Origin of the sequence: Chitinophaga sp., assembly GCF_035538455.1 — a bacterium.
Lineage (GTDB): Bacteria > Bacteroidota > Bacteroidia > Chitinophagales > Chitinophagaceae > Chitinophaga.
The window spans coordinates 1-45,498 of sequence record NZ_DATLKJ010000153.1; the positions used below are offsets into that span (position 1 = coordinate 1).

Below are 45,498 nucleotides of genomic sequence, written 5' to 3' on the forward strand. Positions count from 1 at the left end.
TGCCAATAGTGCCTACAACCTGCTCATGGGCCGGTTCGTGCACCGCCGGAGCAGCACGGACGAATGGTGGCAATACCTGGAGCGTGGCAGCGGGGACGATCCCTTTTCCTTATCGCTGAAGGACAGCCGGGGATACAGCCGTGAAAGGATGGAGGAGGATCTGAAAAAAGTATACTGGATCCCGGAAACGGAGCTGCCGGAGCTGAGCCGCCGCCTGCTGGGCGGTGATCTCTGCCAGGGTACCGGTACGTATGCCAGCTCGCTGCTGGCCGCCAATCCATTGGCCGGGCAGGTAGATCCCTATTCTGGTTCCAGCCGCAGGGCGGAACCAGCGCTGCTGGTTACTAGGGTCAAGGCCCTGCAGCAAAACCAGCTGCAGCGGCAAAAGCCGGGCTGGACCAAAATATACCGGATTAGGTCATGACAGAGGAGCTGTGGACGGCTGCGCAGCAAATGCTGCGTTTAGCCATAAGCGTTATCGTGACCGATCTCCATAAAAAGCCGGTCTGCAACTGGCAGCAGTATACCCAAAAGCTGCCAGGCAACGACGAGCTGAAAAAGATGTTTGGCCATCCGGATGCGGCTATGATCGCTGCGGTCTGTGGCGCCGGTTATAGGGAGGGGCAATTCCTGGAGATCATCGATATTGATCAGAAACATAGCCTGGATATGGACCTATATATAGTGCTGCGTACATTGATCGATCGGGATTGCCCGGGTTTGCACGAGCGACTGGTTGTCGGAAGGACTCCTAATAAAGGTTATCATCTCTGGTATTATTGCAGGGAAGTATTGGGCAACACTCGCTTGGCCTCGCGGCCGGCTACGGCTGCGGAACGAAAGAATGGGGAATTCAGGAAAGTGTTGATAGAGACCAGGGGGACGGGCGGTATTGCCATTGCGCCGCCCAGCCCGGGTTACCGGTTTATCCAGGGTGGCATTGACTTGATCCCGGAGATCAGCCCGCAGGAGCGATACCTGTTGCACCGGGCGGCAAGATCGCTGGACCAGGCGCCGGACTTGGTCCCCCGCAATCCCCTGCGGCAGCCTGGCTTTAAGCGTAGGCCTGCTGGCAGCCCACTGGATGATTATAACGACAGGGGTGACGTTATTACCCTGCTGCAGCAACATGGCTGGACGGTAGTACGGAAAACGGCGCTGCGTACCTACCTGCGCCGCCCTGGCCAGACGAGTAATTTCAGTTCGGGAGATTATAATCACGCCCTGAACCTGTTCGGGGTCTTCAGCACTTCTACGGTATTTGTGCCCGGTCGCGGATACCGGCCGGCGGCGGTCTTTGCGCTGTTGCAGTGCCGGGGGGATTTTAAGGAGGCTGCCCGCAAGCTACGCGCAATGGGCTACGGCGCCCCTCCGGGATTGTCCCTGAAACCGTTATAACGTTGACGACTACCCGCTGATCAGTTGCCCAAACGATTCCCGGTCCATCGATATTTCTTTTTTTGTTTATATCCATTCACCCATACATGTTGATCGAAATAAAAAACGTGCAGCACCATGCGCAGCTCAGCCGCGCCAGCTGGCAGTTTACGGCCACGCTCCATATCGATGGACAAGTGGTCGGTACCACTGGCAATGACGGGGACGGAAGCCCTACCTGGTATCGTGGAAAAGATTCGTCTTGCAAACCGCTGATCGCAGCGGCAGAAAGGTATTGTGCCCTGCTGCCGGACCGGGTGCTTAAAGTCCCGGGAGGCCGGGTGATCCGTTTTAAACAATCTATGGGGCAAGTGATAGAGGAACTGTTCGACACACACCGCAGCGAAATGAGGCGGCAAGGCTGGGAGCATTTTTTGCAGCAGGAAATAAACAGGCGGCAGGCCGGTAGTTTTGTACTTTATAACCCACATAACGGAGATGTCCGCAGTATTACTACCCGGGAGCCGATCGGGATCCTGTTGCAGAATACCTATTTGCGTAATGCGCTTTGCGAAGACCTTAAAACCAATGCCAAATCATACCTGGAAGCCGGCTACCAGCTTGCCAATACGAATATACCAGAAACTGTATTGGCAACCTGCAATATTCAACCAGGACAACTGTTCAGGAGTAAACAGACCAAAGGTCCATTACAGGCAAAGAAATACAAACGTAAAATTTAATCATTGTTCACATTTTTAAAGAGTTGATTTTTCTGTTGCCTGGAATCCTATATTCGCGTTGTTTATATATTTAATAGTAACATTTTTTATCAACCCTGAATGAAATATTACCAGCAGCAAAGTGCAACTACAAAGATAGGTCTTCCATTATCCCAGTACCTAAAATCGTTGGTTTCGGGAACCATGATTCATTCGGGTCTAGTGTTGACAATAAGGAAGATGGCATTTGAACTCGACTGTACCTTAGCGGGTAATCTAGGGGGACTAAAATTTGAAGAATGTTTTTTTCAGGGGCAACTTGTTATTGATTCTTTTAAATATCCGATCACGTTTAAGGATTGTTCTTTTGAAAAGGGGATTCGAATATTGAGTAAAGCTGAATTTGATGGTGAAATTGACTTCATCAGCTGTACTGTTACAGGCGATATTGTCGTTGATGATGTGACATTGAAGGAAGTGTGTAATTGGTCATTCAAGGGCTACCCAAGACTATTGATTACGAACGGATCATTTAAACGGCTCAATATAGGTTACTGGGGGGGCTGTGAACTCAAAGTGCTCAACCTGGAAGCTACAGGTACGAAAGGAGAGATACGCGTTATCGGTGTACAGACCCGCATCGAACAATTGTTTGTACGTGGGACGTCCCCGGATTTAAATATTCAACTTGAATATTTTAAATGCAACCGGCTTGATTTTTACAAATATCGAAATGGTAAGGGTCTTAGTATATCCAGGATAAAGCCGATTGAATTTAACAAAAGCTGTTTGTCCTTTGTAGAATCCTCGTTGGGTAAGGCCGAATTTTTTGATGTCAATTTTCAGCGGTTCGATCAGATTTACATAACGGAAGTGAACCTGGTGGAGTGTTCTTTTATAAGTGTGACCTGGCCAAAAGATATCCAGTCTATCCATCCTCCGACAGCAGGGGATGATGAAATGGAAAAAAGAGAACTTGTTCTGCAACTGGAAAAAAAGAGATCTATTATAAGTGTGACCTGGCCCAAAGATACCCAGTCTATCCATCCTCCAACAGCAGGGAATGATGAAATGGAAAAAAGTGAACTTGTTCTGCAACTGGAAAAAAGGAGATCTACAGCAGAATTAAGCAGGCGCAAGTTAAAGAATCATCCCTTGGTACTGGAATATTATACGAGGAAAAGGGAGGTGCTCCGGCAACTCAAATTTGCAATGGGTAAACAAGGAGATGTGATCAATGAACAGAGTTTCCATGCGCAGGAAATGATTGCATATAATAGGTCTTTGGCGCTTAGAAAGTTTTTTTGGACAAAACTGATTATAAAATTCAGCCAGTACTTCGGACGATTCGGACAAAGTTACCAATGGCCATTGTTTTGGTTGCTTATAGGCCACTGGGTATTATTCCTCCTGCTGGTAGGATGTAACCAGATTGATGGACTATCCCTTTCCATATGCCATCCAAATAGTGAGGGATTTAAATATTCCTTCGAGAAATATTTTCAGTTGATTAATCCTATCCGGAAAATAGACGATACTTTTAAGGGGTATTTTACCATTGTGGATATACTCATGCGGATTTGGTCGTCCTATATGCTTTATAATATTATCCGGGCAACCCGACGATTTATAAAGTGATCCCAGGAGTATTGGAATCATCAAGAGTGTGGATAGCATTGACCGTCTTTTCAATTACCCCCTTTGCTTGTAGTAAGCGCAGGTAAAATCCGTGGTAAGTGCTATGTCCATTGTGTAGTCGGCATATACTAAAATGCGTATCCAGGAAATTCTTCAGGTTCGTAACCCGTTGGCTTTGGTCCAGGTTGATCTCAGTAGGAAGTGTGACCGATTTAAAATATGCCTCTAATTCGTCGATATTCCATTTTTCCATTGTCGTGTTTTTTTATTTCAATTTGCTGCGGATGTTTTTGAGCTCACTCAAAATTTGTTCCAGATCTGTAGCTGGTTCGGGGATCTGTTCCGTTACCAGCGCATAATATCGCCAGAGCTCCAGTATTTCAGATGCCGGGATACTATAGGGTTGGTATGTTTTGTTGAGTGATATCAATGTTAATTCCCTGTTTACAGAAATATGGTTTTCCACTTTTTTGAATATCATGCCATCCGCCTTCGTGATGACCACACAGAAGGTTCCACTCTTTACCGCAGTCCAGTCCTCCACGTATTCAACGATCACATAGGCATCCGGGGGGATCGGCAGCATTGAGTCTCCGCTAAGTTGGAACATCCGGAATTTCTTATGCCGCGGCAGATTGGGCATATGAAAGGTAGGCAGGGAAGCAATATAATCCGGGTCTGCTAATCCGGTTACATAACCAGCTTTGGCTTTTTTTTGTGAGACAAATTCTATCTGCTCGTTATTATCGGGGCTTACCGTCTTTGCCATCACGCGCAATTTTGTACCGGTGATGAAGGGATCGTTACCGGATTGTAGTTCCCGCAGCTCAAATTCTTTCAGCTTGCTCAGGTCTACACGGATCATGGTGTCCACACTGATCGAGAAGTAATCTGCGATTTTCACCTGGTCTTCTAAAGGCGGATTTTTGGTGGCACCGCTTTCCATTGCCGCCAGCTTGGAACGCCCGATAGCCAGCGTATCGGCAAGATCCTGCTGAGATTTTTTCTTTCGCTCGCGCAGAAATTTTAGGTTCGATCCCCAAAAAATTTTTTGTACAGTCATAAAAATATGTCATTATTACGATCATTGATGTGTCATTATTAATGACAAAACAAAGGTAGTAAATTTTTATACACACACTGTTACTGAATAACTGTCGCAATGGATCGCCATATCGTGCATTTGGATCTGGATACATTCTTCGTATCGGTCGAGCGGTTGCGTAATCGCAACCTGGTTGGCAAACCCGTTCTTATCGGTGGCAGCGGAGACCGGGCAGTGGTGGCCAGTTGCAGCTACGAAGCGCGCCGTTTCGGTATTCACAGCGCCATGCCGATGGCGCAGGCCCGAAAGCTCTGCCCCGAGGCCATTATCATTCGCGGGGATGTGGATCAATACGAACGCAAAAGCCGGGAGGTCACCCAGATCATTTCCGAAAAAGCACCGATTGTGGAAAAAGCAAGTATCGACGAGCATTACCTGGATCTATCCGGGATGGATCGGTTTTTTGGCTGTCAGCAGTTCACCGATGAACTCCGCGGACGGATCATCAAAGAGACCGGTCTTCCCATCTCCTATGGGCTTTCCATTAATAAAACCGTGAGTAAAATTGCAACGGGGATCGCAAAGCCCAACGGCGCCCGCACCGTGCCCGATGGAACGGAAAAACCATTTCTGGCGCCCTTGTCCGTGCGCAAGATCCCGGGCGTTGGCGATAAGACCTATCGCGAGTTGTGCAACCTGGGGGTGCAGCTTATCCACACCTTGCAACAGATGGATAGCACCTTGTTGTACAATGCCTTCGGGGAGCACGGAACGACGATCTGGCAAAGAGCCAACGCCGTCGATGAAGCGCCGGTGGTTCCCTACAGGGAGGAAAAGAGTATCAACCGGGAACAGACTTTCGGACAGGATACCACTGACCAGCAATTACTCCGGCGTACCCTTATCGGTATGGTAACGGAACTGGCTTTCGAACTACGCAGTCATAACCGGCTTGCATCCTGTGTTACCGTTAAAATCAGGTATTCCGATTGGAATACCTACACGCAACAGATGCATATACCCCATAGCAATATGGATCATGTCCTGACAGAAAAAGCATTGGACCTGTTTCATAAGCTCAATCAACGACGGCAACTCATCCGCCTGGTCGGCGTCAAATTATCGGATTTCGCAACCGGCAGTTACCAGGTCAACCTGTTCAGCGATACGGCAGAAAATATTTCGCTGTACCAGGCATTGGACTCCATACGCAGCAAGTTCGGCCCCAAAGCCATTACCAAAGCAATCTCCCTCTAAAGCCCTTAACCGGAAAGCATACCGACTCACTGCTCCATTTTTTACTGTTCCTATCAAAACCATGAAGCAATGAAATTGAAAACACTGAAGTATGCTTGTAAATTTGCATTCCTATTATTCGCTCCGCTATGGTACCATACCGTTGAGCGAACTGGTGACTCGTTTGAAGGAACAGGGCCACCATACTGCTGTGCTGACAGATATCAATAATACTAGCGGAACATTGGATTTTATTAAGGACTGCCAGCAACAGGGCTTTAACGGCCTTACCGGCGTCGAGTTCCGGGATGGGGATACGGTCCTATATATCGGGATTGCACGTAATAATCTGGGCTTCCGGGAAATGAACGAACTGCTGACCAACTGCAATCTCGAAGGTAATCCACTCCCGCAGGTAGCCCCGGCCTGGGACCATGTATATGTGATGTATCCATTCGGCTCGCGGGACATCGATTTATTGCGGGATAATGAATGGATCGGGGTAAAGCCGGCGCAGCTCACCAAACTATACTTGGCACCGAAATCCTGGCTATCCCGTATGATCATGTGGTGGCCGGTTACCTTCCTGGAGAAAAAGGATTTCCGGTTACATTGCCAGCTAAGGGCTATCGATAATAATACGCTGCTCAGTAAACTCACCCAATCGCAGGCGGCGCAGCGCATGGAGGTATTGCCTTCCCCGGGCGAACTGGTTACCGCATTCAGTGCATTCCCGGAACTGGTGACCAATACGATGAACCTGTTGAAAGATTGCCACTTCGACTTTGATTTTTCGATACCCAAGAACAAGCAAATCTTTACGGATAGCATATACTCCGATAAACAGTTATTGGAGATGCTTGCCATACAGGGATGCCGCAACCGTTATGGCGCCGGCAATAAAGCCGCCATGGATCGGGTGTTACATGAACTGGACATTATTAACCGTATGTCGTTTGCCTGCTACTTCCTGGAAGCCCATGACATGGTACGCCATACCATGAGCCAGGGCATTGCCCATGTGGGCAGAGGTTCCGGCGCAAATAGCGTTGTGGCTTACTGCTTACACATCACAGATGTTTGCCCGATTGAACTCGACCTTTATTTTGAACGTTTTTTGAATCCGAAACGAAAAACTCCCCCGGACTTCGATATCGATTATAGCTGGAAGGATCGGGATATGGTGTTTGAATATCTCATAAAACGTCATGGGCAGCGTCATACAGCATTACTGGGTATGATGTCCACGTTAAAGGACCGTTCCATCATCCGGGAGATTGGGAAAATCTATGGACTTCCGAAATCGGAGATCGATGCATTAGTTGCCGGACGTTCTGCCGGAAAAGCTAACAACCAGATTGCCCGCGACGTAATAGAGGTTTACAATAGCTTACCGGAAGACTTCCCGAACAGCCGCAGCATTCATGCAGGGGGCGTATTGATCACCCAGGAGCCAATCACTTCCTTTGTGGCGCTGGACCTGCCGCCTAAAGGATTTGCGACAACGCAGCTGGATATGTATACTGCAGAGGATGCGGGATTATATAAACTCGACGTGCTTTCGCAAAGAGGGCTCGGGCATATCAAAGAAGCCACGAAAATTATTCGCAATAACAAGGGGATCACAGTCGATGTGAATGATATTACGACGATAAAGCAGGACCCGAAGGTGAAAGATAAATTGCGGGCAGCGGATACAATTGGTTGTTTTTATATCGAATCACCTGCGATGCAAGGTGTGTTGACGAAGCTACGCTGTTTGGATTACCTGACCCTGGTGGCCGCCAGTTCCATCATAAGGCCCGGTGTCGGCAGCTCCGGGATGATGCGGGAGTATATTTCCCGATTTCACAATCCCTCCAAATTTACCTACCTGCACCCGGTGCTGGAAGAACAGCTGAAAGAGACATATGGCGTAATGATCTACCAGGAAGACGTCCTGAAGATCGGTCATCATTACGGTGGCCTGGATATGGCAGATGCGGATGTCTTGCGCCGGCTGATGAGCGGGAAGACACGCGGTTCCCATCATTTGCCCGCGATCCAGGAAAAGTTTTTTACGCATGCCCGTAATATGGGATATCCCGAAGCTACGACACAAGAGGTCTGGCGTATGATCGCATCCTTCGCAGGCTATTCGTTCAGCAAGGCCCATTCTGCCAGTTACGCGATCGAGAGCCTTCAATCGCTTTACTTAAAAGCTTATTACCCGCTGGAATTCATGGTCGCCGTTGTCAACAATGAGGGAGGCTTCTATAGTCGCTGGGTATATGTTGAGATGGCCCGCAAAGACGGCGCTGCCATACACCTTCCCTGTGTCAATAATAGCGAATACCGGTCGACGCTCCACGGGACAGATCTCTACCTGGGCCTGAATATGATCGCAGGTCTTGAAACATCCGCATCGGAGCAGATAGTTACGGAGCGACGGAAACATGGATGCTATCGGGATATGGAAGATTTTATTTTACGCACCCATATTCAATTGAAACAGCTGCTCGACCTGGTACGCCTAGGCGGTTTACGCTTCACCGGCCAGGATAAAAAGACGCTGCGCTGGCAGGCATACCTGCTCTTTAAAAAGCATGATGAAAAAATGATCGCAATGGGCTCCCTTTTCGATGAACCGGCCAAAACCATTGCACTACCTTCCTTCCCGGTATATGAGGCAGAAGATTTTTATGATGAAATCGAGCTCTTAGGGTTTTGTGTAAGCCAGAACGCATTCGATATGACCGATGAACCGGCGGATCTATCGAATCATGAAATACTCGCCGCAGACCTGCTCAACCATATCGGCCGACAGGTAACTGTGACCGGTATCTATGTAACTACAAAGCCCGTGCGGACAAAGAAAGGGGAGGTGATGGCCTTTGCGACGTTCCTGGATCGCAGACGTGATTTCATACACACAGTACATTTTCCGGCCAGCCTGGCGGCATACCCGATAAGAGGTGGCGGCGTATATCGCATATGGGGGCAGGTGGATGAAGAATTCGGATTCGCCACCTTGAATGTACACCGGCTGAAACGACTGCCCATAAAGGGTAATCCGAAATTTATGGACACCGTACCTATAATGCCGATCGAACCTGTAGACGAGTGACGATTGCCGCCGCGGATACCAGCAACTACAGCTAAGGCAGGCTGCGTATTATTTAGTATATTAGGATAGCTATTCAGCAACCATAAGTTTGCTATCATCGTGAAACGATCCTATAATCCATTCCAGGAATTTGTACCGCAAATGCTTTCCTACTTTATAAGTGCCGGGAAGAAATGGTTTTTGGTGCAACACTTTCCATGGCCCGGGATCGAGCCGGGAAAAGGGTTTATGATCAGTCCATACGAGTCGGAAGTAGCCGGAAAGGAGCATGCAGTGGCCATCGATGCAACGGAAGGTAAACTACTGGATCTCTCCAATGCAGATGCGCTCCGGAAATTAACGGAGCTGCTTTCCAATAAGGAGATCCGGTGTTTTCTCAATACCATCGATGCTGAAAGCGATGAAAATATGCGTAAAGCATACCTGAAAAAAATACAGGCTAATATTCGTGGGAAAGGATTGATCCAGGTGAACCGCGAAGAAGGCTTGCAGGTAACATTCCGTTTGTATCCGCAAGGCTTTTTCGCCATCCTTCAGTCAGGACAGAACCAGGCAATAATACCGGCTATAAACCTAATACAATAACTGCGCTATGTGTTACGATATCTCACTGCACGTCGACGTCAAGGAGACGTTGAAGGCATTTCCGGGACTTGTTGTTAAAACCGATAAACTGTTCGATCCCGCATCCATGATCCACATGGAGGGGTATGTATTCCCGGAGTATCCGATCATCTTACACAACCCCGGTGAAGGGTTGGTGCTGGATACTTTCGAGTGGGGTGTCCTACCTACTTATATTAAGAATGATCCGAAGAAGTTTGCAGAAATGCGTTCCAATATGGTGAATTGCCGATCGGAACGGATATTCGAAGATAAACGTTCGGTATGGTATCGTCTACGCAACAATAGATGCCTGATACCGGTAACGGCAACCTTCGATCATCGTAAGATCGATAAGTGGAAGCGCAAGATCCCGTACCTGGTCCGGCCAAAGGGCAGGCTCCCGTTTTATATTCCAGGTTTATACCAGGTTGCCGATATGGTAGACGGGGACGGCGTGATCTATTCCAGCGCCAGCTTTACTTTATGTACCCGGTCTGCCAACCAGGTCATGCGATTGATCCACAACGATGGCAACAACAAATGGCGGATGCCGCTTTTTGTTACTAAAGAAATGGCGGATGCATGGGTATCGCCGGATCTGACGGAAAGCGCCATACAGGAAATCATTAATTATGAAATGCCGGATGATGATCTTGAGTATTACACCGTTTATACCATCCGAGGCGGAAAGCTCAGGCCGGACGGGAAAGATAAAGATGAATTATGGCAGTGGCCAGGGCTGCCGCCACTCGGCAATGATGATCCCGGAACCGCCAAGCAAATCCTGGAATAGCGAAGTTGCGCATTCATTATTTTTGATTACGGTTTATCATAACAGGTAATGAAGGAATCATATAAGTACCGTACCGCAGCAATACAATTTGTAACCTTGAAATTTAGCAGCATGGATATATCAGATAATAGATCTTTCACAGGAACCGTAATAGCCATAAAAAGTTCAGCGCTGGAAAGCGGGATTGAAATTACAGATCGACACGTTGCAGCATCCCTGGGTATTTCAGACCAGCGCCTGCAACAGTATCTCGTATCCGATGATGCCCCGGAAAAAGTGGTTGAAGGGTTATACACGGTATATAAAGAATATTTGAAAAACCGGATCATTGCCAGGATCTCGGTAGTAACCGATGTAATACCTCCTGATCCTCCCATCAGTTAGGCGTATTAGTTACAAACCCGCGGAATGAGTCAGATTCCGGACATCCTGTACCAGCAGGAACCAACGAATGACAATATAAGCATCGGCAAGCAGCACCAGGATCATCATATACAGGTAAGCACGTTGCCGGAATTTGGTCCGGATAGCCAATGCAGCAAAAACAAATGATATTAACAGCAAGCTGATGATGACAAAGGCTGCTTGCCTGCTAATCACATAGTAGGTATCGCTGAAATGAATATCGATGCCCAGCTTACCGATAGAAAGTAGCGTGATCAGTAACGATAAGAGCAATACCAGGATCGTAATGCCTGCGGTGCTGAATATCTTCCAGAGTAACAGATTATCTTTATCCTGTTTCATTTTTTAGTAGGGGCGTTAAGTCTTGTAATGTAGTCAATTACTAAATTAAATATTGCCACTAGCATAAATAACTCATCCTGAAATTTCCATGATCGTTAATATTGGTTAATCCATTTATTTTAAGCGGGTACTCACCGCTTCGTCCATCTATAGCGATAGATTTGTTGCATGATTAAAATCCCGGGTAATCACTGCGAGGTAGCTGAGTCCTTTTAAATCTATACCAATCAGGACTGCAACTTCAATGCGGGAACTATTACTATCCTTAATAATGGTCAATCCCAATTCTATAGCCCTATCATGAAACATTGTTCTTTTATCTCTTTGATGTTCCTATTACCATTTTATGGCCTGGCGCAGTATGCCAATAAGGTTCCAGTAGTAGCGCCTGTTTCTCCCAATAATGCAATGTTGTTCAAGGTATTGGAGCGGCCCATAGGCACATTTACCGGGACGGTACCGGTAAGTTTTCCGTTATATACCTTGCGCACAGGCCCGCTCTCCCTGGACTTCAGCCTGGAGTATAATAATACCGGCGGGGTAAGAGTGGAAGAAGCCGCCGGTAACATAGGACTTGGATTCAGCGTACCAGGCGCTGCGAATAAAATAACCAGGATCATGCGGGGATTGCCCGACGACGGAGGATACGGGCGGCTAAACAATTCCAGGAAGCCCGGCAATTTTGACTGCTCGGATATGAATGTGGTAAGCGCATATTCGAATTACAACCAGATTGACCTGCAGCCCGATATTTTCATGTACAATATCAATGGTGAAACCGGTTCCTTCTTCTTCGCGGAAGATAAAACCGTTATCATGATGCAGAACGCTCCCTTTGAGATTAATCCCATCTTCAATACCGATAAGACAATTAAGGGATGGCGAATTTTTGCGCAGAATGGTATCCAGTATTTTTTGGGGCAGAATGCAGATTCTACGGTAACGGTAGTCGATCGGACATCTATAACCTATGAAAATGACACCCACACGCTCATACCGGGAGCCTCTTACATAAGCGGTTGGCCGCTGCAGGAAATATGGGATATGAATTTTCAGTACCGGATAAAACTCACGTACGAATATTCTCCGACCGTGATAAAAACCATATCCGGTGCCTTTTTGCCACTGCAGAAGATTTCTGCTAACTGCAATGGCTTCAACCTTTCGGTGGATCAGGCATTTGTGACGAACAACAATTACGAGTATGTTTTGAGCAAAGCCGAAGCGGGTACCGGCCCTAATCCGGAGATCGTATATTTCAATAATCTTAAAAAAATCGACGCGGAAGGTGGTACCTACCTGGATAATATCGATATCATAGGCCCACTTGCCAAGTGGATACGAACCTACCGGTTTACTTATGACTACTTCAATCCTGGTGGCGGGCCGTATACTCAGCGTTTAAAACTAACGGGATTTAAACAGTTCAGTGCTGCTGCAATTTCCGACAGTTTGGAATACAAATTTGAATATTCGCCCGTTTCACTCCCTGCCCGGTTATCCAGCGAAGTGGATTACTGGGGCTTTGCCAATGGCAAGATTGGCAACAAATATTTCATTCCGAATATTTCATATACATTCCAGGGTTCTACTGTTAATGTAACCGCGTTCAGTGACCGGAGTGTTTCTGCATACAACGCAGAAGCAGGTGTGCTGAACAAGATCATTTACCCGACAGGCGGCTACAGGAAATTTATTTATGAGGGCAACCAGGCCCTTACACGTATAGACGATCAGGTGTACCCGGATAATGCCGCTGCTCCGCAGATCAACCTGCCATCAGGCAACTGGATAAAGAAAAACCGGGCAGTGGGCGGTATCCGCATCAAAGAGATACAGGATTTTGACCCTGTGACCGGCAAAACCAGTTCCACAAAATATCAGTACAAACTTTTCGATATCGATTCCAATGTAACCAGCGGCATGCTGGTATCGCCCGTAAGGATCATTAATATTGAAAATGTGGGCGTCGATTGCAGCTACATGAAACTCTATCCCTCCAGCTGCTATCCTCTGGCTACGGCGGGCGGATCCTTCGTTTGTTACGCGCAGGTCCGGACGATAGAAAATGGAAACGGGTGGGTCGACAGAAAGTATAGCTTTATGCAGGATCAACTACCTACATCACTTGAATATCCAATTGTACCTCCAGCTGACTTAAGCTACCAGAGAGGGCAATTGCTGGAAGAAAAATACTATAACGAGAATGGCACGCTGCTCAGGAAAAAGAGCTGGAATTATGGGTTTACGACCATTGCGGGATCTGAAAGAGCATGGGTCGTAAAAGCATATTACAAGACCCCGGGCTCGGGTATGTACCGGGAATATCCCAAACCGGAAACACCCTGGGAGCCGCCTGTAAAGGCATTATGCAAACCATTCAATACAACTGGGCAATTTATGTTACCGTTATCGGAGTCGGATTCTGTGTTTACATCCAGTGGCAATTTAGGTCAAAAAACTTCCTATACATACTATCCCCCGGATAGCGCGATGTCCTGGAACTCCTGGCGTCCCCTTGCCAAAACAACCACCAACCTGCATGATGGAACGATACGATCCAGGACTTACCGGTATTGTTTCTCCAGGACCTTTGTTTTTCAGCTATCGTCCCGGCAATATGACCTAATGGTGTACCTGCTCATTAATCGTTACCGGCAACCCATTGAAGAAGTCGATTCATTAAAGGATAATAATCTGCAGCAGTTGATCAGCGGCACCAAGTACCTGTTCGATCTCAGGTACCAGGATACGTTAGAGCTGCGAAGAATAAGGGAATACACGAGCCTTAAAGACTCTACGGAAACGAATTTAACCTATGACACTTCAGGCAATATCATTGAAAAATATCAGACGAAGGGGATCAAAGTAACCTATCTATGGGGCTACAATTATTATTTCCCGGTTGCGAAGGTGATCGGAGCCGATTATAGTACGGTTGCCGCGCTTGTGAATACTTCCATTGTCCAGAGTATAACGGTAACGGACCTTGCGATGCGGACGGAGCTGAATAAAATCCGTACAGCTTTAAAAGGCAAGGCCCTGGTAACTACTTATACCTATAACCGCTTTGGAATAACCTCTGAGACAGATCCCGCAGGCCAGACGATTACCTATGAATATGATGATTTCGGCAGGTTAAAAGTGCGCAAAGATATGGATGGTAAGATCTTACAGCTATACGATTACCGGTACCAGAAACATTACACCGAATAACCTTTCAATGTGAAGATCATGCAGCAGCACCGAAAATTCATTCAATCGCTTATACTAACGGCAACGACTATATCTATTTCCATAGCAGGTATGGGGCAAAACATTCCGGATACCAGCGGACGCTCCCCGGCTACCAGCGTTACGGCGCCCCCGCTCACCTGTACCTGTGTGCTCATTAATTTTATCAGGAGCTGGAGGCCGCTGGCACCGATGACTGATACCGCCCAGGTAACGGCATCCACCGATGTAGCGGCCGTACAGCAGCAGACTCGTTATTTCGATGGTCTTGGAAGGTTAGTGCAGACGGTTTCCCGTGGTATTTCCCCGGCAGGCCGGGATATGGTGCAACCTGTTGTCTACGATGCTTTCGGTCGTGAAGCGTACCGATACCTTCCTTATGTGCCGCAAAGCAGCAATATCAGCGACGGTAAATTAAAGCTGAACCCTTTCAATAACCAGCGGCAATTTTACATGTCGGCCACCTTGAACCCGGGTGTGAGCGGGGATTCGGTATTTTACACGGAGACAGAGTTCGAGCCTTCGCCGCTGAACCGGGTCCGCAAATCTTTTGCGCCCGGTAATACCTGGTCACGTGGTGGTGGCTATAAACCCATGGAAATGCAGTACCTGGTTAACAATGCACTGGATGCGGTCCGCATATGGGATATCCCTTCGGGCAGCATGATCCCAACCAGTGTACCGGGCAAAGTGTATCCGCCGGGAGATCTGCTCAAAAATGTCGCAAAGGATGAAAATGGTAATCGGATTATTGAATTTCGCGATAAACAGAACCGCGTAATTCTTAAACGTGTCGAGCTGGCGGATAATGCGACCGATGGGCATAATGGCTGGCTGAATACTTATTATGTGTACACCGACCGGGGAAACCTGCATTGTGTAATACCGCCAAAGGCGGTACAGGCAATAAGCTCCGCCGGATGGGCCATCGATAGCATGACGGCTGCAGAACTCTGCTATTTCTATCGCTATGATCAAAGGGACCGGATGATCATCAAAAAAATACCAGGCGCCGATTCCGTAGAAATGGTTTACGACGTGCGGAACCGGCTTGCGTTTATGCGGGATGGTAATCTTAAAGACGGGGGAAACTGGCTGGCTACTTTTTACGATGCGCTCGACAGGCCGACAGCCACAGCGCTCTACGCCTCCAAAACCACGCGGCAGCCGTTGGCCGATAGCCTGAAAAATGAGATCGGTATATCCATTCCCGGCCAGGCGCTTACCTACCTGACCTATACCTACTTTGACGCGTACAATTTTCCGGGAGTAGCTTCCCCGCTCTCCGGCGACTTTTCTAAACCACAGGCGGGAAGCAATCCTTATGCGGAGCCGGTAACAGGCGTCAGCAGCATGACGATGGGCATGGAAACCGGTAGCAGGGTACGGATATTGAACACGAACCAGTGGCTTACCACGACTACCTATTATAATAATAAAGGCCGTCCGGTACAGATCATCCGGGACAATGCTACCGGAGGAAAAGAAACGATCACCTCCCTGTATGATTTCAGCGGGAAAGTATTGAGTACCTATCTCCGGCATACCAATCCGCACAGCTCCCTTACCCCACAAACCACGATACTGACCAGTTTTACCTATGATCCAGCAGGACGATTAACGGGCATAAAGAAAAAATTAAATGATACGACCGTTGAAAGGACCGTTTCCGCCCTTGCTTATAATGAGTTGGGGCAACTAAAGACAAAGCGTTTAGGCGTTACCGGTAGCAGCAGCCAGTTGGAGACCATGACCTACGAATACAATGTCAGGGGATGGCTGAAAAATATCAATAAGGGCTTTGTCAATACCACAGGCAGCGCCTCCAATTGGTTTGGGCAGGACCTTTCCTATGAATACGGATTCAAGACCAACCAGTTTAACGGGAATATTGCCGGTGTCCGTTGGAAAGACAGGAACGACGGATTCGCCAGGGCGTACGGCTATAGCTACGATAACCCCAATAGATTGACTACGGCAGACTTTACGCAGCAGAATGCCAGCGGTACCGGTTGGACAAGGGATATCGTAGATTTTACGATGAGCGGGGTTGCTTATGATCCCAATGGTAATATCCTTTCCATGAAACAGAAAGGCCTTAAAGGAACGACCGTCCGGACCATCGATAGCCTGGTATATGTATATATCCCGAATAGTAACAAGCTCTTTTATGTAACGGATAGCGCCAATGACCCGCAAAGTACGCTCGGAGATTTTATCGATATTCCCAATGGCACGAACCAGGACTATGTATTCGATAGGAATGGCAATACCACGATAGATATTAACCGGCAGATGATCACCAAATATAATATTCTTAATCGCCCGGATTCCATTACGCTACTGGGCAAAGGAATCCTGGAATTCAGTTACGATGCAACGGGAAATAAACTAGGCAAGAAGATAACGGATTACACAGGTACCGGAAGGATCATCAACTATGATTATATCGGTGGCTTTCTTTATAAAAATGATACCCTGGTAGAGATTCCACAGGATGAAGGCCGTATCAGGGTAGTATATAAAACTGGCGCTGCACCCTCATTCTACTATGATTATTTTGTAAAAGACTATCTGGGCAATGTCCGGTCTATGCTTACCGAACAGACGGACTTCAGTGTATATGCTGCCACTATGGAAGCGGATGCCTCTGGTAAAGAAAATGCGCTATTTGCTAATATTGATGCTACCCGTTCTCCGAAACCTGTTGGGTATCCGGGAGCAGAGAACAATAGATCGGTGGCAAAGCTGAATGCCAGATCAGGCGAACATAAAATAGGTCCATCACTGGTGCTCCGCGTGATGGCGGGAGACACCATACAGATATCGACTCATGCCTTTTATAAATCTGTACAACCTGCAGAGAAAAATAATTCCAAATCAGCGGATCGTATTGTATTATCCCTTGCGCAGACACTCCGTACACCTGCAACAGCGGGGGATATACATCAGGGCATCGATAACACAAATACATACCCGCAACCAATTACCTCCAGTGATATCGATCACCTGAAAAGCACGGATAAGAATAGGGATTTTCAAAATCTTAGGCCTAAAGCTTATTTGAATTTTGCACTGTTCGATGATCGGTTTAAATTAGTGGATGAGCATAGCGGGGTGAAACAGGTCGGTGAAAATCCTGATAAGTTACAGACCCTGGGTACCGATCGAATGATTATTTCCAAAACGGGTTTTCTATATGTATTTACCAGTAATGAAAGCCAGCAGGATGTTTTCTTTGATAACCTCGTTGTAACCAAAGGCTCGGGGCCGCTCCTGGAATCTTATCATTATTACCCATTTGGACTGACAATGGCGGGATTAAGTTTCAGTGCGCTCCAGGGGAATAATTATCCAGAGAATAAATTGCGCTACAACAATAAGGAACTACAGAACCGGGAGTTCGCAAATGGAAGCGGCTTGGAGATGTATGATTATGGAGCCAGGATGTATGATCCACAGATTGGGAGGTGGTCCATCTGCGACCAATTAGCAGAAAAATATGATGCCTGGAGTCCCTATCATTTCGTGTTCAACAATCCGATAAGAAACATCGATCCAAACGGGAAGGAGATAATAAACAGCAACCCCAAGGGTTCAGATAATTATGAAAGGACACAAAATGCATTATTGATCTTGCAAAGAACCAATCCTGAAGCATATAGGATATTAAATGAGACAAGTGTCAAAGTATATGTATCAATTGGAAAATTAAATTTATCGGAAAGGTATGATAAATCATATATAGGCAATTTTACTAACGGTATAACTGAACCAGACATGAGAGTTCCCACTTCATTTAGAGTGACTAATGTTTTGAATACAGACGGCAATCCGGTTTCTGCAGAAATCGAAGGAAATTATTTAGGACAGGAAAGACTGGAAAGAGATGCATTGGGTATCGATCCTAAATCTAAGAGAATTTACACATCTGAAGAAGCTGATAAGCTCATTTCTATACAAGATATGAGCGTACGAATTGATGAGTCGATTACTGATCTAAAGAAATTTACTACTGTTCTGGGTCACGAATTCGGCCATGCCCAATATGCTGTTCAAAACAAATCTGAAGCATGGAAATGGGGTGAGTTGGATAATGCTACAAACTCACTTAACCCAGGACATAAACCCGGTAATCCTAGTGGTAAATTGGCGCATGACGAAGAGAATAAAACCGGAGCAAATTATTCTAATGCCTGGAAACAAATTACTTCTGAGATTATACAATACTTAAATGCAAGCAGACTATGAGCAATAAGATTTTATTCAATATTATTTTGTTTTTAGGATTGTCTTACCATGTACGCGCTCAATATCTGGATCAAGCAGGGCGTTCTTTGATTGAAAAAAATATTATTAGTTATCACATTAGGAATGCTGTTGAAGCTGATATTCCGATCGGAAATAATGGTATTTTATCTGACTATGGTAAGCCTGTTTTTCAGCGTTTAATGCCAGAAAATGGAAAATTAAATTGCTCAATTGAGCCGTATAAGGGAAAAATAGAATATCCGGATTCAGACTATCAATTATATGAAGTTAAATTACTTGGTTTTAGGTACGATCTTACAGATGGTACATCTTACTCAGTTCGATTGTTAGGTTTTCTTTTTGATGAAAATTATTTAATTGCCTTTAATCCCAAAACGTCCGCTCTGAAATATATCAGTGGTAACTTTTTTAAATCTGGCATTGCTGAACGTTTTTCATTAAATAAGAATGACATCTCGACCTTTAATAATTATTTGATGTTAAGGTGCCATTATATGCTTCCAGAAAGTATCCATTACGACAAACAAGATACTTCCGGAATATATTTTATTGTGCACAGTAACGTAGTAAACAAGGACATAACAGTGTTTATTAGCCATTCAGATTATGAATCGGTAAAAATTATCGATTATAGAAGAGGAATGGTTAATTAATTAGTGGATCTTCTGGGAAGGCTACATTTTCGGGGAAGAATACACAAGCCCTGGAGATTAATTCATTCTTATTAAAAAAGGAAAAGGCAAGCTAAAACCAAAAGGAAGATGAAAAAAATTCTTGCTTTTGCCATGGCGGTTCCCACTGTTACTTTATTCGTAACTCTGTACAGGATTGTCAGTTCCCAATATCAGTCGAACTTATATACGGTATACCAATTGGATCTGTTGAGGATGTAAGCTAAACTTGGTCAGGCTACATTTTTAGCATTAGATGGAGCTTTTGTCGATCCCCAAAGATGATGGGATAGCCAAGATGATGTAAGGCTCTAGTTCTACATCGGTTGGGTCCATTTTTTCTCGATACTACGGGTAGCCAGGTATTCCAATTTAAGCAATGCTATATCATTAGGGAAGGGGCCTTTATTCATAGTTACTTTTCAGATCTGGCGATACTAGCTCCCAACGTCTTTAGTATATGAAATCCCCGCAAAAGAGCTACTTTTGTAGTAGTTCTTTTCTTTTTCGTGTTGCTGTGTGGGCAGAAAGGTGACCAGAAAGTGTGAAAAGTCTATAACGAATTGATTATCAATATTTATACGTCGGCGTGTCGAATCCAGTCATCCCGACTTGATACGGAAATGGGAACAAATGGACAGAAATAGTCACATTTGTTCCCATTTTGATTTAAAGGGAATATTATTTTCAGCCAATACATAGTTACCAAAGCAATTTCAGTCCATTGTATTTATAGAAGTTTTCATCTTTACCAATCACCGTTAGCTGCTCACGTAATGCCTGAGCAATAATAATTCTATCGAAAGGATCACGATGATGAAGTTCAAGACTAACTAATACTGCCGTATGTTCAAAAGTAATCGGTAATATTTCAAATCCATTATCTATTACTTGTTGCCGCAAATTTGTACAGGCCATATCGAGGCTTAACTTTTTTAAGTTAACTTTTATGGCTATCTCCTAAAGGGATGCTATACTAATGTATTTTATTGTCTCTGGATCTGCAATGGCATTTTTTGCTTTCTGAGAAATTTGTTCATCACCATTGATAAACCAAAGAAAGGAGTGGGTATCCAATAAATACTCCATTACATGTATTCTTTAAAATCATCGAGAGGAGCATCAAAATCAGGAGACATCTTAATTTTACCCTTTGCGCTGCCAAATTGGGGAATAATCTTTTTCTTCTTTACACTTGACTTTTGCACCAAAAAGTCAATAAAATCAGATACTTCCTGTTTTAGATCCTTTGGTAGGGTCTCCAGTTTGGTATATATGCTTAAGCTATTCATAATCGGTTATTTGTCTATAGCTAAATTACAGAAAATACTCCTTTTTATATTGATTTCAATACATTTTCCTGTGTCATTTTCATGAAATCGACCATTATATTTATATGTTTAGTATATGTATAGACTGTTGAATTTCCAATAAATGACTTATAAAAAAGTTCGAAATGTGTCCAACCACCCCAACATAGAAAATCAAAGAGGCATATCAGTTCGAGACTGCCTCTTTGATTTGGTCAGGTAGTTGAATATGCGATTCTCAGCGCCTTCAGAATATTTTTGCTACACCTTCTTTTATTTCCCCAGTAGAGAAACTGACCGGTTTTGGACGGGGAGATTCTTCTTAAGACTTAATTTCAAGTTTATAACCTTTGCCGCGTATAACAACAATTTTGATATTCGGATCAAATTCCAGTTTTTTCCTGAGTTTTGATATGAACACATCAAGGCTGCGGCCTACTATAACACCTTCATCTTCCCATATCTCTTTTTGGAGCTGGCTTCGTTCTATAACCTCGTTGGGAGACAACGCAAAAATGCGTAGTACACGGGTTTCAGTTTTGGTCAAGTCTATTGTCTTTTCATTTATTATGAGCTTCTGATTTTTCGCATCGAACAACACAGCACCCAAAGTAAACATACCGGTATCCTGAACGTCGGGTAAAACTTTTCGCCGCTTAACAGATCTTAAAAAAATAAAACCGGCAAATGCTAAAACCGGCAGGCTGCCCAAGAGGGATACCTTCTTTACAATATTTATGTCCGCCGGTTTAAACTTAATGTCCACCATATAGCATGCTGTGGGTTGCTTTCTCCCTCTACATGCTACAATATCATCTTTTTTACTTGCGGAAATAGCAAATCCATAGGCTACACTGGCGTTGCCACAGTTAAGTACGTTAACAACATAATCACGTGCGAACGGATCTTTGGCTAATAAACGTTGCGTAGTATTTACAAGTGAGTCGGGTTGAAAAGTAAAAGCATTCTCAAAGCTGATCCGGTATTCATTCTCTCCAATCGTTTTTACTGGAAGTACCCTTGAAGTACTGTCGCCCGACTGTAAAAGCAGTTCATGTCCGATTCTGCGGAGTAAAACTTCCCTTCTGGCGATGTCAAAATCATCGCTTCCTTTCATGCCGAAAGTCACACAGATTATGGAGATAAACGAGAGTAGTATCAATCCGAACAGGTACTTGCGTTTCCCGGAGAGGAGATTTCGGCTATCCGACATACCATTTACAATTTATTTACAAAGGTTACATTATTATTTACAATCCAGATTTCCAGGCTGAAAGGTAGGGAGTTAATTTCGTTGAAATCAATTTTGTAAGATATGAAAAATAAAAAAAATGCCTTAAACGGATCTGATTTATCAGGAGATAAATCTATGTCAATTAAACCTGCAAAAAATATGAAAAGAGTTATTTATGCGCTGATCTTACCGCTGGTTGTAGTAAGCGGATTAGTATTTGCTAATCGCGAAATCAAAAATGAAACTTCTAAAAAATCAATCCCTAAGCCACTCTCTGCTGCTGAAATGAAAGCCGAAAGGAAAAGATGGGAGGCTACCCCTGCCGGTATAAAGTTCAAAAAATGGGAAGCGTCTCCCGAAGGTAAAAAAGTGCTTGTCAGTGCTGCTAAAATAGGTAACCAGATAAGTGCTTCTTCCAATATGGAGGCTGTTGTAACCTCTCTTTCTCTTCCGCCAGGCTCACGATTAGGTTTCGGAGTAATGGTCAGGATTAATGGTGACGACTATATTCTTAGTTTTGGACTGGAAAATTCTGGCAATGAGTTTCAGCAATTGCATAGCCTGAAAGTTAACGACAAGATAATTATAAAAAGCCATGGTGTATCGTACGCGCCCAAGTATTCATATCCAATAGTATCGGGCGACTATGTAGAACGGGATAGTAAAATAATTTATAAACGTGCCCTCCGCAAAGGCGGTTGCTGAGTAAATAAATTATGAAATACGCACAGGTATATGCTTTGTTCCTGGTGTTTGTTTTTTCACTCCTCCTGTGGACAAAACCAAACAAACGTACCACAAGATAATTTCAGTAAAGGGCACAATGGCTACTCTGAGTCTCAACTTAAAGAGGCGGCTACCTCCATGGTACCCATGAGTATGGTTCGGAATGTAAGGCAAGGAAGGAATGGCACCATTTTGATTACTGCATCACGGGGGGGCGATACGATGGAAAATCGTTGAATAATCTCACAAATAGTAAAATAGGTTCGTACAGATTCCGGGATGTTGTGGAAGATCGACACGGAAACCTTTGGTTCGCTTCCACTGATTCAGGCGTCTATTATTACAATGGGAAATCGTTCCAACATTTTACAACCAGAGAGGGTCTTGCTATTAATGGGCCAGCTATTTAGGAGAAAACCTCGAATCTGAAATATGTAGAAAATGTGCAGTTTAAGCGGGTTTTAATAATGGTAGCCGTCATTTTCGCGACTACCATTATTAATGACTGATAGACAACATTATGTCAGCAGAGGGCTAAAAAATAGTTGTTCTCAATTCCGGCCATCTGCTTAATACCGCAAATGCTGGTATTGAGTAGATGGCCGGAATTGTATAAAATATGTCATTTGGGCTATCCGGGATTCGTTCTATTTTTGTTATATGACAAGGATGAAAAAGAAGCTAATCGTTGTTGTGCCTATGCCAGGTATCTTCCTGCTTGATGTAGCTGCCCCTTGTGATGTGTTTGCTGCGGCCGACAAGATATTGGATGGTAACGGTGGGTACGAGATACTGCTGGCATCACCGGTCAATACGAAGAAGATACCTACCAAGAGTAGTGTGGAGCTACACTGCCCGGTTACCGTTACGGGCATTACGCAACCGATCGATACACTGATCATAGCTGGCTTCTCGATGCCATTACTGGAAAAGGGCGGGCGGTTTTTTCAATGGCTGAAAGACATTTACCCCAAGGTGAACCGCATCTGTTCTATATGTGTAGGTGCTTATGCCCTGGCAGAAGCAGGTATTCTGGACGGAAAGCAAGCCACCACACATTGGGAATACAGCCGGCAGTTTCAGCAACGTTATCCCAGCGTAAAGGTGGATACGGATCCCTTCTTTACCCGCGATGCCAATGTATATACTTCGGGGGGCGTATCCTCCGGGATCGATCTGGCGCTTGCATTGGTGGAAGAAGACCATGGCCGGGAAGTGGCGTTGCAAATTGCGCGCAGACTGATATTACAACTGAAACGGCCGGGGTATCAGGCGCAATTCAGCAGGTTACTTGAAATTCAGCGCATGGAAAATTCCATTGGTGGAAAATTATATACCTGGATGATCCGGCACCTGGAAGAAGATCTGCATATAGAACACCTGGCCCGGCACAGCAATATGAGCGTGCGTAATTTTACCAGGGTGTTCCTGAAAGAGACAGGTGTTACACCCGCCAAATTTGTAGAAAAAGTGCGGGTGGAAGTGGCACGCCGGTATCTGGAAGACAGTGACCTGAGTATAGATCAGATTGCAGAAAAATGCGGACTGGGCGGATTGATCTCCATGCGGCGCACATTCATCCGCCACATGAATGTATCACCCAGCGACTACCGTCGTTCATTCAGGACTTCACTACAGACTATAGAAGACTAACGTAAAATATATTATTATGAAAGTAGCTATTAACGGATTCGGACGCATCGGCAGGATGACCTTAAGAGCGTTACAGAACAAAAAAAACGTAGAAGTAGTTGCCATCAATGACCTGACAGACAGTAAACTGCTGGCACATCTTTTCAAATATGACACCTCGCACGGAAAGTTTGCTGGCACGGTAGAATTGAAGGATCAATATATGGTAGTGAATGGTCAGAAGATCTTATTGCTGAGTGAGCGCGCACCGGAAAAATTACCGTGGAAGGACTTGCAGATAGACGTAGTGATCGAATCAACAGGCCGTTTTACCCAGAAGGAAGGGGCGCAATTGCACCTCGCCGCAGGTGCGAAAAAAGTATTGATCACTGCACCCGCTACCGGTAATGTGAAAACGATCGTAATGGGCGTGAATAACAATCAGATCACAGAAGCAGATGAAATCCTTTCTACAGCATCATGCACCACCAACTGTATTGCACCGGTATTATATCTGCTCGATAAGGAATACGGTATTGAATCGGGTTTCATGAGTACTGTGCATGCTTTTACCATGGACCAGATGCTGCAGGATGGGCCACATAAAGATTTCAGAAGGGCACGGGCTGCCACCCAATCCATTATCCCTACCACTACCGGCGCTGCAAAAGCAATCGGTGATGTGTTGCCCGGGTTGAAAGGAAAGATGGATGGTTTTTCATACCGTGTGCCTGTGATCGATGGTTCCATAGCTGATATGTCGTTGAACCTGGTGAAACGCGCATCCGCTGCGGAGATCAATGAATTTCTGAAACATCATGCTGACACCACATTAAATGGCGTATTGGAGTATACAGAGGAACCACTGGTGTCCGCTGATATACTGGGGAATACTCACTCTTCCATCGTTGACGGTGCGTTAACCCGTTCCATCGATAAACTGGTGAAAATTGTTTCATGGTACGATAACGAAGTAGGTATTTCGAATAGGATCGCTGAATTAACAGTTGAACTGGCCACTAAGGCAAATAGCCTGGTAGAGGCCTGATAAATACAACTCATCCCGAGAAGTTATGCTGCCGGGTCTTGGGGAGTTAAAGAACACGCTACGGAAAAAGCGTTTGACAGTATAAGAATTGATTAAGAAATTGCTCAGGGTAATTAACTTAAAAGGACAGAATGGTTCGATACCATCCTGTCCTTTTTCAGGTTGCTATGATTTTTACGTAACAGTTATTCCATTATCATCACAGGGTTTTCTACTTCATCGGCTGCTTCTTTCTCCGTCGTTTCGCTTTCTTTCCTTTCCAACGAAATAAAACTAATGCCGAATGTCAGTGCAAGCAGTGCAATACTCATCCATACCACCGCCTGAACGCCATACCGCGCTATCACAATACCACCCAATGTGGCGCCTAATGATATCCCAATATTATAGGAGGAGGTCAAAAGACTGTTTACAAACTCCAGTGCATTATGAGGGATGTTCCTGGTAGTACGGATATTAGGCACCAGGAAACCTCCGGTATGTACCAGTCCCCACAGCGAAAGAATAATAACCATCGGAATAAAAATACTGCCGAAGAAATAAGCCAGCAGCTGAATGCCGATCAATAAAACAAAGAACGACCTCGCGGAAAGCTTAATGTTCTTACTTAAAGCAATGCCTGCTATCCAGTTACCCAATATACCCATGCCGCCAAATAGCAGCAGCATCATGCTGATCTGGGCGCCGTTCATATGACTTACCTTTTCGAGATAAGCAGCCAGGTAACCGTAGCTGGAGAACATGGCAGCGAGTGTCAGAATCGTTGAAAGAAGATTGAGCCACAATTGCGGGTTCTTCAGTACGTGCGACTGACCTTGTGATTCCTGCCCTTTTTCAGCGGGCAAAGAAGGAACGAAAAATAACAATCCCAGGAAGGCAATCAGGCTGATCACACTCGACAGGAAAAATGACGCCTGCCAGTTGTTAAAATATTCTGCCGCGTAAGTAGTAATCGGAACTCCCAGTACAGTGGCAATGCTAAGACCCGTCATTACTGTAGAAACTGCCTTGGCCCCGCCCTCCTTAAAAGCTATTGCCAATGAAATGTTCCAGAATAACGGATGCAGAAACGCAGGTAGCACCCTCGCAATCATCAACACCGTAAAATTGGGGGAGAAAGCAGAAAGAAGATTCGACAGAACAAAGGCGCCTAATACAAGGCACATTAAAAGTTTACGGTTTATTTTGGCAGTAAATGCCGTTATGAAGGGCGAAGAAACTGCTACTGTCAACGCAAATGCGCTCAATAACCACCCCGCCGTATCAATGGAAACATTGAATTCTTTTGCCAGCACGGGCAAAATACCAATAACGCCAAACTCGGTTGTAATAATGCCAAAAGCTCCGAAGGCCAGTGAGTAAATCCACTTTTTCATCTGGTAAATAAATTTGAATATTTAAATGTTTCAATTGATAAAGGACTAAGAAAATATATAGTCAGGTTTCCAAAAAATTAATCCATTAAAGTGCCAAGGGATTTGACATACTCGCTAAGTACCTTCTCATTCAGGATGTACTTGATCTCTCTGCCTTCTTTTACTGAAATCAGCAAATCTGCATCTACCAATTGTTTCAGGTGATGTGAAACGGCGGGTTGAGTGAGATTAAGCATTTCATTTACTTCAGAACAATAGAGACAGTCTTTACGTTTTTTAAATTTCTGCAGAATGGTAATCCTGTTCGCATCACTCAAAGCCCGGGATATTTTCTCAATTCTCTTGTTATCCATACGGCTGATTATAACACAAAGTTAGATCAACATATCGAAATATACAAATGTTTTTATTTGTGGCTTCCCTGGTGTATTCTCAATATCAGCATGCTGAAAGGTTTGATTTCCTTAATTTTGTTGTATGAAAAGCCATCCTGAATGTGGGGCCGCTGCCTTTCGTAATGCCAACCTGAAAGGTTTTAAAGTCCAGGAGATTACCGGGCCGGCCTACGCTTCCCTGCTTTACGGAAGAAGAGATTTTTATAAAATAGTACTGGCTACCGGCGACATGGACATCTGCTACGGCGACCAGTCCATCCATATAAATGACACTTTCCTGTTTTTCGGGAACCCGCATATACCATATTCCTGCGAACACCGCTCCCCGGAGCAGAAAGGGTATGCCTGCCTGTTCACAGAGGATTTTATCGGGAGCCGGGAACGGAAAGACAGCCTGCTGAATTCGCCCGTGTTCCGTTTTAACGGCGTGCCGGCAATCCCGGTGAATAAAGAACAGACGGCATTTATTGAAGGGCTTTACCAGAGAATGTTGTCTGTTTACAACGGTGATTATGAGCGAAAGGATGAAATGTTGAGAAGCTGTGTAGACCTCATTATTCATGAAGCATTGAGTGCTCAGCCCCTGCATGAGCCAAAGCAAAGGAACGCCGCCACGAGGATCACCAATTTATTCATGGAGTTACTGGAAAAACAGTTCCCGGTGGAAACGGTCGCCAGTCCGCTGGAATTGAGAACTGCGCAGGACTTCGCCGACAACCTGGCGGTTCATGTCAATTATCTTAACCGCTCCGTCAAGGAAGTTACCGGCAAACCCATATCTGTACACATCGCAGAACGTATAGCCGCTGAGGCTAAAGCGCTATTGCAGCATACCAACTGGAACGTGACGGATATCGCTTATGGTCTGGGTTTTGAGTATCCCAGCTACTTCAACAATTACTTCAAAAGAATAACCGGCATCACTCCCAATTCCTTCAGGAAGAAGAATGGGAAAGTATGAAAATCATAATTTTTCGTTTGATTCCCGTTAAAAATACCAGCCGTTTAACAGGAGCTTTGTATCGATAACTGAATCAGTCAGTCGTCAGGACTGATTTTTACTTTAAACTATACATTACAAAGTTCATGGAAAAAGGAGTATTATCTGCGCCGGATATTGTGAGAACTACGGCTTCAACCCCTGTCATCTCTGTCAGCCCGGTGGTGTTGTCTGCACCATACCGTGGCGAAGATCTTAAGATACGTATTTCCGCGCCGGTTATCGGGAACGATCTGCCCGTTATTGTTTTCGCGCATGGCTATGGCTCTTCACTGGACGGATATGCACCGCTCGTAAATTTCTGGGCAGCCCACGGCTTCGTGGTAATCCAACCCACTTTTCTGGATGCAAGAACGCTGGGACTTAGCCCGGATGATTCGCGTACCCCGTTGATCTGGCGGTTTCGTGTGGAAGATATGAAGAACACCCTCGACCAGCTGGACCTGATCGAAGATGCCATTCCAGGGCTGAAAGGCCGTCTGGACCGGAGCCGTATTACGGCAGTGGGGCATTCATTCGGTGCTCAGACCGTCGGAATGTTACTGGGGGCAGGCATGATCAACCCAGATGGTAAAGTAGGCGAAGACATGTCTGATCCAAGGATAAAAACAGGCATATTGCTATGTGCTGCAGGCCGCGGTGGGAACGACCTCAGCCCGTTTGCTGCCGAACACTTTCCATATCTGAACCCTGCCTATGCTGAAATGACTACGCCAACGCTCATTATTGCAGGAGATCAGGACAATTCACCGCTGACTGTCCGCGGGCCGGATTGGTTCACGGATGCGTATACACTGAGTCCGGGAACCAGGTGGCTGGTGACGCTGTTTGGTGGAGAACATCTGCTGGGTGGGATTTCTGGCTATCTCGTAACTGAAACTACAGACGAGAACCCCGAGCGGGTTGCTGCTGTACAGCGGCTTACCTGGGCCTACCTCCGCAGCTCACTCTTCCCCGGGGATACCGCCTGGGAAGAGGCTTGCACCTGGTTGATGGATAGTCCGGATTCGCCGGGTAAAGTGGAAGGTAAGTAAGTGTATAGTGCAGCTGTGGCTGTCACACGAAAAAGGGTATAAACAAGGAAGCCGCGCCTAGCGCGGCTTCTAAGTCAATCAGCGATTGGAAAAAGTTGAATTATTTTTTCTTAGCCGCTTTTCCGTTAACCGCTTCAGAGAAATCTTTACCAGCTTTGAACTTAGGAGATTTCTTGGCTTTAATCTTAATGATTTCGCCTGTCTGTGGGTTACGGCCGTTACGTGCAGCACGCTCAGTAATAGAGAAAGTGCCGAAACCTACCAGCGTTACGCTATCACCACCTTTAACTGCTTTTACAACAGATGAAGTGAATGTGTCGATGGCTTCGTTAGCCTGTGCTTTAGTGATACCTGCGCCCTGGGCAATGGCATCAATCAGTTCTGCTTTGTTCATTTTTTAAAATTTACAGTGAATTATAATGGGAGTTTTGTCAAATATATGAAGGCTTTGCATAAAATACACATGGTTGCTGCATTATTTTTTCACCTGTCACCCCATTGAAACAAGTACTTTAACAATTTTTTACGACGCAATGTTCGGAAAATCTTGAAATCCGTTACCCCAAACGGTTGGCCGAATATTAGGTGAAACGGCCACCATACTGGATTTTGTCGCACCCTGAGATGCGCCCCCTCAGCGATGTTTACAATTACATAATATAGGCGTTATGGTGAAAAATTAATTTCATGCGGAGTTTTCGGGGACTATGATTTATGAGCCCAGGAGCCCCTGTATGTCAGCATTTCACTTATTTTATCAATTACGCAAAAATAGGAGAGTACTATTGTTAGCCTGCCTGATCCTTTCCGGCTCAGCGGTTCTGGTCCAATCTTCCCGTACAGGAACGCCGGAGAGCGTGCTGGAGCATTTTCTTCACCCTAAGCCAGGATATGTTTTAACAACCGCACATCGCGGAGGCAGGGACACGGAGGTATGGTGGAAGAAGGGGGTACGATACAGATCAATACACTATGGAGTGAGCTGTGTGAGGGGCATACAGACGAAAAGGCAATGAGTGATCCGGATGCGCATTGGGGATGGGTAATTAACCAGGGTGAAAATGTCATACAGACTGACCGCCCAAAGGAGTTACTGGCGTACCTGTGAGGCAAAAGACTACATGCGTAGGCAGTATCCCGTGTAAGGTGCAAAGTAAGCTAACAGGATATTTACCCCCGTTAGCTTACTCCAGGCTAAAGAATCATGCTACAGCATAAGCATTTCAGGATCGTAACAGCATGCCGGGTTGCACAAACCTGTTCCGGGTGGAAATTACCAGGGAGGCTTGGAGCTGATAAATTCTGTCAATCAAGGCCGGGGCAATATCCGGAAATTTGAGCAACAGGTTGTTGGCTCTTTCATCAACACCTTTTACAACTCTTGCACTGAAAACAACATCCCAGCTGAGACTGTTGCCGTTACCATCTATAACGATGATGTGGGAGCTGCCGTGAGGTATCCCGTCAAGCCCTATTGTATATTCAGTGTCAATGATCCATACACTGCCATCAGGGAATTCCCATTCATGGCTATCTTTTTTTGCGCTTGCAGAAAGAGCTGTCAGGCAGGAAAGTAGTGTAATACAAAGGAAGAACTTAAACATAAAACTTGTTTTAAATGGTTAACTAAGAGAAAAGTCAGACAGTCAAACTTCGCCATATACACTTTAAAATAAAAGTTTCCTTCATTAACGGTATTAAAAATCCAGCTAACGGAAACCTTCCTGCCGTCGGTTATTCAGCGATAAAAAAAGAGGTAATCAGGGCAATACAGAAGCATCCGGGGCTATGCCCCGGATGACTTAGACTGATCTCTTACATGAATTATTTTCCCGACGTTACACGTTTGAAATATTCTCCGGTGAACCGGTACCGGATATTCTTATCAGTAACGGTACCATCCTGTTTTACAACGGGGATGCTGATAGTTTTTGTAGCTGGATCAAACTTGGTCAGTATGATAGGGCGCTCCTCTCTCTTATACACCGAAAAGAAATCGTAGGTGAAACCGAGTTGGCTTTTTAACCCTTTCTTTGTCCTTATCAATCTTACATTATCTTTCAGCCGATTGTTTTTTATCTCAAAAACTTTGATACCCTCATGCGAATCTCTATTGGAATAGGTTGCCAGGTAAACACCTAAATAGTAAGTTTTTCCCTTGTTTTTCATGGTGTAGAGAGATACATAGTCTTCTCCTGCATACTTCCAGCCTTTCTTTTTCAAAGTAACGGAACGTAACTTATTACCCGACTTATATTGGAACACATTTCTGAGAAAATGCATAGTGCCTCCTGCTTCTGTATCCCAACTGTATATCTTCAGTCGATTATTGTCAGTGGTTACTGTCTGGAAGTATAATGGACTCAACTCTCCAAGATTAGTTGTGAGCATAGCGGGGATATGGGCCGTATAGTAAAGTAACTTTTTTTCGAACAGCGTGTTGAGAAAATCAAGAGAATCTGGCTTGCCTTGACTATAGTTACCATTAGCATGTATCCGTTTCGCAGTTTCCTGCAGATCATCTTTAACGGCATTAAGTTGTTGCCCGAAGGCTATGCTGCTATAGCATATCAGTACCAAGAGGGATAAGGATTTCATGATGTTTGTGATTGGGGGTGAAGGAGTTTTTTTGAGTGGATATTTTAATTCAAATGTCCGTCAATTTTTATTGATTTTGCATAAAGTAGGAAAATGTTTTTTAGGAAAATAATCTGGTGCAGAATATTGCTGCTGTCGGAATACATTTCGGGTGAAAGATATTACAGAAGTTTCGAAAGTTGAATCAACCCTTAGCCAATATCAGAAGGCCAACCATAGATGAGCACCGTGCTAAAAACTCAGATTTTTGGATCAAAAAATAAATAGAGAAACCCGTAAGTTAACCAGGCAGGTCATACGCATTAGCCCACCGCATTGTACCGACACCCAAGTCTTCTTAACAATTCAAATATCGAACCATGAGAAAAGCAAAATTTGCCTTGCTGTTAGGCATTGCCACATGTGTGTATTCTGTTATCTCTGTGGCCTCCGCAAAAACCAATGACAGTGAAAAGAACATTGGCCTCGCCAGGGCTGATAAGATCGAAACAAACAAAGTAGATCTTAATACCCAGGCCGCTGTTACGCCAACGATAGCCCTCGCATTGGCTTGTCCGGAGACGCCTGCTGCAATAGGAGCTACAGTTGTGGCCACCGGATATCTTTATCACCTTCTGGTCGGCCGACAGGAAGCAGAAAAATCTGGTGCCAGCAAAACCGCTATAAAAGGCGCAAAACTGTCTTCCCTTGACTAGTTGCCAATGGTTTAACAAAAAGGAAGGAAGCGCGGTATATGCAGCTTCCTTCCTGCAGCACAAACCTTTCGAATATCGCGTGTTATGAAAAAGCTTTATCTGTTTGCCATGCTTTCCTGTTTCCTGCTTTATTGGATGAGCACCATATTATTCACTATGCCGGAGAATTATTTTGAAATCGAGTTCGGAGAACAGCGCGCTTTTTTTGACCGGCTGTTCTATCAGCGCTGGTCATTCTTTGCACCACCACCTCAGTTCAACGACCGGTTATACTACGTTATCAGGGATAAGAAATCACGACAGCAGCACACATTTGAAGTGATCAGGCAAATAACCACACAGAAACAATTGAAAGCTCCCTTCAATCAGGAAGAGAATCTGCTGGATTATGCCGTCAATAATTCAGTATTGGGATTGAAAGACATTCAACGCGAAAATGTCAGATTAGTGAAGTATATCTTCCCCGATTCTTCCGACAGCTTTATCAGCAGAAAAACACTGACCCTGACTTGGCAAAATAATAATACCAGCGAGGCTATCAGAACATTGAAGCGATATGGCGTAATGGTAGCTTTAAAAAATAACCTCAATCCGGCAGACCAGGAATTTAAGATGGTACTCTCCCAGAAGAACCTCCCGAAGTTTAAAGACAGAAATAATAAAAATGCTAAAACTGAAGAAGTGCTGGTCTTTGAATCGCCCTTCTATTCCGCCTCATTAAATAATTAAACCGGTCATGAATACCCTGCTCCGTCATCTTACACAAACAAATTCCAGGTCCGTCTACCTGTCTTTCCTTCGTGTGGCGATTTGCCTGTGGCTGTTGAAAGAATTGGCTATCAACTGGACCAGCCTGGACCTGCTATACGGCACTAAAAGCTTCCTGGTTGCTCAGAACGATGTGCTGATGACAAGCCTCGGCATCAATATCCATTACCTCCATGAGCATTACTTCTTTCTTATCATCGTATATACTACACTGATATTCCTTTACCTGTTGGGTATCGGCAGAAATGCTACCGCTGCCCTTGTATTCCTTTCGGTAGAGCTGTTTCACCGGCTGAATAATGTCAACCTCAATGGTGGCGATAACCTGCTCAAATTTATATTGCTCTATCTCAGCTTTGCCGACACATTTCAATACTTGGTACTCTTCAAAAACAATAGAGAGAAAAAGGATCCGGCCATCTCTAATATGCTGACCAACTTGGCCGCTTATTCCATCATGTTTCATCTCTGCCTCGCCTATTTTATTTCCGGTATTTCCAAAGCACATGCAGACGTATGGTATAATGGTGTGGCCACCTATTACACGTTCTCACTGGATCGCTTTAAAGGCACATCTTATAATGATGCTATTGTATCCAATGGGTGGATAGTGCTGGTAACAACCTATGTAACCATCCTCTTTGAGCTGTACTTCCCCGTCCTTATCTGGATCAGGAAATTAAGAATACCATTGATAATAGTAGGCACATGCCTGCATATGGGGATTTATATTTTTATGATGATCTACGGTTTCCAGATCATATTTATCCTTACCTACGGTCTGTTTTTTACCAACGGAGAGTATAAACGGGCATTCACATTTATAAAGCAGAGAGTACCTGTTGTCGCGAACCTGGAGGCCAGGTACAAACGCAATCCGGCATAGTCAAAGGTTGCTCATCTTCTGCAATTCAACCTCCAGCCTGTCAAAATCCTTATCAGGCCCGTGCATAGTAAATACCCATTTGCCTCCCGGTCGCATATCAAAATGCAATACCCGGCTACCGGGCAACCAGTGGTCGGCTGCCGGTAACCGGTATAAAAATAGCATTGCCGAAAGAGTTGATCGACTGTTTCATCATTCCCCGGGTTAGAGAATAATCAAGGCAACACTATTATAAGTTGAAATATTATAAAGCGGGGTTGGCAGAATAGTCAGCCCATAACTGATCTACAGATTTTCCGGTAAGTTGGTTCCACGTATTGTTTGAATAGGTTTTATTCCGTAGGATGGTGTTCAGATCTTCTACGATAGAACTGCGCACATGACGTTCGAGCCACACGAGAAAGCGCGCAGTAACGCCATAGGCATTAGTATAGTGTTGTGAAGATGACCAGTTGGGCAGTCCCCATCCGGCAGGACCATTATTAACACCATATTTATAGCGGGCATAATCGGCAATGCCCTCAGTGAGCCAGCCGGGAGTATTGCCAGTGTAGGCCTGCACAATATGCATCACTTCATGTGTCACCACATCTATATCTTCAGGGCGGTCACGGAACCAGCCAGACTTATACACAACCTGGTTACCGGAAGTGGCTGCCACTCCATCATAATTCGGATCGATAACAAAAGTTACATTCTTGGTTGCTCCTGGAAAAAAACGATTTAGCAATTTTGGATAAACAGTAAAGAATGTGTTTATAAATCTTTGACGTTCTGCATCGTCAAATGTGCCATCCTTGTTGATAAAGGTAAGCGTATAGCCGTTACTGGTATAGATAACAGTCCCGACAGGAGTAGTGGCGGCAGCATTGATGCCCTTTTGTTTTTCTACGGATGCATTGGCATGGTTGTCCTGCAGATCAGGAGATACAAGTGCTGATTTACTGCATGAAGAGAATAACAGCGTAGTTGCAGCAGCGAAGATGATGCAATACTTCAGTGGATGTTTCATGTAGAATTTGGGTTTCAATAGGGGCTGATAAATCAGGCGATCGATGTCAAGTTAGATGAATTATTTTTATTTTCCTAAATTTTATACGTGAAATTGATAAATTTTTTAGATCAATATATTTAACAAACACAGGAAAACCACACTTTTTCGCCACCGGCTGTAATACCTATCTATATCGATTTTGCAATACAACTGTTAGCAATCGGTTTCAATCATCATTCTACTGCATCTTTACTTACTACATTGTCTAAATCAGCAGTGATCTTTTTAAAACGATAAAATTCATCAGGCTTCATCTCTTTCATATAATCAATACCCCAATCATATAACACATCAAATACCACACACAGCTTTCTCCCCAGATCAGTCAGCGAGTATTCTACCCGCGGCGGTACCTCAGGATATACCTTCCGGGATATAATTCCATCCCGCTCCAGCTCTCTCAACTGGCTGGTAAGCATTTTCTCAGTAATAGGCTCACAGGTGTTCTTAAACTCCCCATATCTTTTCGCCTCTCCATCAGACATCAGGCTTAATATATACAGCTTCCACTTGCCGCTGACAGCTTTCACCGCGGACGTCAACGGACAATGTAGTCTTGGGTTCCTCATATTTTTTTAAGAATATTTGTTTCTCCAGATCAATGATTATCAACAAAACCTACCAAAAAGTACGTATCGAACGAAAACGTAACTACTTGATAGACGCCCTGTAAAAATATACGTTTGCGGCAAATAAAATCACGAATACCAGATGAAAAAACTAACATTCCTTGCCGCCATGCTGCTCTGTATCATTACAACAAAGGCCGCATCCCCGGTAACAGGTATTGAACATGACAGCCCGCTGACCATTCAGCTTATCCGAAGCGCTACCGTAAAGATCGCCGGCCGGCAGGCAAAGATCCTCATCGATCCCATACTGGCCGATAAAGGCACTGAACCTCCCATCATGTTCGCCGATGGGCGAAAGATCCCTACCATCGCGCTGCCCTTCAGCAAAGAAGAAGCCCTGAAAGATGTGGACGCTATCTTACTTACTCATTATCACCCGGATCATTTTGATGGAGAAGCGGAAAGGATACTGCCGCGGAACATACTGATCTTCTGCCAGCCTGGCGACGATATTAAATTAAAGGAGAAAGGATTTGTAAATACACAGGTAGTCGACAGTTCTTTCAGCTGGAAGGGGTACACTATTTCCAGGTTCCTGGCCCGCCATTACCCCGGCGCTACTGGCTCGCTGCCATTCGGTGAATCATCCTCCTGGTTACTGCAGGAAGAAAAGAACACGGTATTCATTACAGGAGATGCCATCCTCGACGATCGTATGAAAACCACACTGAATGCTACACACCCGCCGCTGATCATTGCCAACACCGGTGAATGTCAGTTTACAAAAGAGAACCCCGTTCTGGCCCCTGGTATCACCATGACGCTAACCGCCACCGAACTGAAACAAATCACACAACTGCTGCCCGGATCAACCATCATAGCTGTGCATATGGATGCAATCAATCACTGTAGCCTTTCAAAGGAGGCGCTGAGAACATATGTCCGTAACGAAAAGTTAACAACCAGAATTATCGTCCCAAACGAAGGAGAGACGCTGCTTTACCCAAAACTGGTCAGAAAAGGAGCGGCTGCGGAGTGATTCCATTTTTCAGGGAATGCATAATATGGTAAATTTATTCCACCATTAACGGCATTTTACGCTTATGTATCCTGATAATATATCTCCCGTAGTTGTGGAAAAATGGCTTACAGGTTGGTCAATGTCACGTGGTCTGCCACTGCCCGTCAGATATGATACTGGCTTCTCTGTAGATGTAGGCTGGCCAGAACAGCAACGCCGTTATGTTTTTCCTGCACTCACGGGAGATATTATCCGGTTGGCCGATGCCATTCATGATCACTGGGTTTTCCTGAAAGTATGTGCGCCGCCTGATGCGCTGAAGGATATTTTGCCATCACGGTGGGAAATACAACCCCAGGGATATATGATGACGATGGCTGACCCTATGCCTGCCGGAGCAATAAGATTACCGCATGGATATTATATAGAAACAGACATGCAGCAAACCCACAATCTGGTGAAAATACTAACCGGCGAAGGGAACTTAGCAGCAAGCGGCCGGATCATATTTGTGGACGATCTGGCAATTTATGACCGCATATCCACTGAAGCGGCGCACCGTAGGAAAGGGCTGGGCACCATCGTGATGAAAACCCTTGAAAGCGTGGCCACCGCTAACGGATATACGAAAAGTATCCTGGTAGCCACAGAAGAAGGGCAGATGCTGTACACTTCCTTAGGCTGGAAATTATACAGCCTGTACACCTCCGCAGTAATACCTGGTCCCGTAACCGATCCCCAATGATTATTCGTGGTATCCGCTATAACGGTAATGGCTACTCTGTTTTAAGACTTTTCACCGGATTGGTCAACGCCGCCCTGATAGCCTGCGAGCTGACTGTCAACAGTGCAATAATAATTGTCAGCGCACCAGCGCCGGCAAAGACCCATATACTGGGGCTGATCCTGTAATAAAAATCCTGCAGCCACCTGCTGCTGATCCAGTAGGCAAACGGAGTGGCAATGATAAAAGCAACGATAACCAGCTGTATGAAATCCCGTGAGAGCAGCATCGTAATACTGGCAATAGAAGCACCCAGAACTTTCCGGATACCGATTTCCTTGAAGCGGCTCTCAGCCATGAATGCCGCCAGCCCAAATAGTCCGAGGCAGGAGATAAAGATGGCCAATCCCGCAAAAAGACCCGCCAGCTTACCAGTGAACCGTTCATTCCCGAATTTGTTGGCATAGGTATCACTCGCAAATTTATATTCCAGGGGATAAGCAGGATTATACTTTTTGAACACCTTTTCCATTCCCGCAATATTCGCTGCTACCGGCTCATTGAGCTTTACCAGTATCGTACCCATCCAGCTCTTAGGCCCTTTAATAATGATAGGCTTCACCGGCATATATGGCGACTCCTGTATAAAATCCTCTACCACGCCTACTATGTGCCAGTAGTCAGGATCATCGTAGATCCGCTGGCCAATAGGATCTTTGAACCCCATCAGTTTAAGAGCGCTTTCATTGATCAGACAGGCGGATGAATCTGTCGGATAGGCTTTAATATCAATATCTCTTCCCTGGAGCAGGCGCATACCGGAAGTCTTTACCAGATCACCTTCAGAAGTATAACGGTTGATCTGTACTTTCGTTCCCGGAGGCTTCCCCGGCCAGCTCAGACTGAGCCCATAAGCCCAGTTTTCAGAAAGGGGCGCCATCACTTTGGCTACAGAACTGGCATAACCTGATGAGATCAACTCCTGTTTGATCAGGCTGAAATGTTCACTCATCTCGTCGTTCATAAAGATGTGCACCAGGTTCTGCATATCAATGCCTGTTTTTCTTTCCTGCCCGTATTTTATCTGGCGGCTGATAATGATAGTGCAGATGATCAGTATGGTGGCAAAAGTGAATTGCAGTATCACCAGCGCTTTACGGGGTGTTATCCACCTATGCGGGCGCCGGCTCAGCCCTTTCAGCACTGCTACAGGCTTAAAGGCAGAGAGAAAGAATGCCGGATAACTACCTGCCAGCAATCCCGTGAACAGGATAAACGAAATGCCCGTGAGCCAGTAATAAATATTGCCGTATTCCAGGCGTAACACCTTACCCGTAAACTGATTGAAGGAAGGTAGACTTACCGCTACAATCCCCCATGCCAGCAACCCTGCAATGGTAGCCAACAGCAACGATTCCGTCAGAAACTGGAATATAAGTGAACCTTTTACCGCACCGATGGATTTCCGTACACCTACTTCCCTGGCTTTCCTGGCACTACGTGCTGTTGAAAGGTTCATGAAGTTGATGCAGGCAATCAGCAGAATGAAAATCGCCACAATGATAAATGTCCGCACTATCGTGATACGCCCGCCCGTGGGCTTGCCATCTTCAAACTGGTCGTATAGCCGTAGCCGGGTAACGGGATACAGAAACGCTTCTGTGCCTGTCTGGGTAGTGTGTTCCCGGATGATGCGCTTTATTTTATTGTTCAGCAGCGTGGCAGAAGCGTTTGGCCGCAGCAGCACAAACGTAGAGATGGAAAAATTACTCCAGTCTTTATCTATCTTTTCCTTTTCATAGGAAACCAGGTACTCCACATAATTGAACTGTGTATTATCAGGCAGGTCTTTTAAAATACCGGTAACCGTGTAACTTACCGCGTTTCCCATCGTAATAACTTTGCCGGTGGCCGCAGTTGTATTGAATAGTTTTTTAGCCAGCTTCTCTGTAATAACAATACCATTAGGATCTTTCAACACAGTACTTACATTGCCTTCAAGCAGGGGAAAGGAAAATAGGGAGAGGAAACCAGGGTCCACCACAGCGCCGGAGGAGAGCAACCGCGTCTCCCGGTTATGGCCGGTCAGCAGATTGCGTGTCCAGCGCACGCGCGAGGCCTCTTCTACTTCGGGATAATCCGTTTTTAAAGATGGCGCCATGACCTCCGGCGTCATGGTCATAGATCTTATTTTCCCCTGGATGCTATCGTTGGACCATACCTGGTACAACCGGTCGGCTTTGCCGTGGAAGCGGTCAAAGCCCAGTTCATGCTGCGCCCATAGCAGGATGAGAATAGCGCTGGCCATACCAATGGCCAATCCGCTGATATTGATAAACGAGAATCCTTTGTTACGCCGGAGATTCCGTAAAGCGAGCCTGAGGTAATTGTAGAACATAATGACGGTTGGCGCTAAAAAAATGCCAATACCACAATACTGCTGACAACAGCCATATTACAGGTCATTACAGTTTACAATTGTCCGCTTTCAGCACACTGGTGTACGATTATGAACAATTGCTCACGGCATTAGCTCAAAGACTAAAAGTGAATTATATTCATATCTCCATAAACATAGCCTTAATTTCCCGGTGATACTTTTCGTCACTGACTTCCAGGAATGAGGAAATCAGGTCTATTGAAACAGGTGCGGAGCCAGGATATTTATACCGGTCAAGAAAGAGCCGTAATGCTTCGTTTACTTTTGCTTCACCGATCAGGTTACTGAGCCTGACCATCGTTACAGCCCCTTTCGAATAAGAGATGTGTGTTTGTTCACCCGTAACTCTGTACAGGGGCCGGTTTGCTGAGTACCCTTTTTCCGTATCATAGATCTGCTGATGAACGGCTATTCTTTCCAGCATCTTTTCCTTGCCATGCATTTTTTTGTACAACATCATTTCCGTATACATGGCCAGCGTTTCCGTGAGCATAGCTGCGCCTTCCCGGTCATCCGGAGCGATCTGGTTGTTACCCCACCACATATGTGATAGCTCATGTCCGGCCAGTTCATTGATCACATCCTGTTGCTTATCTGCATGCACATTGGCATGGAAGATCATATGCTCCGGCATGAATACGGCAGCTGGATATGCGGTAGCAGCGAAGCCCCGGGTAAAGGAAGGTACTTCTGCAAATGTGATGGAATGAAAAGGATACGGGCCAAAGTGCTGTGTGCAATAGTCCAGCGTTTGTTGTGCATTGGCCAGGAGCTGTTCCGCATTCTCAGCATGTTGCGGATGATAATATAGGTAGATGTCAGTGCCATTATAGGTAGCGCGTTTCACTTCGTACCTGGCTGAAGCTACGGCAAAACGGAAGGGAACCGGCTCTCCCGGTGTATAACGAAAATAGTTGCGGCCGTTTTCCTGCCAGTGCTTTACCAGCTCCCCGGTGCCTATCGCCATTTGGTCCGGTGTCGTTGAGATGGTCATATCCAGGTGAATAAAATGGTTTTCTTGCCTCGGAGCTTCCAGCTTGTGAGTCTCCGTAGGCGCACCCAACGCAAACTGCTGCCGTACCAGACTATCAGTGATTTCCCTTTGCGGCTGATAACCGATTTGTGGATAGTACCGGCTGATCCGCATAAACGAGCCATTGGCAATGATGGCATTGAACGGTTGATGTCCGTTGACAGGCTGCCATTCATACGAGATCTCAAAACTGATATGCGCACTGTCGCCCGCTTGTAATGGATGCTTTAGCTGCAATGTTGATATATGCTGGTGGATGTCCAGCGATTCCTGCGACGAAGAATAACGGGCTTTGACAAGACGCAGGTCCTCGTCAAAGTTGAGGAGGATGTTATCGATTGATGCCTGCGTTTTGTTTTGAATGATATAGATACCTGTTATCGTATACCCGTTTCTGTTAGGATACAGGTGGATGTTCGTTTGAACAGCTGTAATAACAGGTTGAGGAATAGATGCATATTTCCGGTATTTCTTTTCATAACTGGCTGCCGCCTCCTGCTGGCCATGGCCGTCCTTCGGAATATAGCCCTGCATGAACTGTTTCCCGGCGAAGTAGCCGGTCGGCAGGAGCAGCATGAAATACATAACAGACCGGAATTTCAACTGCTTGTTTTTAATAGTATGATAAGCAAACCATAGCCCGCCAATAACACATCCGCCAAATAAAAGCCGTAGCAGAAATGAAGCCAGGTAGGGTCCGTAGCCATTGAAATCACTGTAGGTACCGGTAAAGTCTGAAAAGAAGCGGAGCAGTGGTATACTTATCCACTTACCGGAAAGTGGCGAAGCAATCATCAATGTCAGCAGTAAAGATAGCCCCAGGGCAATGTAACGCTGTGATACCAGCTGGTTAATCAGTAGCAGAAAACCAGCCAGCAGGATTAACGGCATCGTATTGAAAACCCATACACCAGCGTAAGCTACCGGGTCTATGGCGGTATATCCATATCCTGCCTGGAATGCAAGCCCCAGCAGTATCGTGGCGGTAGTAAAGCATACAATCAGCAGCGCATTACTGAGCAAGTGTCCCCATATCTTAGACCGTATGCCAACAGTGGTATATTCTATAGCTGAGAATCGCGCTGCATTGCTTCTCCAAAATAGCTCATTCACGAAATATACGGTCAGTAATAAACCTATCAGATGAAAATTCCTGGAGATCGTAACTGCCATTAATCCCGAACTGGCGTACTGTTGCGGCAAACGGATTCCCTTTTCAATGGCAGCATACATTTCCATGCCAATGTCAAAAAGCAGGATGATGATTGTTGCTATAAACGGAATACTTTTCAATGTATAGATAAGATCCATTTTTGCAAACGACCATGCGGCTTGTAAAGCCGACAGCGCATTATGAACCGTGTTGGTTATCAGATAGGGCTGCTGATGCAATGCAGGATTTTCATCAGCCAGCCACTTTGCTGTGCGGAAACGACGACTGGCCGCCGTAAAGGAAAACCGCTTGATGGTCAGCGTGATGCAGAGGATGGAGAGGGCCAGCACTATCAGCCTGTTAATCAGGAAATACCCGGAGAGTGGTACCACTACCGTGTTGCGCTGCACCACAGATAAGCTGCTGCTCTCGAGGAAATAAGCGGATAGCCCGAAGGGGTCCGTTAGTGCAGAAATCTGTTGTGCCATCATCGACTGTGGCATGCTCTGCGCCATGAACGGCGAATTGGAGAAAAGCAACACTACCATGTACAATACATACAGTAACAGACCGCCTACTACCATCAATAGCTTGTTGCGCATACGCCATGCAATAAGATAAAGAAAACTGCAGACCAGCAGGCTGTTAATACAGCCCAGTACGACAAAGGGATACAGGTAACGCTGCATATGCACGCCCGGTAATAAGGCAACATCACTTCTGAGTTGCTGCCCCACCGCAAAACCAACGACGATCAACAGAAAGCTGGTAACGGTAAGCGTGAACAACGACAGAAAACGCCCGGTGGCAAAGCCGTCTTTATGAAGAGAGGTGGTGAACAGTATCTGGTCAAACCGTGTGTCCCATTCTTTGAACAGCAGGTTGGCGGCGAAGATAGTAGCGATAAAGATAACAGACAAACTGAGCAACCCCAGCACAAACCCAATGGTAAAGGGTGCGTTCAGGTAAATGCCTTCACCTGCGCTAAAATTAAATTGATGGCCTGCAAACAGGCCCATGCCCAGCAATAAAATAATCGCCAGCGGAGCAATGCGGCTTTTTACGCAGGCTCTTATATCAAACAGGAAAACAGGTTTCATGAGTGGAGTTATTGACGGTATAAAGTATGGAAGTAAACATGCTCCAATATAGGTGCAGAAGCGTAGAAGCCGTCAGGCTGGGTGTCGGCATACACGGAAATATGCATCTCTTTTTCAACCAGCTGGTTACTGATAATCCGGTAGTGCTGATAATCCGGCAATTCGGAAACCTGAATCTTCCGTGTCCATATTTTTCCTTCGAGTGCTTTGATCATTGCGGAAGGATTACCAGCAGCCAATACAGCGCCTTTATGGATAACCGCCATCTGAGCACAGAGATTGCGGACGTCTTCCACGAGATGAGTAGACAATATGACAATAATATTTTCACTGATCTCGCTCAGCAAAGTATTGAAACGGTTCCGCTCTTCCGGATCAAGACCGGCAGTAGGCTCATCTGCAATGATGATCTGTGGATTGCCCAGCAGCGCCTGAGCCACGCCAAACCGTTGTTTCATGCCACCGGAGAAAGTATGTACTTCCCTGTTGCGAACAGGCAGTAGGTTAACTTTCTCCAGCAACCCCATGATTTGTTGCCTGCGGGCAGCTGCATCAGTAATGCCCTTAAGCACTGCCAGATGTTGTAACAGGTCATAGGCGGATACTTTAGAATACACACCAAAATCCTGTGGCAGGTATCCCAGATGCTTTCTTATACCCATGGGATTTTTAACCACATCTGTTCCGTTGAAGAAGATATCGCCGGTGCCAGGCTTTTGCAAACCCACAACCGTCTTCATGAGCGATGATTTGCCGGCGCCGTTAGGCCCCAGCAGACCAAACATCCCGTTGGTGATTTCCAACGAAATATTGTCCACAGCTTTAATGCCACTTTTATAGGTAAGCGATAGCTGGTTGATAGATAGCTGGTTCATGTTATAGCTGTGTTTAGACAATACAATGTCATGCAACGTCCGTACGTTGCTGTTACAAAGGTGGTTGTATATATGATAATCAGGATTCTTCCCTGTACTCTATAATGTCGCCGGGCTGGCACTCCAGGATCTTGCAGATGGCTTCAAGGGTATCGAAACGTATACCTTTGGCCTTGCCGGTTTTAAGAATAGAGAGGTTCGCCGGCGTGATCCCCAGTTTTTCTGCCAATTCTTTGCTTTGCATTTTGCGTTTGGCAAGCATTACATCGATGTTTACAATAATTGGCATGTCTATATGAATAAATCCTGTTCTTTTTGTAAATGTAGTCCCTGCGAGAAAATCACCGCTAGAAAATAAGTAAAGATACCAAGGAAAAAATGTATCATCACCAATGCCCACACCTCTTTCTCCACGGGTACAAAGCGGCTGGCTAAAGCCGTTGCCACGCCCGGTGCAAATAAATTGAGCAGATAGAACCTGCGCAGGTGAAGAAGATTCTGCTGCGTGAATAATTTAGGCTGAAAAAACACCCTGAATACGCTGGCCGCCAGCCAGAAGAACAAACCATAGAGGTTTAAGACAAGCAGAAATGAGAAAATGATATAAGGCAGGTTGTTCTCAATAATCATAAACGGCACTTCCGTGAATGGGTAGAAAATGCGCAGAAATGTACCCCCTTTAAACTGGCTTATATGTGTGTTGGTGAATAAACAGATCAAGGCATACAATGCCGTGATGAAATAACCAAACGCTAAGATTCCGCTGATGTAAAACAATATTTTTGCGACAGTCTTTACACGGTTCATTTTTTCCCTGAGTTTAGAATAATACTGCAATTATAGTAATTAATTATCGTAAAACAATAATTAATTAAGAAAATTGCCCTCCTGGAAAGAATGAATATAATAGAATATGGAGTGGTATTTTTATTTCCCGATGATTTCCTTCCGGTGTGCAAGCCCCCAATAATGCAGCTCGTCCATCACTTTTCCAAGCGACTGCCCATGCGCTGTGATGGTATATTCCACAGCGGGCGGAAAGGTATTATAGACATGTTTAACCACCAGCCTGTTTTCTTCCAGGCTTTTCAGTTCTTTGGACAGCGTCCTGTCTGTAATCCCGTTTACTTCCCGGGAAATCTCCTTAAATCTCTTCGGACCGGAAGCCAGTGAGAACAGGATCAACAGCTTCCATTTTCCTTCCAGCACTTCCAATGCATCCCGGATGGAAAGCATATTGCTGGGGCATCTTCCGTTTGTAAGCATCTTGGTGTCGCATTTAAGTTGAATACGATACTATCCCGCCGGATAGCGCTATCTGGCGGGATAGTATCGCATGCCAGGAAACAAATGTAAATACATTTACTGCATCATTAA

The 45,498-nt window shown here is 45.3% G+C and carries 43 protein-coding genes; 23 read left to right on the forward strand and 20 right to left on the reverse strand.

Annotated features, from left to right (window positions below):
- The 4 genes from VM802_RS18165 to VM802_RS18180 all read left to right on the forward strand — a co-directional run.
- The coding region (locus VM802_RS18165; protein ID WP_325533095.1) for a hypothetical protein at positions 1-424 on the forward strand (424 nt) is incomplete at its 5' end.
- Complete coding sequence (locus VM802_RS18170; RefSeq protein WP_325533097.1) at positions 421-1,398, forward strand: bifunctional DNA primase/polymerase; 978 nt, start codon at positions 421-423, stop codon at positions 1,396-1,398. The genes VM802_RS18165 and VM802_RS18170, both read left to right, overlap by 4 nt.
- An 86-nt stretch (positions 1,399-1,484) precedes the next feature.
- A complete protein-coding gene (locus tag VM802_RS18175; protein WP_325533099.1) occupies positions 1,485-2,120 on the forward strand; it encodes a hypothetical protein in 636 nt (211 codons plus the stop codon).
- Between the two features lie 219 nt (positions 2,121-2,339).
- Positions 2,340-3,737, forward strand: coding sequence for a hypothetical protein (locus tag VM802_RS18180; RefSeq protein ID WP_325533101.1), 1,398 nt, complete (start codon positions 2,340-2,342; stop codon positions 3,735-3,737).
- Here VM802_RS18180 and VM802_RS32380 read toward each other — a convergent pair.
- The gene (locus VM802_RS32380; RefSeq protein ID WP_414647103.1) at positions 3,727-3,990 is read right to left on the reverse strand and encodes a DUF6965 family protein; all 264 of its coding nucleotides are present in this window, start codon (positions 3,988-3,990) and stop codon (positions 3,727-3,729) included. The genes VM802_RS18180 and VM802_RS32380 overlap by 11 nt on opposite strands.
- 12 nt (positions 3,991-4,002) lie before the next feature.
- A complete protein-coding gene (locus VM802_RS18185) occupies positions 4,003-4,800 on the reverse strand; it encodes an XRE family transcriptional regulator (RefSeq protein WP_325533103.1) in 798 nt (265 codons plus the stop codon).
- A gap of 99 nt (positions 4,801-4,899) precedes the next feature.
- On the opposite strand from VM802_RS18185, the gene dinB reads away from it, so the two are divergent.
- From dinB to VM802_RS18210, 5 genes are all read left to right on the forward strand, one after another.
- Positions 4,900-6,039, forward strand: a complete 1,140-nt coding sequence (dinB, locus tag VM802_RS18190; protein WP_325533105.1) for a DNA polymerase IV — start codon at positions 4,900-4,902, stop codon at positions 6,037-6,039.
- A gap of 91 nt (positions 6,040-6,130) precedes the next feature.
- A complete protein-coding gene (locus VM802_RS18195; RefSeq protein WP_325533107.1) occupies positions 6,131-9,124 on the forward strand; it encodes a DNA polymerase III subunit alpha in 2,994 nt (997 codons plus the stop codon).
- A 99-nt stretch (positions 9,125-9,223) separates the two neighbouring features.
- The gene (locus VM802_RS18200) at positions 9,224-9,709 is read left to right on the forward strand and encodes a hypothetical protein (RefSeq protein ID WP_325533108.1); all 486 of its coding nucleotides are present in this window, start codon (positions 9,224-9,226) and stop codon (positions 9,707-9,709) included.
- 7 nt (positions 9,710-9,716) lie between these two features.
- The gene (locus VM802_RS18205) at positions 9,717-10,523 is read left to right on the forward strand and encodes an SOS response-associated peptidase (protein WP_325533110.1); all 807 of its coding nucleotides are present in this window, start codon (positions 9,717-9,719) and stop codon (positions 10,521-10,523) included.
- 111 nt (positions 10,524-10,634) lie between these two features.
- On the forward strand, positions 10,635-10,907 hold the full coding sequence (locus VM802_RS18210) for a hypothetical protein (protein WP_325533112.1): 273 nt from the start codon (positions 10,635-10,637) through the stop codon (positions 10,905-10,907).
- A 9-nt stretch (positions 10,908-10,916) separates the two neighbouring features.
- On the opposite strand, the gene VM802_RS18215 is transcribed toward VM802_RS18210, so the two are convergent.
- The gene (locus VM802_RS18215) at positions 10,917-11,270 is read right to left on the reverse strand and encodes a hypothetical protein (protein WP_325533114.1); all 354 of its coding nucleotides are present in this window, start codon (positions 11,268-11,270) and stop codon (positions 10,917-10,919) included.
- A gap of 300 nt (positions 11,271-11,570) precedes the next feature.
- Between VM802_RS18215 and VM802_RS18220 the strand changes: the two genes are divergently transcribed.
- Genes VM802_RS18220 through VM802_RS18230 form a run of 3 tightly spaced genes read left to right on the forward strand, consistent with a single transcriptional unit; the run spans position 11,571 to position 19,429 of the window.
- Positions 11,571-14,486: an RHS repeat domain-containing protein gene (locus VM802_RS18220; protein WP_325533116.1), complete on the forward strand. Its 2,916-nt coding sequence runs from the start codon at positions 11,571-11,573 to the stop codon at positions 14,484-14,486.
- Positions 14,487-14,504: 18 nt separating this feature from the next.
- Positions 14,505-18,755, forward strand: coding sequence for a DUF6443 domain-containing protein (locus tag VM802_RS18225; RefSeq protein ID WP_325533118.1), 4,251 nt, complete (start codon positions 14,505-14,507; stop codon positions 18,753-18,755).
- The gene (locus VM802_RS18230; protein ID WP_325533120.1) at positions 18,752-19,429 is read left to right on the forward strand and encodes a hypothetical protein; all 678 of its coding nucleotides are present in this window, start codon (positions 18,752-18,754) and stop codon (positions 19,427-19,429) included. The genes VM802_RS18225 and VM802_RS18230 overlap by 4 nt, the downstream gene beginning before the upstream one ends.
- Before the next feature lie 720 nt (positions 19,430-20,149).
- On the opposite strand, the gene VM802_RS18235 is transcribed toward VM802_RS18230, so the two are convergent.
- The 3 genes from VM802_RS18235 to VM802_RS18245 form a co-directional block, all read right to left on the reverse strand.
- Positions 20,150-20,404 (reverse strand): type II toxin-antitoxin system VapC family toxin, encoded by a 255-nt coding sequence (locus tag VM802_RS18235; RefSeq protein WP_325533174.1) that lies wholly within the window; start codon positions 20,402-20,404, stop codon positions 20,150-20,152.
- A gap of 131 nt (positions 20,405-20,535) precedes the next feature.
- Positions 20,536-20,739, reverse strand: coding sequence for a type II toxin-antitoxin system VapB family antitoxin (gene vapB / locus VM802_RS18240; protein ID WP_325533122.1), 204 nt, complete (start codon positions 20,737-20,739; stop codon positions 20,536-20,538).
- Positions 20,740-21,079: 340 nt separating this feature from the next.
- A complete protein-coding gene (locus VM802_RS18245) occupies positions 21,080-21,874 on the reverse strand; it encodes a winged helix-turn-helix domain-containing protein (RefSeq protein WP_325533124.1) in 795 nt (264 codons plus the stop codon).
- A gap of 198 nt (positions 21,875-22,072) precedes the next feature.
- On the opposite strand from VM802_RS18245, the gene VM802_RS18250 reads away from it, so the two are divergent.
- From VM802_RS18250 to gap, 3 genes are all read left to right on the forward strand, one after another.
- Positions 22,073-22,696 (forward strand): hypothetical protein, encoded by a 624-nt coding sequence (locus tag VM802_RS18250; protein WP_325533126.1) that lies wholly within the window; start codon positions 22,073-22,075, stop codon positions 22,694-22,696.
- A gap of 690 nt (positions 22,697-23,386) precedes the next feature.
- Entirely contained in the window at positions 23,387-24,370 is a 984-nt protein-coding gene (locus VM802_RS18255; RefSeq protein WP_325533128.1) for a GlxA family transcriptional regulator, read from the forward strand.
- A 16-nt stretch (positions 24,371-24,386) separates the two neighbouring features.
- A complete protein-coding gene (gene gap, locus VM802_RS18260; protein ID WP_325533130.1) occupies positions 24,387-25,397 on the forward strand; it encodes a type I glyceraldehyde-3-phosphate dehydrogenase in 1,011 nt (336 codons plus the stop codon).
- A gap of 185 nt (positions 25,398-25,582) precedes the next feature.
- On the opposite strand, the gene VM802_RS18265 is transcribed toward gap, so the two are convergent.
- On the reverse strand, positions 25,583-26,773 hold the full coding sequence (locus VM802_RS18265) for an MFS transporter (RefSeq protein WP_325533132.1): 1,191 nt from the start codon (positions 26,771-26,773) through the stop codon (positions 25,583-25,585).
- 77 nt (positions 26,774-26,850) lie between these two features.
- Positions 26,851-27,126: an ArsR/SmtB family transcription factor gene (locus VM802_RS18270; RefSeq protein ID WP_325533134.1), complete on the reverse strand. Its 276-nt coding sequence runs from the start codon at positions 27,124-27,126 to the stop codon at positions 26,851-26,853.
- Positions 27,127-27,250: 124 nt separating this feature from the next.
- On the opposite strand from VM802_RS18270, the gene VM802_RS18275 reads away from it, so the two are divergent.
- A complete protein-coding gene (locus VM802_RS18275) occupies positions 27,251-28,129 on the forward strand; it encodes a helix-turn-helix domain-containing protein (protein ID WP_325533136.1) in 879 nt (292 codons plus the stop codon).
- A gap of 125 nt (positions 28,130-28,254) precedes the next feature.
- Positions 28,255-29,202 (forward strand): alpha/beta hydrolase family protein, encoded by a 948-nt coding sequence (locus tag VM802_RS18280; protein ID WP_325533138.1) that lies wholly within the window; start codon positions 28,255-28,257, stop codon positions 29,200-29,202.
- A 100-nt stretch (positions 29,203-29,302) separates the two neighbouring features.
- On the opposite strand, the gene VM802_RS18285 is transcribed toward VM802_RS18280, so the two are convergent.
- On the reverse strand, positions 29,303-29,596 hold the full coding sequence (locus tag VM802_RS18285; RefSeq protein ID WP_325533140.1) for an HU family DNA-binding protein: 294 nt from the start codon (positions 29,594-29,596) through the stop codon (positions 29,303-29,305).
- 540 nt (positions 29,597-30,136) lie between these two features.
- Here VM802_RS18285 and VM802_RS18290 point away from each other — a divergent pair.
- The gene (locus VM802_RS18290) at positions 30,137-30,310 is read left to right on the forward strand and encodes a hypothetical protein (protein WP_414647104.1); all 174 of its coding nucleotides are present in this window, start codon (positions 30,137-30,139) and stop codon (positions 30,308-30,310) included.
- 115 nt (positions 30,311-30,425) lie between these two features.
- Here VM802_RS18290 and VM802_RS18295 read toward each other — a convergent pair whose 3' ends face one another.
- Together VM802_RS18295 and VM802_RS18300 are read right to left on the reverse strand one after the other, a co-directional pair.
- Entirely contained in the window at positions 30,426-30,806 is a 381-nt protein-coding gene (locus VM802_RS18295) for a hypothetical protein (protein ID WP_325533142.1), read from the reverse strand.
- A 220-nt stretch (positions 30,807-31,026) separates the two neighbouring features.
- Entirely contained in the window at positions 31,027-31,800 is a 774-nt protein-coding gene (locus VM802_RS18300) for a hypothetical protein (protein WP_325533144.1), read from the reverse strand.
- A gap of 359 nt (positions 31,801-32,159) precedes the next feature.
- On the opposite strand from VM802_RS18300, the gene VM802_RS18305 reads away from it, so the two are divergent.
- From VM802_RS18305 to VM802_RS18315, 3 genes are all read left to right on the forward strand, one after another.
- Positions 32,160-32,495 (forward strand): hypothetical protein, encoded by a 336-nt coding sequence (locus VM802_RS18305; protein WP_325533146.1) that lies wholly within the window; start codon positions 32,160-32,162, stop codon positions 32,493-32,495.
- Positions 32,496-32,579: 84 nt separating this feature from the next.
- Positions 32,580-33,224, forward strand: coding sequence for a hypothetical protein (locus tag VM802_RS18310; RefSeq protein ID WP_325533148.1), 645 nt, complete (start codon positions 32,580-32,582; stop codon positions 33,222-33,224).
- A 7-nt stretch (positions 33,225-33,231) separates the two neighbouring features.
- Complete coding sequence (locus VM802_RS18315) at positions 33,232-34,149, forward strand: HTTM domain-containing protein (protein WP_325533150.1); 918 nt, start codon at positions 33,232-33,234, stop codon at positions 34,147-34,149.
- Here VM802_RS18315 and VM802_RS18320 read toward each other — a convergent pair whose 3' ends face one another.
- The 3 genes from VM802_RS18320 to VM802_RS18330 form a co-directional block, all read right to left on the reverse strand.
- Positions 34,150-34,314: a hypothetical protein gene (locus tag VM802_RS18320; protein WP_325533152.1), complete on the reverse strand. Its 165-nt coding sequence runs from the start codon at positions 34,312-34,314 to the stop codon at positions 34,150-34,152. It lies immediately after the preceding gene.
- A 79-nt stretch (positions 34,315-34,393) separates the two neighbouring features.
- Positions 34,394-35,161, reverse strand: a complete 768-nt coding sequence (locus VM802_RS18325; protein ID WP_325533154.1) for a basic secretory protein-like protein — start codon at positions 35,159-35,161, stop codon at positions 34,394-34,396.
- 215 nt (positions 35,162-35,376) lie between these two features.
- Positions 35,377-35,772 carry a winged helix-turn-helix transcriptional regulator gene (locus VM802_RS18330; RefSeq protein ID WP_325533156.1) on the reverse strand — a complete coding sequence of 132 codons (396 nt, stop codon included), beginning with the start codon at positions 35,770-35,772 and terminating at the stop codon, positions 35,377-35,379.
- A 142-nt stretch (positions 35,773-35,914) separates the two neighbouring features.
- Between VM802_RS18330 and VM802_RS18335 the strand changes: the two genes are divergently transcribed.
- Together VM802_RS18335 and VM802_RS18340 are read left to right on the forward strand one after the other, a co-directional pair.
- Positions 35,915-36,814, forward strand: coding sequence for an MBL fold metallo-hydrolase (locus VM802_RS18335; protein WP_325533158.1), 900 nt, complete (start codon positions 35,915-35,917; stop codon positions 36,812-36,814).
- A 64-nt stretch (positions 36,815-36,878) separates the two neighbouring features.
- Positions 36,879-37,541, forward strand: coding sequence for a GNAT family N-acetyltransferase (locus tag VM802_RS18340; RefSeq protein WP_325533160.1), 663 nt, complete (start codon positions 36,879-36,881; stop codon positions 37,539-37,541).
- A gap of 31 nt (positions 37,542-37,572) precedes the next feature.
- Here VM802_RS18340 and VM802_RS18345 read toward each other — a convergent pair whose 3' ends face one another.
- The 6 genes from VM802_RS18345 to VM802_RS18370 form a co-directional block, all read right to left on the reverse strand.
- Entirely contained in the window at positions 37,573-39,918 is a 2,346-nt protein-coding gene (locus VM802_RS18345; RefSeq protein ID WP_325533162.1) for an ABC transporter permease, read from the reverse strand.
- Positions 39,919-40,078: 160 nt separating this feature from the next.
- A complete protein-coding gene (locus VM802_RS18350; RefSeq protein ID WP_325533164.1) occupies positions 40,079-43,246 on the reverse strand; it encodes an ABC transporter permease/M1 family aminopeptidase in 3,168 nt (1,055 codons plus the stop codon).
- 8 nt (positions 43,247-43,254) lie between these two features.
- On the reverse strand, positions 43,255-44,121 hold the full coding sequence (locus VM802_RS18355) for an ABC transporter ATP-binding protein (protein WP_325533166.1): 867 nt from the start codon (positions 44,119-44,121) through the stop codon (positions 43,255-43,257).
- A gap of 79 nt (positions 44,122-44,200) precedes the next feature.
- Positions 44,201-44,410 carry a helix-turn-helix domain-containing protein gene (locus VM802_RS18360; protein ID WP_325533168.1) on the reverse strand — a complete coding sequence of 70 codons (210 nt, stop codon included), beginning with the start codon at positions 44,408-44,410 and terminating at the stop codon, positions 44,201-44,203.
- 2 nt (positions 44,411-44,412) lie between these two features.
- Entirely contained in the window at positions 44,413-44,928 is a 516-nt protein-coding gene (locus VM802_RS18365) for a hypothetical protein (RefSeq protein ID WP_325533170.1), read from the reverse strand.
- A 120-nt stretch (positions 44,929-45,048) separates the two neighbouring features.
- Complete coding sequence (locus VM802_RS18370; protein WP_325533172.1) at positions 45,049-45,387, reverse strand: winged helix-turn-helix transcriptional regulator; 339 nt, start codon at positions 45,385-45,387, stop codon at positions 45,049-45,051.
- Positions 45,388-45,498 lie beyond the last annotated feature (111 nt).

What these genes read in the sequence shown, in the direction of transcription:
- VM802_RS18340 (WP_325533160.1), top strand. Translation starts at nt 36,879, where the DNA reads ATGTATCCTGATAATATATCTCCCGTAGTTGTGGAAAAATGGCTTACA.
- VM802_RS18345 (WP_325533162.1), bottom strand. Translation starts at nt 39,918, where the DNA reads ATGTTCTACAATTACCTCAGGCTCGCTTTACGGAATCTCCGGCGTAAC.
- VM802_RS18255 (WP_325533128.1), top strand. Translation starts at nt 23,387, where the DNA reads ATGAAAAAGAAGCTAATCGTTGTTGTGCCTATGCCAGGTATCTTCCTG.
- VM802_RS18220 (WP_325533116.1), top strand. Translation starts at nt 11,571, where the DNA reads ATGAAACATTGTTCTTTTATCTCTTTGATGTTCCTATTACCATTTTAT.
- VM802_RS18310 (WP_325533148.1), top strand. Translation starts at nt 32,580, where the DNA reads ATGAAAAAGCTTTATCTGTTTGCCATGCTTTCCTGTTTCCTGCTTTAT.
- VM802_RS18290 (WP_414647104.1), top strand. Translation starts at nt 30,137, where the DNA reads ATGGTGGAAGAAGGGGGTACGATACAGATCAATACACTATGGAGTGAG.
- VM802_RS18245 (WP_325533124.1), bottom strand. Translation starts at nt 21,874, where the DNA reads ATGAAAGGAAGCGATGATTTTGACATCGCCAGAAGGGAAGTTTTACTC.
- VM802_RS18315 (WP_325533150.1), top strand. Translation starts at nt 33,232, where the DNA reads ATGAATACCCTGCTCCGTCATCTTACACAAACAAATTCCAGGTCCGTC.
- VM802_RS18175 (WP_325533099.1), top strand. Translation starts at nt 1,485, where the DNA reads ATGTTGATCGAAATAAAAAACGTGCAGCACCATGCGCAGCTCAGCCGC.
- vapB (WP_325533122.1), bottom strand. Translation starts at nt 20,739, where the DNA reads ATGAATAGCTTAAGCATATATACCAAACTGGAGACCCTACCAAAGGAT.
- VM802_RS18320 (WP_325533152.1), bottom strand. Translation starts at nt 34,314, where the DNA reads ATGCTATTTTTATACCGGTTACCGGCAGCCGACCACTGGTTGCCCGGT.
- VM802_RS18230 (WP_325533120.1), top strand. Translation starts at nt 18,752, where the DNA reads ATGAGCAATAAGATTTTATTCAATATTATTTTGTTTTTAGGATTGTCT.
- VM802_RS18195 (WP_325533107.1), top strand. Translation starts at nt 6,131, where the DNA reads ATGCTTGTAAATTTGCATTCCTATTATTCGCTCCGCTATGGTACCATA.
- VM802_RS18205 (WP_325533110.1), top strand. Translation starts at nt 9,717, where the DNA reads ATGTGTTACGATATCTCACTGCACGTCGACGTCAAGGAGACGTTGAAG.
- VM802_RS18285 (WP_325533140.1), bottom strand. Translation starts at nt 29,596, where the DNA reads ATGAACAAAGCAGAACTGATTGATGCCATTGCCCAGGGCGCAGGTATC.
- VM802_RS18330 (WP_325533156.1), bottom strand. Translation starts at nt 35,772, where the DNA reads ATGAGGAACCCAAGACTACATTGTCCGTTGACGTCCGCGGTGAAAGCT.
- VM802_RS18355 (WP_325533166.1), bottom strand. Translation starts at nt 44,121, where the DNA reads ATGAACCAGCTATCTATCAACCAGCTATCGCTTACCTATAAAAGTGGC.
- VM802_RS18365 (WP_325533170.1), bottom strand. Translation starts at nt 44,928, where the DNA reads ATGAACCGTGTAAAGACTGTCGCAAAAATATTGTTTTACATCAGCGGA.
- VM802_RS32380 (WP_414647103.1), bottom strand. Translation starts at nt 3,990, where the DNA reads ATGGAAAAATGGAATATCGACGAATTAGAGGCATATTTTAAATCGGTC.
- VM802_RS18225 (WP_325533118.1), top strand. Translation starts at nt 14,505, where the DNA reads ATGCAGCAGCACCGAAAATTCATTCAATCGCTTATACTAACGGCAACG.
- VM802_RS18360 (WP_325533168.1), bottom strand. Translation starts at nt 44,410, where the DNA reads ATGCCAATTATTGTAAACATCGATGTAATGCTTGCCAAACGCAAAATG.
- VM802_RS18295 (WP_325533142.1), bottom strand. Translation starts at nt 30,806, where the DNA reads ATGTTTAAGTTCTTCCTTTGTATTACACTACTTTCCTGCCTGACAGCT.
- gap (WP_325533130.1), top strand. Translation starts at nt 24,387, where the DNA reads ATGAAAGTAGCTATTAACGGATTCGGACGCATCGGCAGGATGACCTTA.
- VM802_RS18350 (WP_325533164.1), bottom strand. Translation starts at nt 43,246, where the DNA reads ATGAAACCTGTTTTCCTGTTTGATATAAGAGCCTGCGTAAAAAGCCGC.
- VM802_RS18305 (WP_325533146.1), top strand. Translation starts at nt 32,160, where the DNA reads ATGAGAAAAGCAAAATTTGCCTTGCTGTTAGGCATTGCCACATGTGTG.
- VM802_RS18270 (WP_325533134.1), bottom strand. Translation starts at nt 27,126, where the DNA reads ATGGATAACAAGAGAATTGAGAAAATATCCCGGGCTTTGAGTGATGCG.
- VM802_RS18215 (WP_325533114.1), bottom strand. Translation starts at nt 11,270, where the DNA reads ATGAAACAGGATAAAGATAATCTGTTACTCTGGAAGATATTCAGCACC.
- VM802_RS18210 (WP_325533112.1), top strand. Translation starts at nt 10,635, where the DNA reads ATGGATATATCAGATAATAGATCTTTCACAGGAACCGTAATAGCCATA.
- VM802_RS18370 (WP_325533172.1), bottom strand. Translation starts at nt 45,387, where the DNA reads ATGCTTACAAACGGAAGATGCCCCAGCAATATGCTTTCCATCCGGGAT.
- VM802_RS18275 (WP_325533136.1), top strand. Translation starts at nt 27,251, where the DNA reads ATGAAAAGCCATCCTGAATGTGGGGCCGCTGCCTTTCGTAATGCCAAC.
- VM802_RS18265 (WP_325533132.1), bottom strand. Translation starts at nt 26,773, where the DNA reads ATGAAAAAGTGGATTTACTCACTGGCCTTCGGAGCTTTTGGCATTATT.
- VM802_RS18280 (WP_325533138.1), top strand. Translation starts at nt 28,255, where the DNA reads ATGGAAAAAGGAGTATTATCTGCGCCGGATATTGTGAGAACTACGGCT.
- VM802_RS18180 (WP_325533101.1), top strand. Translation starts at nt 2,340, where the DNA reads ATGGCATTTGAACTCGACTGTACCTTAGCGGGTAATCTAGGGGGACTA.
- dinB (WP_325533105.1), top strand. Translation starts at nt 4,900, where the DNA reads ATGGATCGCCATATCGTGCATTTGGATCTGGATACATTCTTCGTATCG.
- VM802_RS18335 (WP_325533158.1), top strand. Translation starts at nt 35,915, where the DNA reads ATGAAAAAACTAACATTCCTTGCCGCCATGCTGCTCTGTATCATTACA.
- VM802_RS18300 (WP_325533144.1), bottom strand. Translation starts at nt 31,800, where the DNA reads ATGAAATCCTTATCCCTCTTGGTACTGATATGCTATAGCAGCATAGCC.
- VM802_RS18170 (WP_325533097.1), top strand. Translation starts at nt 421, where the DNA reads ATGACAGAGGAGCTGTGGACGGCTGCGCAGCAAATGCTGCGTTTAGCC.
- VM802_RS18185 (WP_325533103.1), bottom strand. Translation starts at nt 4,800, where the DNA reads ATGACTGTACAAAAAATTTTTTGGGGATCGAACCTAAAATTTCTGCGC.
- VM802_RS18250 (WP_325533126.1), top strand. Translation starts at nt 22,073, where the DNA reads ATGAAAAATAAAAAAAATGCCTTAAACGGATCTGATTTATCAGGAGAT.
- VM802_RS18325 (WP_325533154.1), bottom strand. Translation starts at nt 35,161, where the DNA reads ATGAAACATCCACTGAAGTATTGCATCATCTTCGCTGCTGCAACTACG.